The sequence below is a fragment of the Mesorhizobium sp. CO1-1-8 genome, from assembly GCF_020164875.1.
In the GTDB taxonomy this organism is placed as follows: domain Bacteria; phylum Pseudomonadota; class Alphaproteobacteria; order Rhizobiales; family Rhizobiaceae; genus Mesorhizobium.
Genome location: NZ_JAIUGZ010000021.1, coordinates 55,877 through 99,214 on the forward strand (window position 1 = coordinate 55,877; position 43,338 = coordinate 99,214).

51 protein-coding genes (1 of these 51 running past the window's edge) are annotated in these 43,338 nt (G+C 61.6%); 6 read left to right on the top strand and 45 right to left on the bottom strand.

The features are described 5' to 3' along the window. Nucleotides 1-199, top strand: the 3' portion of a protein-coding gene (locus tag LB558_RS29295) for an alpha/beta hydrolase (protein WP_224700705.1). 776 nt of this gene lie to the left of the window's left edge; only the last 199 of its 975 coding nucleotides appear in the window; its start codon lies off the left edge, out of view; the stop codon is at nt 197-199. A 100-nt stretch (nt 200-299) separates the two neighbouring features. Here LB558_RS29295 and LB558_RS29300 read toward each other — a convergent pair whose 3' ends face one another. Further along, nucleotides 300-1,724, bottom strand: coding sequence for a DEAD/DEAH box helicase (locus LB558_RS29300; RefSeq protein ID WP_224700706.1), 1,425 nt, complete (start codon nt 1,722-1,724; stop codon nt 300-302). Between the two features lie 405 nt (nt 1,725-2,129). On the opposite strand from LB558_RS29300, the gene LB558_RS29305 reads away from it, so the two are divergent. Continuing rightward, complete coding sequence (locus LB558_RS29305) at nt 2,130-3,662, top strand: acyl-CoA carboxylase subunit beta (protein ID WP_127260161.1); 1,533 nt, start codon at nt 2,130-2,132, stop codon at nt 3,660-3,662. 12 nt (nt 3,663-3,674) lie between these two features. On the opposite strand, the gene LB558_RS29310 is transcribed toward LB558_RS29305, so the two are convergent. Then, nucleotides 3,675-5,675 (bottom strand): hypothetical protein, encoded by a 2,001-nt coding sequence (locus LB558_RS29310; protein WP_224700707.1) that lies wholly within the window; start codon nt 5,673-5,675, stop codon nt 3,675-3,677. Beyond that, nucleotides 5,672-7,216, bottom strand: a complete 1,545-nt coding sequence (locus tag LB558_RS29315; RefSeq protein ID WP_224700708.1) for an NAD(P)H-hydrate dehydratase — start codon at nt 7,214-7,216, stop codon at nt 5,672-5,674. The genes LB558_RS29310 and LB558_RS29315 overlap by 4 nt, the downstream gene beginning before the upstream one ends. Nucleotides 7,217-7,574: 358 nt before the next feature. Here LB558_RS29315 and LB558_RS29320 point away from each other — a divergent pair, with 358 nt between their 5' ends. Both LB558_RS29320 and glnA read left to right on the top strand, forming a co-directional pair. Continuing rightward, complete coding sequence (locus LB558_RS29320) at nt 7,575-7,913, top strand: P-II family nitrogen regulator (RefSeq protein ID WP_006205430.1); 339 nt, start codon at nt 7,575-7,577, stop codon at nt 7,911-7,913. A gap of 62 nt (nt 7,914-7,975) precedes the next feature. Further along, on the top strand, nt 7,976-9,385 hold the full coding sequence (glnA, locus tag LB558_RS29325) for a type I glutamate--ammonia ligase (protein WP_112395089.1): 1,410 nt from the start codon (nt 7,976-7,978) through the stop codon (nt 9,383-9,385). Between the two features lie 739 nt (nt 9,386-10,124). On the opposite strand, the gene LB558_RS29330 is transcribed toward glnA, so the two are convergent. Further along, nucleotides 10,125-11,165, bottom strand: coding sequence for a glutamine synthetase beta-grasp domain-containing protein (locus tag LB558_RS29330; protein ID WP_224700709.1), 1,041 nt, complete (start codon nt 11,163-11,165; stop codon nt 10,125-10,127). A 317-nt stretch (nt 11,166-11,482) separates the two neighbouring features. Here LB558_RS29330 and LB558_RS29335 point away from each other — a divergent pair, with 317 nt between their 5' ends. Continuing rightward, entirely contained in the window at nt 11,483-11,680 is a 198-nt protein-coding gene (locus tag LB558_RS29335; protein WP_224700710.1) for a DUF2735 domain-containing protein, read from the top strand. Between the two features lie 95 nt (nt 11,681-11,775). Here LB558_RS29335 and LB558_RS29340 read toward each other — a convergent pair whose 3' ends face one another. The 10 genes from LB558_RS29340 to LB558_RS29385 all read right to left on the bottom strand — a co-directional run bounded on the left by LB558_RS29340 (nt 11,776) and on the right by LB558_RS29385 (nt 22,988). After that, entirely contained in the window at nt 11,776-13,665 is a 1,890-nt protein-coding gene (locus tag LB558_RS29340; protein ID WP_224700711.1) for an MFS transporter, read from the bottom strand. A gap of 194 nt (nt 13,666-13,859) precedes the next feature. Then, a complete protein-coding gene (locus LB558_RS29345; RefSeq protein ID WP_224700712.1) occupies nt 13,860-14,651 on the bottom strand; it encodes an ATP12 family chaperone protein in 792 nt (263 codons plus the stop codon). A gap of 11 nt (nt 14,652-14,662) precedes the next feature. Beyond that, nucleotides 14,663-15,535, bottom strand: coding sequence for a DMT family transporter (locus LB558_RS29350; protein ID WP_224700724.1), 873 nt, complete (start codon nt 15,533-15,535; stop codon nt 14,663-14,665). A gap of 47 nt (nt 15,536-15,582) precedes the next feature. Continuing rightward, nucleotides 15,583-16,563 carry an RluA family pseudouridine synthase gene (locus tag LB558_RS29355; RefSeq protein ID WP_027038726.1) on the bottom strand — a complete coding sequence of 327 codons (981 nt, stop codon included), beginning with the start codon at nt 16,561-16,563 and terminating at the stop codon, nt 15,583-15,585. A 63-nt stretch (nt 16,564-16,626) separates the two neighbouring features. Next, entirely contained in the window at nt 16,627-17,001 is a 375-nt protein-coding gene (crcB, locus tag LB558_RS29360) for a fluoride efflux transporter CrcB (RefSeq protein ID WP_224700713.1), read from the bottom strand. Between the two features lie 76 nt (nt 17,002-17,077). Then, nucleotides 17,078-18,736: a hypothetical protein gene (locus LB558_RS29365; protein WP_224700714.1), complete on the bottom strand. Its 1,659-nt coding sequence runs from the start codon at nt 18,734-18,736 to the stop codon at nt 17,078-17,080. A 172-nt stretch (nt 18,737-18,908) separates the two neighbouring features. Continuing rightward, complete coding sequence (locus tag LB558_RS29370; protein WP_127295791.1) at nt 18,909-19,739, bottom strand: aspartyl/asparaginyl beta-hydroxylase domain-containing protein; 831 nt, start codon at nt 19,737-19,739, stop codon at nt 18,909-18,911. 155 nt (nt 19,740-19,894) lie between these two features. Continuing rightward, nucleotides 19,895-20,110: a DUF930 domain-containing protein gene (locus tag LB558_RS29375; RefSeq protein ID WP_224700715.1), complete on the bottom strand. Its 216-nt coding sequence runs from the start codon at nt 20,108-20,110 to the stop codon at nt 19,895-19,897. 34 nt (nt 20,111-20,144) lie between these two features. Continuing rightward, complete coding sequence (locus LB558_RS29380) at nt 20,145-21,452, bottom strand: replication-associated recombination protein A (protein WP_224700716.1); 1,308 nt, start codon at nt 21,450-21,452, stop codon at nt 20,145-20,147. 48 nt (nt 21,453-21,500) lie between these two features. After that, complete coding sequence (locus tag LB558_RS29385; RefSeq protein WP_224700717.1) at nt 21,501-22,988, bottom strand: DegQ family serine endoprotease; 1,488 nt, start codon at nt 22,986-22,988, stop codon at nt 21,501-21,503. A 139-nt stretch (nt 22,989-23,127) separates the two neighbouring features. On the opposite strand from LB558_RS29385, the gene LB558_RS29390 reads away from it, so the two are divergent. Continuing rightward, nucleotides 23,128-23,733 carry a hypothetical protein gene (locus tag LB558_RS29390; protein WP_224700718.1) on the top strand — a complete coding sequence of 202 codons (606 nt, stop codon included), beginning with the start codon at nt 23,128-23,130 and terminating at the stop codon, nt 23,731-23,733. Between the two features lie 67 nt (nt 23,734-23,800). Here LB558_RS29390 and rplQ read toward each other — a convergent pair whose 3' ends face one another. The 31 genes from rplQ to rpsL form a co-directional block, all read right to left on the bottom strand. Then, nucleotides 23,801-24,232 (bottom strand): 50S ribosomal protein L17, encoded by a 432-nt coding sequence (gene rplQ / locus LB558_RS29395; protein WP_224700719.1) that lies wholly within the window; start codon nt 24,230-24,232, stop codon nt 23,801-23,803. A 104-nt stretch (nt 24,233-24,336) separates the two neighbouring features. Beyond that, the gene (locus tag LB558_RS29400) at nt 24,337-25,347 is read right to left on the bottom strand and encodes a DNA-directed RNA polymerase subunit alpha (RefSeq protein ID WP_013531438.1); all 1,011 of its coding nucleotides are present in this window, start codon (nt 25,345-25,347) and stop codon (nt 24,337-24,339) included. A 101-nt stretch (nt 25,348-25,448) separates the two neighbouring features. Continuing rightward, complete coding sequence (rpsK, locus tag LB558_RS29405) at nt 25,449-25,838, bottom strand: 30S ribosomal protein S11 (protein ID WP_006205444.1); 390 nt, start codon at nt 25,836-25,838, stop codon at nt 25,449-25,451. Between the two features lie 126 nt (nt 25,839-25,964). Next, on the bottom strand, nt 25,965-26,333 hold the full coding sequence (gene rpsM, locus LB558_RS29410) for a 30S ribosomal protein S13 (protein WP_013531437.1): 369 nt from the start codon (nt 26,331-26,333) through the stop codon (nt 25,965-25,967). A gap of 210 nt (nt 26,334-26,543) precedes the next feature. Beyond that, a complete protein-coding gene (locus tag LB558_RS29415) occupies nt 26,544-27,140 on the bottom strand; it encodes an adenylate kinase (protein ID WP_224700720.1) in 597 nt (198 codons plus the stop codon). Further along, nucleotides 27,137-28,477 carry a preprotein translocase subunit SecY gene (gene secY, locus LB558_RS29420; protein ID WP_127260177.1) on the bottom strand — a complete coding sequence of 447 codons (1,341 nt, stop codon included), beginning with the start codon at nt 28,475-28,477 and terminating at the stop codon, nt 27,137-27,139. Before secY ends, LB558_RS29415 begins: the two co-directional genes overlap by 4 nt. A 192-nt stretch (nt 28,478-28,669) precedes the next feature. After that, nucleotides 28,670-29,146: a 50S ribosomal protein L15 gene (rplO, locus tag LB558_RS29425; protein WP_013531434.1), complete on the bottom strand. Its 477-nt coding sequence runs from the start codon at nt 29,144-29,146 to the stop codon at nt 28,670-28,672. A 22-nt stretch (nt 29,147-29,168) separates the two neighbouring features. Next, nucleotides 29,169-29,366 (bottom strand): 50S ribosomal protein L30, encoded by a 198-nt coding sequence (rpmD, locus tag LB558_RS29430; protein ID WP_006205449.1) that lies wholly within the window; start codon nt 29,364-29,366, stop codon nt 29,169-29,171. Between the two features lie 24 nt (nt 29,367-29,390). Next, nucleotides 29,391-29,954 (bottom strand): 30S ribosomal protein S5, encoded by a 564-nt coding sequence (rpsE, locus tag LB558_RS29435; protein ID WP_006333394.1) that lies wholly within the window; start codon nt 29,952-29,954, stop codon nt 29,391-29,393. Between the two features lie 130 nt (nt 29,955-30,084). Beyond that, nucleotides 30,085-30,444: a 50S ribosomal protein L18 gene (gene rplR / locus LB558_RS29440; RefSeq protein WP_224700721.1), complete on the bottom strand. Its 360-nt coding sequence runs from the start codon at nt 30,442-30,444 to the stop codon at nt 30,085-30,087. A 140-nt stretch (nt 30,445-30,584) separates the two neighbouring features. Next, nucleotides 30,585-31,118 (bottom strand): 50S ribosomal protein L6, encoded by a 534-nt coding sequence (gene rplF, locus LB558_RS29445; RefSeq protein ID WP_013531432.1) that lies wholly within the window; start codon nt 31,116-31,118, stop codon nt 30,585-30,587. A gap of 89 nt (nt 31,119-31,207) precedes the next feature. Beyond that, a complete protein-coding gene (gene rpsH, locus LB558_RS29450) occupies nt 31,208-31,606 on the bottom strand; it encodes a 30S ribosomal protein S8 (RefSeq protein WP_013531431.1) in 399 nt (132 codons plus the stop codon). Nucleotides 31,607-31,618: 12 nt separating this feature from the next. Then, the gene (rpsN, locus tag LB558_RS29455) at nt 31,619-31,924 is read right to left on the bottom strand and encodes a 30S ribosomal protein S14 (RefSeq protein WP_010909282.1); all 306 of its coding nucleotides are present in this window, start codon (nt 31,922-31,924) and stop codon (nt 31,619-31,621) included. Nucleotides 31,925-31,951: 27 nt separating this feature from the next. Beyond that, complete coding sequence (gene rplE / locus LB558_RS29460) at nt 31,952-32,551, bottom strand: 50S ribosomal protein L5 (RefSeq protein WP_013531429.1); 600 nt, start codon at nt 32,549-32,551, stop codon at nt 31,952-31,954. Further along, a complete protein-coding gene (gene rplX / locus LB558_RS29465; RefSeq protein ID WP_013531428.1) occupies nt 32,544-32,858 on the bottom strand; it encodes a 50S ribosomal protein L24 in 315 nt (104 codons plus the stop codon). Before rplX ends, rplE begins: the two co-directional genes overlap by 8 nt. Nucleotides 32,859-32,870: 12 nt before the next feature. Next, entirely contained in the window at nt 32,871-33,239 is a 369-nt protein-coding gene (gene rplN, locus LB558_RS29470) for a 50S ribosomal protein L14 (RefSeq protein WP_006205457.1), read from the bottom strand. Nucleotides 33,240-33,322: 83 nt separating this feature from the next. Next, the gene (rpsQ, locus tag LB558_RS29475; RefSeq protein WP_010909280.1) at nt 33,323-33,562 is read right to left on the bottom strand and encodes a 30S ribosomal protein S17; all 240 of its coding nucleotides are present in this window, start codon (nt 33,560-33,562) and stop codon (nt 33,323-33,325) included. Nucleotides 33,563-33,573: 11 nt separating this feature from the next. Beyond that, entirely contained in the window at nt 33,574-33,774 is a 201-nt protein-coding gene (rpmC, locus tag LB558_RS29480) for a 50S ribosomal protein L29 (protein ID WP_006205459.1), read from the bottom strand. A gap of 13 nt (nt 33,775-33,787) precedes the next feature. Then, the gene (gene rplP, locus LB558_RS29485; RefSeq protein WP_013531427.1) at nt 33,788-34,201 is read right to left on the bottom strand and encodes a 50S ribosomal protein L16; all 414 of its coding nucleotides are present in this window, start codon (nt 34,199-34,201) and stop codon (nt 33,788-33,790) included. Nucleotides 34,202-34,228: 27 nt separating this feature from the next. Next, entirely contained in the window at nt 34,229-34,954 is a 726-nt protein-coding gene (gene rpsC / locus LB558_RS29490; protein WP_013531426.1) for a 30S ribosomal protein S3, read from the bottom strand. Then, nucleotides 34,954-35,343: a 50S ribosomal protein L22 gene (gene rplV, locus LB558_RS29495; protein ID WP_006205462.1), complete on the bottom strand. Its 390-nt coding sequence runs from the start codon at nt 35,341-35,343 to the stop codon at nt 34,954-34,956. Before rplV ends, rpsC begins: the two co-directional genes overlap by 1 nt. Nucleotides 35,344-35,345: 2 nt before the next feature. After that, nucleotides 35,346-35,624: a 30S ribosomal protein S19 gene (rpsS, locus tag LB558_RS29500; RefSeq protein ID WP_006205463.1), complete on the bottom strand. Its 279-nt coding sequence runs from the start codon at nt 35,622-35,624 to the stop codon at nt 35,346-35,348. Between the two features lie 16 nt (nt 35,625-35,640). After that, nucleotides 35,641-36,474, bottom strand: coding sequence for a 50S ribosomal protein L2 (gene rplB, locus LB558_RS29505; RefSeq protein WP_024505067.1), 834 nt, complete (start codon nt 36,472-36,474; stop codon nt 35,641-35,643). A gap of 22 nt (nt 36,475-36,496) precedes the next feature. Continuing rightward, entirely contained in the window at nt 36,497-36,790 is a 294-nt protein-coding gene (locus LB558_RS29510; protein WP_013531424.1) for a 50S ribosomal protein L23, read from the bottom strand. Continuing rightward, entirely contained in the window at nt 36,787-37,407 is a 621-nt protein-coding gene (gene rplD / locus LB558_RS29515) for a 50S ribosomal protein L4 (protein WP_013531423.1), read from the bottom strand. The genes LB558_RS29510 and rplD overlap by 4 nt, the downstream gene beginning before the upstream one ends. After that, nucleotides 37,407-38,135 carry a 50S ribosomal protein L3 gene (gene rplC, locus LB558_RS29520; RefSeq protein WP_127260180.1) on the bottom strand — a complete coding sequence of 243 codons (729 nt, stop codon included), beginning with the start codon at nt 38,133-38,135 and terminating at the stop codon, nt 37,407-37,409. The genes rplD and rplC overlap by 1 nt, the downstream gene beginning before the upstream one ends. A gap of 61 nt (nt 38,136-38,196) precedes the next feature. After that, the gene (gene rpsJ, locus LB558_RS29525) at nt 38,197-38,505 is read right to left on the bottom strand and encodes a 30S ribosomal protein S10 (protein ID WP_010909272.1); all 309 of its coding nucleotides are present in this window, start codon (nt 38,503-38,505) and stop codon (nt 38,197-38,199) included. 69 nt (nt 38,506-38,574) lie between these two features. Beyond that, complete coding sequence (gene tuf / locus LB558_RS29530) at nt 38,575-39,750, bottom strand: elongation factor Tu (RefSeq protein ID WP_013531404.1); 1,176 nt, start codon at nt 39,748-39,750, stop codon at nt 38,575-38,577. A gap of 98 nt (nt 39,751-39,848) precedes the next feature. Further along, the gene (gene fusA, locus LB558_RS29535) at nt 39,849-41,939 is read right to left on the bottom strand and encodes an elongation factor G (RefSeq protein WP_224700722.1); all 2,091 of its coding nucleotides are present in this window, start codon (nt 41,937-41,939) and stop codon (nt 39,849-39,851) included. A 29-nt stretch (nt 41,940-41,968) separates the two neighbouring features. Continuing rightward, a complete protein-coding gene (rpsG, locus tag LB558_RS29540; protein WP_008875664.1) occupies nt 41,969-42,439 on the bottom strand; it encodes a 30S ribosomal protein S7 in 471 nt (156 codons plus the stop codon). A 60-nt stretch (nt 42,440-42,499) separates the two neighbouring features. Beyond that, a complete protein-coding gene (gene rpsL / locus LB558_RS29545; RefSeq protein ID WP_006333356.1) occupies nt 42,500-42,871 on the bottom strand; it encodes a 30S ribosomal protein S12 in 372 nt (123 codons plus the stop codon). Nucleotides 42,872-43,338 lie beyond the last annotated feature (467 nt).

Consider the following 43,338-nt stretch of genomic DNA (forward strand, 5'->3'; position numbering starts at 1 on the left):
TTCTGATTCGGACAAAGTGGTGCGGGCCGACCGCACCCGCGAGATTGCCGGGCGCTGGGGCGCGCCGCATGAACTGGTTCCAGTCGACGACACCGGCGACCCGGACAATCACGTCATTGCCGGCGACGCGCTGTCGCCATCGACCACGGCGTTTCTGGCGCAAAGGATCGCCGTCTGGATCGAAGCGGTGGTGAAGTAAGCAGACGAAAAAGGCGACCGAAGCATCGCTTCAGCCGCCCTTTTTCGTCTGTCCCAGCAATCAACCAGGCTAAGCCTGACTGATTACAACGCAAGCTGGCTTACGCAGCCCGCGCCGCCGGACGCTTGCCGCCGAAGCGGCGCTTGTTGTTGCCCTTGAAAGCCGGCTTGGCGCCATCCGGCTTGCGCTCGCCAGCGAAAGCCGGCTTGTCGCCGAAGCGCTTCTTGCCAAAGCCGTTGCCTTTGTTCTCGCCACCGGGCCGCCTGCCGTCGCGACGACCATTGCGGTCGTTGCGATCATTGGCCGGCTCGAAGCGCTCGTTCTTTTCAGCCGGATTGCGCAGCGGATCGGGGCTGCCGAGATGGTCGGCAACGATCGGCAGCTTGGTGCGGATGATGCGCTCGACCTGGCGCAGCTTGCTGTTCTCGGAAGGATCGCAAAGCGTGATCGCGATGCCGTCCATGCCGTTGCGGCCGGTGCGCCCGATGCGGTGGACGTAGCTCTCCGCTTCGTCCGGCAGGTCGAAATTCACGACATGGCTGATGCCGGGCACGTCGATGCCGCGCGCCGCGATGTCGGTCGCCACCAGAATGCGCACCGAACCGTCGCGGAAATCATTGAGCGCCTTCTGGCGGGCGTTCTGTGACTTGTTGCCATGGATGACGGCGGCCTTGAAGCCGTCGCGCTCGAGATCCTTGGTCACCCTGTCGGCACCATGCTTGGTGCGCGAAAAGATGATGACGGATTTCATCGCCTCGTCGGCGAGCATCGTCGACAGAACCTGGCGCTTCTGCTTGGTGCGAGCAAAGACGACGCCCTGCACGATCTCGGCAGCCGCCGTGCTTTGCGGCGCGACTTCGACGCGGATCGGGTTCTTCAGCAGGCCCTTGGCCAGCTCGGCGATTTCATTGGGCATGGTCGCCGAGAACAGCACCGTCTGACGGTCGGGCGCGGTCGCCTTGGCGATGCGCTTGACGTCGTTGATGAAGCCCATGTCGAGCATGCGATCGCCTTCGTCCAGCACCAGCCATTTGGTGTCGGCAAGCACGAGGTCGCCTTCACGCACCAGATCGGTCAACCGGCCGGGCGTTGCGATCAGGATGTCGACGCCGGGAGCAACCTTCTTCACCTGGCTGAAGCGGGAGACGCCGCCGAGCACGAGCGCGGTCGAGACATGCGCGCCCTTGGCGAGGATCTTGATGGTGTCTTCGATCTGCACGGCGAGTTCGCGCGTCGGCGCCAGAATCAGCGCACGTGCCGTCTTCGGCCGACGCTTGGTGCCAAGTGCGATGATCTTCGACAGGATCGGCAGCGCGAAGGCCGCGGTCTTGCCCGAGCCGGTCTGGGCGATGCCGAAAATGTCACGGCCTTCCATCTGCGGCGGGATCGCCTGCGCCTGGATTGGCTTCGGCTCGGCGAAGCCGGCGTTGTGGGTGGCCTTGAGCAGCGCGCCCGTAATACCCAGTGCCGCGAAACCGGTGAGTTCCGCAGTGTTGCTACCGGGCAAAGTGTTTTCGTTGGTCAAAATAATCTTCTTTCACGCGGCCTCTGGCCGCAAACAGCGATGGCGGCAGGGCGCAACCTGCCGTCGAAAAATCTGTGATGAACGACAAGGCGGGCGGACGGGTTCGTCCACTCGGCTGCGCTGTCGTGCCCGCAGGCATCATGCCACGGGGCTTTTTCGCCGCTTTGTGATGTACCGGAAAGAGGGGCCGGCATACCGGAAAGAGGGAAAACAGACGCAACCAGTCTCATTCGTCGAGAAGGCCGATAGTCCCGGCCCAAGCGCCTATGTCGCCGCATATGGCGCAGTTCGCCGCCAAATGCAAGGGGCGTCATGCTGCGGTGCAACAAAACCATGACGCAAGCGGCGCTTGCGCTCGCTTGCCGGCACGATTACCACGAATGCCGCTGGCCTGGGAGGTAATCGATGAAAGACGTGCTGAAGGAACTCGAGCGCCGCCGCGACATCGCCCGCATGGGTGGCGGACAGGCTCGCATCGACGCCCAGCACAAGAAGGGCAAGCTCACCGCGCGCGAACGCATCGAGGTGTTTCTCGACGAGGGCTCGTTCGAGGAATTCGACATGTATGTCGAGCACCGCTCGACCGATTTCGGCATGGAGAAGACCAAGATCGCCGGCGACGGCGTGGTCACCGGCTGGGGCACCGTCAACGGCCGCCCGGTCTACCTCTTCGCCAAGGATTTTACCGTGTTCGGCGGCTCGCTGTCGGAAGCGCATGCCGAGAAGGTCATCAAGGTGCAGGAGATGGCGCTGCGCAACCGCGCGCCGATCATCGGCCTCTATGATGCGGGCGGCGCGCGCATCCAGGAAGGCGTCGCCGCACTCGGCGGCTACGCCGAGATATTTCAGCGCAATGTGCTGGCCTCCGGCGTCATTCCGCAGATTTCCGTCATCATGGGCCCATGCGCCGGCGGCGACGTCTATTCGCCTGCCATGACCGACTTCATCTTCATGGTGCGCGACACATCCTACATGTTTGTCACCGGGCCGGATGTGGTGAAGACCGTGACCAACGAGACGGTGACCGCCGAGAGTCTCGGCGGCGCCTCCGTCCACACGACCAAATCCTCGATCGCCGACGGCGCCTATGACAATGACGTCGAGGCGTTGCTGCAGATGCGCCGGCTGGTCGACCTGCTGCCGGCCTCCAACACATCGGAGCTTCCCGAGATCGAATGCTACCAGTCGGTCACCGACCATGATTTGTCGCTCGACCGGCTTATCCCCGACAATGCCAACAAGCCGTACGACATCAAGGAGCTGATCCTGAAAGTCGCCGACGAAGGCGATTTCTTCGAGATCCAGCAAAATTTCGCCAAGAACATCGTCACCGGCTTTGGCCGCGTCGAGGGCCGCACCGTCGGCTTCGTCGCCAACCAGCCGATGGTGCTGGCCGGCGTGCTCGATTCGGACGCCAGCCGCAAGGCAGCGCGCTTCGTACGCTTCTGCGACTGTTTTTCTATTCCCATCGTCACCTTCGTCGATGTCCCCGGCTTCCTGCCCGGCACGGCACAGGAATATGGCGGGCTGATCAAGCATGGCGCGAAACTCCTGTTCGCCTATGCCGAGGCCACCGTGCCGAAGATCACCGTCATCACCCGCAAAGCCTATGGCGGCGCCTATGACGTGATGGCCTCGAAACATCTGCGCGGCGACATGAACTATGCCTGGCCGACGGCGCAGATCGCGGTGATGGGCGCCAGGGGCGCGGTCGAGATCATCTACCGCAAGGACATCGGCGACGCGGAAAAGATCGCAGCTCATACAAAGGCTTACGAGGATCGCTTCCTGTCGCCCTTCGTCGCCGCCGAACGCGGTTATGTCGACGAGGTGATCATGCCGCACTCAACCCGCCGCCGCATAGCGCGAGCGCTGCGCATGCTGCGCAACAAAGATATGCAGAACCCCTGGAAGAAGCACGACAACATTCCGCTGTGAGGCTTCGGCAGCTCACTCTTCTTCCACCGCGCCAAATCCCGCTCCCACGGTGGCGCGGACAGGGCTGCCCCATGGCGTTGCGTGATTGTCGATGCGCATCTGGAAAATGAAGTAGGTCGGCGAGCAGAAGCCGACGCCTTTCACTTTGCCGATGCCAGGCGTGTCCGGCGGCAGCGACTGGCACATATAGTCCTCACGGCAGAAATGATCGGCCGAGCAGGCCGGTCGGTTGCCGCGATTAACGGCGCCGCCAAGGCACTGGTCGAAATTGTTGGTGGCCACGCAGATGTCGAATTTCTTGCCGCCGACCAGGCCGCAGATCTCGTTCGGCATCGGCTTGCCGGCTTTGAATGCCGCGAAGGAGCGGTCCTTGTCGTCGCAGCCGCGATAGGCGATTCCGCCCGGCACGCCGATCTTCGGCGGACGGCAGGTGTAGGCGGTGCGGGAAACGTCAGGCGCGAAAGCCGCGAACTGGCCCGATTTGCTGTAGCGGTCGTTGAAGGGCTGCGCAGCGTTGCTGGCGATCGAGCCGGTCAGGCAGGGATGGCCGGAAAACATTTTTTCGCTATTCTTGGGCAGCAGGCATTGCGCCAGTTTCGTCCGCACGCCGGAAGCGGTGGCCAACGGGGTGCAGACGGTGCCGCCGCCGCACTGCCAGCTTGCGCCGAAGCGGTCGGCATCTTCGGGCATCAGGCATGGCATCGCCATCTCGGCCGGCGCGTAGTCGACCGCGGTATCCGTCCAGGTCGCCGGCGGCGCAAAGGAGAGCGGCCGGAAGCGGTTCGGCTGCTTGCCTTCTGCCGTGGCGGCGAGCCACGCCTGGCGGCGCGGGATCTCGGCATGAAGATGCGGTGAAATGCCGACCTCGATGCGGTTCAACGGCGACGTCGTCTTGTCGTCGAGCCCGATGAAATGGAAGCCGGCGGTGGAACCGGCCTGATGGCAGCCCTGGCAGGCGCCGTTGTCCAGCCGCTCGACCAGCGCTTCCGGCGTACGCACCAGTTTCAGCGTGGAATAATCGAGGGGTGCGAATTCCTTGGGTTGGAACAGTTGCGTAAACGGATGATTGGCCTGCCGCGCACTGCCGAAGGTCGACCATGAGATGATTTTCCTGGCCAGGAACTCGTCGGGGATTTCATAGACGCCTTCGTCAACCCCCGGCAGATTGGCGCCGACATAGGCGGCGAGCCGTGCCTTCAGCGCCGCGTCCTGCGAGAGCCGCACGGTGTCAGGCGTGTTCTCCAGCAGCTTCTCGCTGGTATCAGCGCCATCGACGCCGAATATCCGCATCAGATAGGCAGCCTGCCCGCCGAACTCGGTTTCCTGGCCGGAGGGAAAGCGCACCACCTGCGCGTTGAGCTCCAGCTGCTTGAAGGTCAGCCCGGCCTTCTCCAGCGGCCCGCCGGTCAGCCAGCCGGCATCGACGGTCTCGTCGAGCTGGGGCGTCCAGCGTCCGGCAACCCCGACGCAGCCGCCATCGGCATCGGGTGCGGCGTTGTAGACGGCGTTGAAATTGAACGGCAGGCGCGACGCCAGCAGCTTGCCGTTTTTGCGAAAGCTGTAGGCCAGGCGGTAGATGAAGCGCACCTCGCCGCAGTTCCTGTCGCCTTGCAGCACCGCAAAATCGCGACGGTCGAGCCGGTTGACGACGCCGACCAGCCGGAAGCGCGCGGCATCGGTCTTCAGCCAGCGCATGTCCATGATGCGGCCGACATTGCCGTCGGTGACCTCGTAGAGCGGCCGCCCGCCGGCCTTCATATCGGCGCGCAGTGCCGCAACATCGGAGGCTACCGTTTCGACGATGGCGTGATAGGCCGGCGCCTCGTCGTAGAGCGTCTTCAGACCGTCCTCACCGTCGACTTCGAAGAGGTCTGCGAAGGCGAAACCCTTGGCATCGAGCGCGGCGAGCACCGCCGGATTGTCGACGACGGTCACATGGCCCTCGGCGCGCGCCATCGACGCCACGAAGACGGCAAAGAGCGTGACGAGCAGCAAAGCCAAGGCGCGGTTCATTGACCAGCCATGCGCGCGTCGAACAGTTCGCGCAGCACCGGCACCAGCGCCAACGGCAGATCCTCGGCGATCAGGCCGGGGCCGAACCGGCTGCCGGCTTCAGCATGCAGCCACACCGCCGCACAGGCCGCTTCGAACGCTGGCATGCCTTGTGCGAGCAGACCGGCAATGATGCCTGACAGCACATCACCTGACCCGGCTGTGGCCAGCCAAGGCGCGCCGTTGGAATTGATCGCCGCTCTGCCATTCGGCGCCGCGATCACCGTATCGGCGCCCTTGTAGACGATGACGGCATTGGCCCGCGCTGCGGCAGCACGCGCTCTGTCCAGTTTCGACAGGGTCTTGTCGCCGGCGATATCGGCGAACAAGCGGCCGAATTCACCCTCATGCGGTGTGACCGCCAAGGCTGGCGCATTCGGCTGACGGGCAGCTTCGAACAGCGCCTGCGGCTGATGGGCCAGAGAGGTGATGGCGTCGGCATCGAGCACCATCGCAAGGGCGTGGCTTGCGGCCGCCGATGTGCGTGCCTCCGCCGTCAGAGCTTTGATCAGTTGCAGGGCGAAATCGCCCACCTCGGGTTTGGGGCCGAGCCCCGGTCCGAACACCAATGCTTCGGGATGGCGGGCCGCCAAAAATTCCTGCACCTCTTCGAGCGAGCCCGCTTCTCGCAGCATGATCGAAGTCAAATGCGCGGCGTTCACCTGCATGGCATTGCCTGGCGACAGCACGGTGACCGCCCCTGCCCCGCTTCTCGCGGCAGCGAGCGCCGACAGCCGCGCCGCGCCGGTAGCACTTGGGCCGCCGGAAAAGACGCCGACATGGCCACGCTTGTATTTGTGCGCATCCAGCGCCGGCACGGGCAAATCCCCCAACCACAGGTCCGGCACATTCTCGAAGGTCGAGACGGCGAGTTGGGCGATGATGCCGTCTGCAATGCCGATATCGGCGAGCACGATTTCACCGCATTGCCCGCGTCCCGGCAGCAGCAGGTGGCCAGGTTTCTTCCGTGCGAAGGTGATGGTGACTTCGGCGCGAAACGCCCTACCCGATATGTCGCCGCTGGTTCCCGAGACCCCCGACGGCAGGTCGACCGCAACCACGGGCAGGTGCAGGGCTGTCACGGTATCGACAGCCTTGCCGGCATCGCCGGACAGCGGCTTGGACAGCCCTGCCCCATAGAGCGCATCGACCACGATCGAGCCAGGCTCGGCGTCGAAACCAGACAGCGGCCGAGGCTTGATCGGGCATTCGGCGGCGGCGAGCGCCGTATCGCTTTCCGGCCTCGGCGCTCCGGATGACCAGATCGTTGTGCCAACGCCGCTGGCGGCCAGGATGCGGGCGACGACATAGCCATCACCGCCATTGTTGCCGGGACCGCACAGCACATGGACATGCGTCGCTGCGTGATAACGCTTGAGAATCTCAGCCGCGACCGCTTCACCAGCGCGCCGCATCAGGCCGATGCCGTCGGCTGGACCGGCGGCAATGGTCAGCCGATCGGCCTCGCTCATTTCGGCCGGGGAAAGAAGTTCGTTGCTCATGGATTGCCCATCCGCATGCGATCAAGCATTGTCCAATTTCGATCCTAAGCAAACAAGGGGGGGTTGCCGAGATCTGCAGCCATAACGTTGGCACGAAGGCATCGCGGGCAGAAAATTGCCTGAGGGATAGGCAATATGCCTGATTTTTGTGCGGACGTGGGTGCTGGCGCTGTGTAGGCTCTGGCAGCCCATGCCGCTTCCGGTGCAGTGAATGACGCGAATTTGCATCCCGGTGCGGCGCGGCTTTGAAATCTTATGAGACCGCTTAGAATCCGCTGAATTGGCACAGTTCGTGCTTGATGGAGGCGCAAGCGGGGGGTCACAACCCGTTTTTTTGGCAGTGGAGGCCACTTTTTACATGAAAAAGATCGAAGCGATCATCAAGCCATTCAAGCTGGACGAAGTGAAGGAAGCGCTTCAGGAAGCCGGACTGCAAGGCATCACTGTCACCGAGGCAAAAGGCTTCGGTCGTCAGAAGGGCCATACCGAACTTTATCGCGGCGCCGAATATGTCGTCGACTTCCTGCCCAAGGTGAAGATCGAGGTCGTGCTCGGCGACGATGCGGTCGAAGGTGCGATCGAGGCCATCCGCAAGGCGGCCCAGACCGGCCGTATTGGCGACGGCAAGATTTTCGTTTCCAATATCGAGGAAGTCGTGCGAATCCGCACCGGCGAAACGGGCATGGACGCGGTCTGACCTGACCCCGCCATCCTCCTGAAACGTCATCATCAAAAAAACGTCACACAGGGATACATGACATGACGACAGCCAAAGACATCATGAAGCAGATCAAGGACAACGACGTGAAATTCGTCGACCTGCGCTTCACAGACCCGAAGGGCAAGCTGCAGCACGTGACGATGGATGTCATCGAGGTCGAGGAAGACATGTTCGCCGACGGCGTGATGTTCGACGGCTCGTCGATTGCCGGCTGGAAGGCCATCAACGAGTCCGACATGGTGCTGATGCCCGATCCGGACACGGTTCACATGGATCCGTTCTTCGCCCAGTCGACAATGGTCATCCTGTGCGACATCCTCGATCCGGTTTCGGGTGAATCCTACAACCGCGATCCGCGCGGCACGGCCAAGAAGGCCGAGGCCTACATGAAGGCCGAAGGCATCGGCGACACCATCTACGTCGGCCCGGAAGCCGAGTTCTTCGTCTTCGACGACGTGAAATACAAGGCTGATCCCTACAACACCGGCTTCAAGCTCGACTCGACCGAACTGCCGTCGAACGACGACACCGACTACGAGACTGGCAATCTCGGCCACCGTCCGCGCGTCAAGGGCGGCTACTTCCCGGTGCCGCCGATCGACAGCGCGCAGGACATGCGCTCGGAAATGCTGACTGTGCTCGCCGAGATGGGCGTGCGCGTCGAAAAGCATCACCATGAGGTGGCGGCGGCCCAGCACGAACTCGGCATCAAGTTCGACGCACTGGTGCGCAACGCCGACAAGATGCTGATCTACAAATATGTCGTCCACCAGGTCGCCAACGCATATGGCAAGACGGCCACCTTCATGCCGAAGCCGATCTTCGGCGACAACGGCTCGGGCATGCACGTCCACATGTCGATCTGGAAGAACGGCAAGCCGACCTTCGCCGGTAATGAATATGCCGGTCTGTCGGAAAGCTGCCTGTTCTTCATCGGCGGCGTCATCAAGCATGCCAAGGCGATCAACGCTTTCACAAACCCGCTGACCAATTCCTACAAGCGCCTGGTTCCGGGCTATGAAGCGCCGGTGCTGCTCGCCTATTCGGCGCGCAACCGCTCGGCCTCCTGCCGTATCCCGTTCGGCTCGTCGCCGAAGGCCAAGCGCGTCGAGGTCCGCTTCCCCGATCCGGGCGCGAACCCCTACCTCGCCTTCTCCGCACTGCTGATGGCCGGCCTCGACGGCATCAAGAACAAGATCCATCCCGGCCAGCCGATGGACAAGGATCTCTACGACCTGCCGCCGAAGGAGCTGAAGAAGATCCCGACCGTCTGCGGCTCGCTGCGTGAAGCGCTGCAGAGCCTCGACAAGGACCGCGGCTTCCTGAAAGCCGGCGGCGTCTTCGATGACGACCAGATCGACAGCTACATCGAGCTGAAGATGGCCGAAGTGATGCGCTTCGAAATGACCCCGCATCCGGTCGAATACGACATGTACTACTCCGTCTGAGATTTCAATCTCAGTCCAAGATTAGCTATAACGCTCAAAGCCCTGAAAGACTTCCCTCTTTCAAGGGCTTTTTGCTGCGCTCCAACAGGAATTGCCAGCCGACCGGCATGTCTCGCCTGCGCGGCAGCCGTGCATGGACAGCCGTATCCGCCTTTCGTCTTCGACGATCATACAATGCCTGGATTCTGGATCCGCGGTCCATCGGGCGGCCAGCCTGAGCCCGTCGGTCCGGTGACTTCAGTCACAACTCGGCGGTGCTCAGTAAATGATCAAGGGAGGCGCTCGGTCGCCAACGCCGGAGCCAGGAGCGAGCGGAGCACTGTCTCAGGCTACAGTGACCGCTCGTCCGGCGCCCCCGCCAATGCCGCCGTTCAAGAAACCCCGCCCGTTCGAACAGCATTGCGTGACGTAACCCCAAGGCCTGCGAATACGCATGCCGCAGCGTGATCTGTCAACGCCGCCGGCTAGGCCGCGAATGACCGATTCCATTGTATGAACAAATGCTTATGGAAGGTCCATCGCCCGGATAAGGGATGAAAAAGGCGCTTTTCCGGGCTTTCTGGCGAGTGTCGCCGGAGGCTCACACGGCTGCGGGCAGCACTCCCGGGCGATTTGCGACCGCATGAATTGCCTGACTTTTTCTGGGTATGTTTACCAGGGATGCAGTCGGCCGGGTAACGGCCAAAAAAGAACCCCGGCGCAAACGAACGCCGGGGTCTTCTTGTCATAGTCCAAACACTTACGCGGCGGCCGAAACCTGGGCGCTTGCCGGAACCGAGGCGATCGTCTTCAGGATCTGCGAGGCGATCTGGTAGGGGTCGCCCTGCGAGTTCGGGCGACGGTCTTCCAGATAACCCTTGTAGTCGCTCTTGATGAAGGAATGCGGCACGCGGATCGAGGCGCCACGGTCGGCAATGCCATAGCTGAACCGGTTCCACGGCGCGGTCTCGTGCTTGCCGGTCAAGCGCTTGTCGTTGTCCGGGCCGTAGACGGCGATGTGATCCATCAGGTTCTTGTCGAAGGCTGCCATCAGCGCTTCGAAATAGGCCTTGCCGCCGACTTCGCGCATATAGGCTGTCGAGAAATTGGCGTGCATTCCCGAGCCGTTCCAGTCGGTGTCGCCGAGCGGCTTGCAGTGGTATTCGATGTCGATGCCGTACTTCTCGGTCAGGCGCTGCATGAGGTAGCGGGCCATCCACATCTGGTCGGCGGCTTTCTTGGAGCCCTTGCCGAAAATCTGGAATTCCCACTGGCCTTTGGCAACTTCGGCGTTGATGCCTTCGTGGTTGATGCCGGCGGCGAGGCAGAGGTCGAGATGCTCCTCGACGATCTGGCGCGCGACGGAGCCGACATTGGAATAGCCGACGCCGGTGTAGTACGGGCCCTGGGGTGCGGGGTAGCCGCTCTCGGGGAAGCCGAGCGGGCGGCCGTCCTTGTAGAAGAAGTACTCCTGCTCGAAGCCGAACCAGGCGCCTTCGTCATCGAGGACGGTGGCGCGCTTGTTGGAGGCATGCGGCGTGACACCATCGGGCATCATGACTTCGCACATGACCAGCACGCCGTTGGTGCGGGCGGGATCCGGATAGACCGCAACCGGCTTCAGCACGCAATCGGAGCTGTGCCCTTCGGCCTGTTGGGTCGAGGAACCATCGAAGCCCCACAGCGGCAGCTGCTCAAGCTCAGGGAATTCGGCGAATTCCTTGATCTGCGTCTTGCCGCGAAGGTTGGGGACCGGGGTGTATCCATCGAGCCAGATATACTCGAGCTTGTATTTCGTCATTCTAGCCTCTCGTTGCTTGATCACCGAACACTGAACGGCGTCGACATGCGTCTGCCATCAGCAGCCGGCCCTGCCGGATCCATAAAATGCAATTCGTGTGCCACTCTTGGCCTGGAGGATGCGACAAAATTGACGCGGCATTCCCTTGAAGTCGGCAAGCCGCCTAAGCAATGCGTTCGGATCGATCACGGTCGCTACAAGCACAAATAATAGGCAAATACTGATCTTTTCGTAGGCATATTGCCTATCTTGATTGCAGACCTTATCTTCAGATCAAGTTGAATCAACAAGGTTCGGCAGAAGAAAGGATCCCGACAATGGAAATCATTTCCACGCGACCGTCGGCAAAAATTCTGATGTTCCCGGCGGCAGCGCGCCTCTCTGCCTCAAATTTGAGCGGAAAGGCTAAGTTTGCGGCAGAGCTTGCCTCGCTGCGTGGTGCCCGCGCGGATTTCGGTGACGGCTGGTACCATGAGGCAGCCATCGAGGAAGAGGCCCGGGGTCGCAAAAGCTGACAGCAACGGGCAGTAGCCCTCTCAACGAACTGACCAAACACACAAAAGCCCGGCGCGATTGCTCGCGCCGGGCTTTTTTCTGCGTGTTGTGCCCATTACTCCTTGGCGTGCAGGTCGGTGCCGAGCGTGTCCTTGACGAAGATCATGCCGATGACCAACGTTATCGCCGCGATCACCACCGGATACCAAAGGCCGTAGTAGATATCGCCCTTGTAGGCACTGAGCGCGAACACCGTCGCCGGCAGCAGACCGCCGAACCAGCCATTGCCGATGTGGTAGGGCAGCGACATGCCGGTGTAGCGAATGCGGGTCGGGAACATCTCGACCAGGATCGCCGCGATCGGCCCGTAGACCATGGTCACGAACAGGACCAGGATGAACAGGATACCGATCGTCATTGGCCAGTTCACCGCCGCCGGGTCGGCGAACATGGCGTACGCGCCACCACCTGGGATGTTGTAGACGGTGACTTCGGGTGCGCCCGCCGCCTCATCGGTGGTCAGCAGCTTCTCCTTGACCGCCTGATCGATCGGCACCGTCACCTTCTCCCCGGCGCGAATTGCAGCGGCATCGAGCTTCAGTTCCGGGTTGGCGGCGACAAACGCGTCGAGCTTCTGGTCCGCAACCTTGATCGCCGCGCGCTTGAGCGGATAGCCGCCGTCCTGCAGCGACATGTTGACGGCTTTGATGAAGGCCGCTTCCTTGGTCTTGGCCTGGTCGCCGGCGGCGATGGCGTCATAGGAATCCACCGTCTCGTTGCCGATCTTGACAGATGCGGGTGTGCCGGCGGCGGCGGTCGACACGACGTCATAGGGAACCGAGTTCTTGGTCAGGAACGAGGTCGCGATATCGCAGGATGTCGTGAACTTCGCCGTACCGACCGGATTGAACTGGAACTTGCAATCGCCAGGTGCTGCCGTCACCATCGCCCGCGTGTTCTGCTGGGCTGTGGCAAGCGCCGGATTGGCAGCCCAGGTGAGTGCCTTGAACAGCGGGAAGGTGCATACAATCGCCAAGGCAAGGCCTGCCATGATGATCGGCTTGCGGCCGATCTTGTCGGAGAGCCAGCCAAAGACGACGAAGAAGATCGAGCCTACTGCCAGGGCGATCGCGATCATGATGTTGACCGACTGCGCGTCGACCTTGAGCACGTTGGTCAGGAAGAACAGCGCATAGAACTGGCCGTTGTACCAGACCACGGCCTGACCGGCGGTGAGGCCGAGCAGCGCCAGCAGTGCGATCTTGGCATTCTTCCATTGGCCGAAGGCTTCCGTCAACGGCGCCTTGGAGCCCTTGCCCTCATCCTTCATGCGCTGGAAGGTCGGCGATTCGGAAAGCGAAAGCCGGATCCAGATCGAGATGCCTAGCAGCAGGAAGGATACGATGAACGGAATACGCCAGCCCCAGGCAGCATAGTTTTCCTTGCTCAATGAAGCCTGTACGATCAGGATCACAACCAGCGACAGGAACAGACCGAGCGTCGCCGTGGTCTGAATCCACGAGGTATAGTAGCCGCGCCGATTGTCCGGCGCATGTTCGGCGACGTAAGTGGCCGCGCCGCCATATTCGCCACCCAGTGCCAAGCCCTGCAGCATGCGCAGGATGATCAGGATCACCGGAGCGGCGATGCCCAAGGTCGCATAGCCAGGCAGCAAGCCGACCAGGAAGGTCGACAAGCCCATGATCGTCATGGTGACGAGGAAGGTATATTTACGGCCGACAAGGTCACCGATGCGGCCGAACAGCAAGGCGCCGAACGGGCGCACCAGGAAGCCGGCGGCGAAAGCCAGCAGCGCGAAAATGTTGCGCGTCGCTTCCGGAATGGCAGGACTGAAAAAGGTCGAACCAATGAACACTGCCAGCGATCCGTAGAGATAGAAATCATACCATTCGAAAACGGTACCGAGCGAGGAAGCGAAGATGACCTTCTTCTCCTCTCGCGTCATGCCGCGGCTTGCTCCGCCGGCGGTTGATGCCACTGCCATTGAGTTGTCCTCCCGTGAGACCCTTGTCCTCGATGCTGCGCGACATTTGTCCGTGTTCTCCTCCGAGCGCGGAATCAAGCACAGCTATCACGGGAAAAATGACAGAAACCGCCCGCCAAAGGCAGCGCGTCTTTGGGATTATGACTTTGGTATTAGGTGCGCTGCGGGATGAACCCGGGCGAGCTGGGAAACCCCTACCCCTTGAGCGCTTCCAGCAGGCCGACAGCAGCCATCATGTCGCGCTTGCGAGCCGCACGGCGGGCAACGGCCTCCGCATCCTGCCCCCAATGCTCGATCTGCCAGTCCTCGTCGACATGGGCAGCGGCCCAGGCAGACTCGGCATCGAGTTCCCCGAAATCGACAGCCAGCGCCAGCAGCGCCGAGCCGGTCAGCGAGGTCATCACGTGGATGGCGGCCAGCCGCAGCGGCTCAATTCGCTGGGCAAGATGGCTGCCCAGCACGGCGATGCTTTCGCGCGGCTGCTCGACATGGATGATCCCCTCGGCGAGATTTAAGCGAGCCCCGAGCGTCGCCCTCGCCCAGTCGATCACCGGGTCCCAATGCTGGTTCTGCCGCTCCACCAGCCCCTGCGGCGCGTCGGCGCGGTAGCAGAGCAGATCGGATGAGGCGAAGCGCAGGATGTCTTCCAGCACCGCCTGCGGGTCGCTGGCGACACCATCGATGGCGGTGTTCACGAGACGCATCACCGGCATGGTCACCGGATCGATGGTCTCGCCTTGGGCGGCGAACTCGTCGGCGACGAGCGCGGCTGCCGCCTCGGTAGGCAGCGCCAGCAGCGCCTTGCCCGGGGTGCGCACCGGCTTGCCGTCGAGATGCACGGCGAAGCCATTGTCGACAGGTGCGACAGAGGCGGCCTTGTAGAAGCGCTTCGGCAGATGCGTCTTCATCTGGATCTGGGCGCGGCGCACAGGATCCGGGTCGGAGAGATACTTGCCCGCTTCGAGGTCGTTGAGGATATCACGCATGAAGGTCTCTCTTACACCGGCGTCAGCTTGCGCGCCGGCCGGTTGACGATGATCAGGCCGGCGGCAATGAGGCCAAGTGCCAGGAAAATGCGCATGGTCAGCGGCTCATTCAAGAACATGGCGCCGCACAAAACGCCGAAAACCGGCGACAGGAAGGTGAAACTGGACAGGCCTGATGCCGGATAGCGCCGCAGCAGCCAGAACCACAGCACATAAGTGAAGGCGACGATGTAGACCGCCTGGAAAAGCAGCGCCAAAGTCGGCAGCACGGTCGGGTCGCGAACGGGCGGGCCGGCGAGAGGGAGCACCAATACGCCTACAATCGCTGCCCCGGCGAGTTGGTAAAGCAGAAGCTTCTCGGCGCTCGCCTCGACCAGCTTCGACCGCTTGATGAGGATGTTGGTCAAAGCCCAGAAGAATCCGGAGCCAAGGCTCAGCAGATCGCCGAACAGCATGTCTCCGCCGCCGCCAAGCTTGTCGGAAAACACCGCGGCAAGGCCGGCAAAGGCCAGCAGCAGGCCAAGGAATTTTCTCAACGTGATCTGCTCGCCGAGCAGGAAATGGCCGCCGAGCAGCATCCAGAACGGCATCGTGTTGACCAGCAGCGTGTTGCGGGCAACGGTCGTATGCTCCAGGCCGACATAAAGGCAAAGGAACTCGATGCCGAAAAGCGCGCCAACCACGATGCCGGCGAGCAAAGTCCCGTCGCGCGTGAAAAGCGCGATACCGCGCCACCGGCACCAGGCAAAGACACACAGGCCACCGATGATCGAGCGCGAGATCGACAGGAAAACCGGGTCATAGCCGGCGTAGGAGATCTTGGCGGCGACGTAATTCAGCCCCCAGGAAAAGGTCAGTCCGACCATGATGGCGGCGGCGGCCATGTCGACCGTGTCGCGCCGGTCGAGCGCGTCGGTGGCGCCGCTCACGATCAGTCCTCCGCGCTGGCGTCGTCGAAGCCGATCAGGTTCCAGCTCTGGCGCATGTGCGGTGGCATTGGCGCGGTGACATCGATGACGCCCTTGTCGGGATGCGGAATGATGATGCGGCGGGCGTGCAGATGCAGGCGGTTTTGAATGCCCCCGGGAAAGTCCCAGTTCGTGTCGGCCTCGAAATATTTCGGATCGCCCAGGATCGGGCAGCCGATGTGGGCAGCATGAACGCGAAGCTGGTGGGTGCGGCCGGTATAAGGCTCCATCTCCAGCCAGGTCATCGTCTGCGCCGCCTGCTCGATGATCCGGTAATAGGACACGGCGTGGTCGGCGCCCTTTTCGCCGTGCGCGGCGACACGCACGCGGTCACCATCCGGCGTCGGCTCCTTGATCAGCCAGGTCGAGATCTTGTCCTCGCGCTTGGGCGGCACGCCCTTGACCAGCGCCCAATAGGTCTTCTTGGTCTCGCGGGCGCGAAACGCTTCCGAGAGCTTCATGGCGGCCAGCCGGCTGCGGGCGACGACCAGCACGCCCGAGGTGTCGCGGTCGAGCCTGTGAACCAATCTGGGCTTCTCGCCCTTCTGGTTGCGCCAGGCCTCCAGCATGTCGTCGACATTGCGAGTGACGCCCGAGCCGCCCTGCACCGCAAGGCCCGCCGGCTTGTTGAAGACGAAAACCTTAGGGTCTTCGTGGATCAGCATTTTCGACAGGACATCGGCATCGCCCTGGTTGCGGATCGAGTGGCCGGTCAGCGCACTCTCGCCCTTCTTATCGACCTCGAGCGGTGGGACGCGAACCATCTGGCCGGGCTCGACACGAGTGTCGGCCTTGACCCGGCCGCCGTCGACACGGATCTGGCCGGAGCGCAGAAGCTTCTGCAAATGGCCGAAACCAAGGCCCGGGAAATGGGTCTTGAACCAGCGGTCGAGCCGCATGCCCGCCTCGCCGGCCTCCACCGTGATCTGTTCAACGCCTGCCATGTTTTTTTGTCGCTTATCCGTTTCCCGAGCGAAGCCCGGCCTGTTCTTGGCGCGGCAATAGCACTAAGGCAGGCTTCTTGCGAGCCAAAGTCCCAGAAACAGAGCGATAATGGCGCCAACGACGCTGGCAAAGGCATAACCCAGCGCAGGCAGCGTGGCTCCCCGCTCCCACAGCGTCGCGAAATCGAGCGAAAAGGCTGAGAAGGTTGTGAAGCCGCCAAGAATGCCGGTAGCAACGAACAGCCTGATCTCGTTCGGTCCGCCACGGCGCATCATGGAGGCGATGAACAGCCCCATGGCGAAGGAGCCGATGACGTTGATGGCCATCGTGCCCCAGGGATAGTTGGGGCCGACAAGGCGCAGCGCGCCGACGTTGGTCAGGTGGCGGATACCGGCGCCGATGCCGCCGCCGACGACGACGAGAAACAGATTGAACATGACCGTTTACTGCCCCCACAGGGCTGCCCGGTCAATCCCTCGTTGTGGGCGCAACCGCACAGAACAGCCGAGCTCGTCACCACTCAGGCGTTGCCCATCCCGGATATTTTTTCCTGAACTCGTTATAGAGGTCATCGATCTCCGTTTTGCCGACAGGGCGCACCTGTTCGTAGAGGTAGCCCTTGACGTTGCCGGATAGCTGGTACGCTGCGATGCGCCTGTATGCTGCGCCGATGCCTTTGCCCTCGACAATGTATTGGTCCGGTATCGAGACACAGAGCTGCGCGCCCGGCTGCAGATGGATAACGGGCGGATCGGTCACGACAACATATTTGGACTTCAACGCCGCCGGTCTGAACCGATCGCGACTATCAACCTGACAGGCCCACTCGATGCGAGGGTAAAGGTCCTTGTCCATTTCATACAGCAATGAGTCGCTCATGATCCCGCTGGATGCAAATACCGACAGCCGGTCCCCCGGTCCCATCTTTCCAAGAAGGTCATCGATAAGGCGCCTGTATTCTGGTAGATTGTCGAGGTGCAGCGGGAGCGTGGCTTCCCTGGCAAAGACGTAGCTGATCGGTGACAGCACCTGACGGCCAATCGGGAAAAAGGTACCGAAAAACGCCAGCACGGCGCCAACGGCTATCGCGGCGTTCGACCATCGCGATCTCAGCGCCGGCATCGAAACGATCGCAACGATTGCCTGGGCGTAGGCAGGAAAGAGCCAAAGAAAGACTGGCACCGAATGATGGCGATCCGGGTCCTGCATGCGGGTGAAGAGGAAGAAGGTGAGTGCCGAAGCAACGGCACAGAACAGGGAAAATCTGTTTTGGCGTATGATGGAGATGTAAAGGCCAAATAAGATCAACAGCCAGTTCACATAGCTGAGCCGCGATCCTACCTGGAAAACCTGTGAAACGAAGCTTGTCTTGTATCCGCTGTAAAGGTCGCCATAGCTGGTTCCCAGTATCTTGAGGATCAGGGGTTGCTGGAAGGTCAGGGCGGCTCCGACAACCACGAGGATCGCACACAGGCCCCCGACGGCGGCATTGCGGAGTGCCGGAAAGTCCCGGTCTTTCGCGACCTGCAGAAAACAGAAGAAGGCTGCGGAAATTCCGACCCCGATGACGGGATAGGCATACCAGCGGCGCAGCACGAATGCCAACCACAGGCATACGCCGACACGTATACCGCTGATCACCGGTTCATGGGTCAGGAACTTCGATTTCCAGAGAAAATAGGTTGCCGCGCAAAGCGCGAGACAGCCGGCAATGTCAGGCAACCCACGAAGCGTCGCCGCCCAGAAGGGCGTGTAGAGAAAGGCCGCAATCCATACGGTGAGCCAGCTTCGGCATGAAGACGTCCCGGTCGCCGCCTCCAGATAGCTTATTCTGCCGACAAGAAGAGCGGTCGGGACCAGATAAACAGCGACTATTCCGGCGATGTAGGAAAACCTCGAATCGCCAAAAATGATGTGAAACGGCATCAGCGGCACCAGGATCGCCGCACTGTAGTCATCCGTGGCGATCGAGGTCCTCAAATGGCTGAGCCACTCGAGAGGGCTCTGAATCAAGAGCGTGCCTTGCCGGCTAAACGTGTCGAAATAGGCAGCGAAGTCCCAGTAATAGACAGGCTGTTCAAGCCCTACATAGCTGAGAGCAAGAGCAACTCCCAGAAGAGCGGTGCACACATATGTCGTTGCCCAAAATCCGAGAGATTTGTTCTTCGTCACTTGCGGCCGCCAGAAGGAGAAGAGGCAGAACTATCAAAGTCAGCCCGGGACCACCGTTTATGCAGCCAGGACCCGTTCCGGCGCATGAGCGGCCCACAAGGGATGGCCGGAACTCACACATGCAGGGCACGCAAATGCTGCCGGCAGAGCCGGCAGCGTCGATTTCTCGAGCTCAGGTCGTCCCGGCATTCTTCGGCTTGGTCGAACCGATCATCTTCCAGTTCTTGTAGAACATGGAATTGATGCGCTCGACGCTCACCGAGACAATGGCGAGCATGCCCGCGATGAGGCGGGGAACCGGGGATGGCCTGATAATGTCCATGAACACGCAGTAGCGGCGGCCGTCATACTCGTTGACCGAGCGATGCAGCAGCGTATCGTCGAAGATGAACAGCGGATTGTCGTACCAGTAATTCTTGACGTTGCCGCATTCGACGAAAATCTCCGACTTCACCGGGATCAGATTGTAGAGAATGCGCAGGCTGAGCCGCAGCGGGCCGAAATGCCAGGACGTCGATTCGCGCTTGCTGAACACGGAAACGGCGATGGTCTTGATGTATTTGAAATCCTTGTTGAACTCGGCGACATTGTCGATCCTGTGCTTGCCGTACCACTGGTAGACATACATGCCGCGCCGGCCGGCGCCGAAATTGGCATCGATGTCGGCGATGATCTCATCCTTGCGCGCCTTGAAGATGTCCAGGACCTCGTTGACCTCGCGCTGATAGTCGGCGGGAAACTGCTCCAGCTTCCAGACGCCCGGATTTCTGTAGCACAGGAGGTCGACCAGCAGATTGAACGGCGAAAGCAGCCAGGTGAACAGGCCATTGCCGAGAAAGTAGCCTGAGAACAGCGACAGATCCTTGCGGTCGTTGCGCAGCACGTCGATCAGGCCGCAGATGATGAAGATCGTCGTCAGGATGGGAATAAAATAGAAGCCAAGGGCGAGAAGCGGGATGGCAATGGCGAATTTGCGAAGGGATTTGCGAAGGGTTTTTGTCATTTTTCCACGCGCGAAGCGCGATCCTGTTGCGAATGAGGTGCCAAAATCAGGGCAACGGCCACCGCCCGGCCGTGCGCCTTGATAAGGTTTTTTGGGTTACCACACAACGGCCTTGCTATCGTGGCCGGCTGGCTGCCTGATGAAGCCTGCCGGTATCAGGTCAATGCACCGCCGGCAGGCCAAGCTCGTCCCCATTTTTCCCTGGGAACCAGATCGCCAACCAGGAACTCGAAACCGACGACGCTTTCGCCGTCCCCAGCCAGTTGGCATCTGAACTTCAGACCATACCAGTTTCTGCGACTGCGGAAAGCCGCACCATTCGCGGCCGCAGCAAAAGACACGACCCGCGCCGGCTGAAATCCGGATGCCATCGGTAGATCTGGTCAATGGCCTTACGCAACCCTGCTATTCCCGCTCTTTGCGCAGCTTCGCCCAATAATCGAGCCGCTTCCTGATGTCGCGCTCGAAGCCGCGCTCGGGCGGATCATAGAAGGTCTGGCGGCCCATCTTCTCCGGAAAATAATCCTGCCCCGAAAAGGCATCCGGCTCGTCATGATCGTAACGATAGCCGGCGCCGTAATCCTCGTCTTTCATCAGCTTGGTCGGCGCGTTGAGGATGTGCTTGGGCGGCAACAGCGAGCCGTGCTCCTTCGCGGCCCGCGTGGCCGCTTTGAAAGCGTTGTAGACGGCGTTGGATTTGGGTGCGGTGGCGAGATAGACGGTGGCCTCGGCAAAGGCGAGTTCGCCTTCGGGCGAGCCGAGATAGTCGTAGGCATCCTTGGCGGCATTGGCGACGACAAGCGCCTGCGGGTCGGCAAGGCCGATGTCTTCCATGGCCATGCGCACCAGCCGGCGGCCTAGATAGAGCGGATCCTCGCCGGCATCGAACATACGTGCAAGATAGTAGAGAGCCGCGTCAGGATCTGAACCGCGTACCGATTTGTGCAGCGCCGAGATCAGATTGTAATGGCCGTCCTGGCCCTTGTCGTAGATCGGCGCTCGGCGCTGGACGATGCGCTGCAGGCCCTCAGGATCGAAGACCTCGCCCGGTTTGGCTGCCCGCCAGACTTCTTCCGCGAGCGTCAGCGAGGCCCGGCCATCGCCATCGCTCATGCGTATGAGCATGGCCCGCGCCTCGTCGTCGAGCGGCAGCGCCCTGCCCTCGGTTTCCTCGGCCCGCACCATCAGCTTGGAGATGCTCTCCTCGCCAAGCGAATGGAAGACCAGAACGCGCGCGCGCGACAGCAGAGCGGCATTGAGTTCGAAGGACGGGTTTTCGGTCGTGGCGCCAACCAGCACGACTGTCCCGTCCTCCATGACGGGGAGGAAACTGTCCTGCTGGGCGCGGTTGAAGCGATGGATCTCGTCAACGAACAGCAAGGTCTGGCGGCCATTGGCACGGCGCAATTTGGCTGATTCGAACACCTTCTTCAGGTCGGCGACGCCGGAAAAGACGGCCGATATCTGCTCGAAGGCCAGGCTGGTTTCGCCGGCAAGCAGCCTCGCCACGGTCGTCTTGCCGGTGCCGGGTGGGCCCCAGAAGATCATCGAGCCGAGCGAACCCGAACCTATCAGTCGGGTCAGCGCGCCGTCAGGGCCGGTCAGATGCTCCTGGCCGACGACCTCGCCAAGATTCTTCGGCCGCAGCCTGTCGGCCAGCGGCCGCCCTAGCGGCGCCTTTTCCGGTTCATCGACGCTGAACAGATCGGCCATGCACTTCTTTTTCGTTGGAGCATGAGCCCGAATGCACGGAACCCAGCTCTAATAACGCAACACCTGACGCAGTATCTGCCCGCCACGTTCGACCGTAAAGCGCCACCAGCGCGTATCCGTCTTGGCCGCCAGCTCGAGGGTCGCCGCGGTATCGATGGTGGTGCCGTTCACCTCGCGCACGATGTCGCCCGGCTGGAAGCCGAAATCGGCGGCCGGTGAATCGCGGTTGATGTCGACCACGGTGACGCCCTTGATGTCCGTACGCAGGCCAAGCCGCTGAGCGAGCCGGGGCGACAGTTCCGCGACCTTGGCGCCCGAGAACGGGCTGCGGCCATGCAGCGTCACCTCGGCAGCCTTCATGCCTTCCGGGGCGCGCTCGAGCGCGATGTCCATCGCCGCCTGCTGGCCCTTGGTCAAAACCGCGAAATTGGCGGTGGTGCCGATCGACAGCGTCGCCATCCGGTAGTCCAGCGCTTCGATGCTCTCGACCGGCTTGCCGTTGAGCTGCAGCACGACGTCGCCGGGCTTGAGCCCCGCCTTGGCGGCCGGTCCGGTCGCCTCGACCGACGAGACCAGCGCACCGGTCGGCTTCTCCATGCCGAGCGATTCTGCGATCTGCGGCGTCACCGCTTCGAACTCGGCGCCGATATAGGGCCGTTCGAAGAAGTCGAGCCCGGCCTTGGCCGCGTCGGCAAAGGCGCGAACCATGTTCGAGGGAATGGCAAAGCCGATGCCGATCGAACCGCCGCTGCGGCTGTAGATGGCCGTGTTGATGCCAACCAGCTGGCCGCCCATGTTGATCAGCGCGCCGCCGGAATTGCCGGGATTGATGGCGGCGTCGGTCTGGATGAAGAAGCTGGAATCGGAGACGCCGATATGGCTGCGGGCCAGTGCCGAGACGATGCCGCTGGTGGTGGTCTGGCCGACGCCGAAGGGGTTGCCGATGGCCAGCAGCAGATCGCCGACCTCGAGCGCGTCGGAATCGCCGATGGCAATGACCGGAAACGGCTTGTCCGAGGTGATCTTGAGCACGGCAAGGTCGAGCGTCTCGTCCTTGAGCAGGACCTTGCTGTCGAACTCACGCCCGTCCGCAGTCGCCACCTTGACCTGATCGGCATCCTTGATGACGTGGTAATTGGTGACCACGACGCCGGTCGGGTCGACCAGCACGCCGGAGCCCAGAGAAGACTGCGCACGCGGCTGGGAGCGGCCGAAGAATTCCTCGAAGAACGGATCGCCGTCGAAAGGCGACGTGACCTTGGCGGTCTGCGAGGCATAGACATTGACCACGGCCGGCGCCGTCTGCTTGACCAGCGGCGCAAACGACAGCTGCACCTCCTCGCGGCCGAACGGCACGCGCTTGTCAGGACCAGCCGTGGCGTTCTCGCCCTCGACGCCATGCAGCAGGTCGGTCAGCACATCGGACAGGCCGGGATCGGTCTTGGTCTCCTCGGCCAATGCCTGCCTGACCGCCGGTGCGGCTGCGAACGCCATCATGGCGAAGAGCAGAACAAGGGACAGTCGGTTGGCGCGCATTCGCGAATCCTCCAAGGCAAGTTCGGGGGCATTGTCCCGACGATTGTGCAAAATGAAAGGCTAAGCCGCTGAAATCCGATTATTTTGGGCAGCAAATAGCTATAGGTCGACTTGAAACCGAAAACCCTCGTCAGCTGTTATGAAAAAACAACTCGTTTCATTCCGTGACTTTTTGAAGACCGGCAAAATGGGCCCGGTCTCCCCCGATATGAAAATGATCGAGATCGCCGACGTGCTCGGCACTCCTGAGCATGCAGATCCGGACTATTGGGCTTTCGGAAAGCTCGAAATGTCCTTTGATGATCAGGCGCCTCACCAGATGAACTGGTTCCAAATCGAAGAAGCCGGCTACCTCGAAGGCGATTTCGAGGTTCTTATCGATGACCTTTCGCTTTCGCTGGATGGCTTCAATGGAAACACCAAACCGTCGGAATTCCTGGCTGCCGGCCTGTGGGCTCCAGAAGAGGCCGCAGTGTTCTACGCCGTCTTGAGCGACGACATCTTGCTGAACATCTGTGCGGGTCCCATCCAGATTCATTTCCGAGTGGACACGGACTTCATCGAAGATGGGGACGCCCAAAAATATCTAACCAACTCCACAGTGTCGCAATTGGTCAGCAATATCGATGCCCATGCCACTCTCGACAGTATCTATTCCTATCCCCAGCCGGCGTTCGAAGAGGTCCCCGGCGCTTTCAATTGGAATCTGCTGAGCGGTCGCGACTACCTGACGCTTGCTCGATAGACCAAAGACGGTGGCAACAAAAAAGGGGCCCGCAGGCCCCTTTGAACTCATTTGGGAAAACCGAGCCTTATGCGGCTGCGGCGTCCGCGTCAGTGCTTTCGGCTTCGATGCGAGCGCGGTCGCCGGCGCCCTTGGCCGAGACGTCGCGATCGACGAACTCGATGACAGCCATGGCGGCGTTGTCACCGTGACGGAAGCCCGCCTTCATGATGCGCAGATAGCCGCCATTGCGGTTGGCATAGCGAGGCGCGATGGTGTCGAACAGACGCTTGACGACGCCTTCATTGCCGATCTGGGCAATGACCTGGCGGCGCGCGTGCAGGTCGCCACGCTTGCCGAGCGTCACCAGCTTCTCGACGATCGGACGCAGGTCCTTCGCCTTCGGCAGGGTGGTGACGATCTGCTCGTGCTCGAGCAGCGACACGGCGAGGTTGGCGAACATCGACTTGCGATGGCTAATGCTTCGGGCGAAGCGACGGCCTTTGAAACCGTGGCGCATGGCTCTTTTCCTTCTTCAGTTGTTCAAGAGGCCGCGGCCTCTGATGGTTTTCCGCATGACCGTTGGATCGAGCGGCCCACGCCGCCAATCCTTGGAATTCATGCTCAATATTGGTCTTCGTAACGCTTGGCGAGGTCTTCGATGTTTTCCGGCGGCCAGTCCGGCACTTCCATGCCGAGGTGCAGGCCCATCGCCGCCAGGACTTCCTTGATCTCGTTCAGCGACTTGCGGCCGAAGTTCGGGGTGCGCAGCATCTCGGCTTCGGTCTTCTGGATCAGGTCGCCGATATAGACGATGTTGTCGTTCTTCAGGCAGTTGGCCGAACGCACCGAAAGCTCGAGTTCGTCGACCTTCTTGAGCAGCGCCGGGTTGAAGGCGAGCTCGGTGACGGCCTCGGCGGCGACTTCCTTCTGCGGCTCGTCGAAGTTGACGAACAGGCCGAGCTGGTCCTGCAGGATGCGGGCGGCGAAAGCCACCGCGTCCTCGCCGGTGATCGAACCGTCGGTCTCGATGGTCATGGTCAGCTTGTCATAGTCGAGAACCTGGCCCTCGCGGGTGTTCTCGACCTTGTAGGAGACCTTCTTGACCGGCGAATAGAGGCTGTCGACCGGGATCAGGCCGATCGGCGCGTCTTCGGCGCGGTTGCGGTCGGCCGGCACGTAACCCTTGCCGGTGTCGACGGTGAATTCCATGCGGATTTCAGCGCCTTCGTCCAGCGTGCAGATGACGTGGTCGGGGTTGAGGATCTCGACGTCGCCAACCGTCTGGATGTCGCCAGCGAGAACCGCACCCGGTCCCTGCTTGCGAACGACCATGCGCTTGGGACCATCGCCTTCCATGCGGATGGCGATTTCCTTGATGTTGAGGACGATGTCGGTCACGTCCTCGCGCACGCCGGCGATGGACGAGAATTCATGCAGGACGCCGTCGATCTGCACGGCGGTGACAGCCGCACCGCGCAGCGAAGACAGAAGCACGCGGCGCAGCGCGTTGCCCAGCGTCAGGCCAAAGCCACGCTCGAGCGGCTCGGCGACCAGCGTGGTCAGCGTCTTCTTCTTCGACGAGAACTCGATCTTGTTCGGCTTGATCAGTTCCTGCCAATTTTTCTGGATCATGATGCTTTCCTTCCGTTGACCCGCCACCATCCAATCGTGGCGGGCGACCTGGAATGCCGTGGAGGAGCGCCCAGGGCGCTCGCGCGGCGTTCGGTAAATGCTTAGACGCGACGCTTCTTGCGCGGGCGGCAGCCATTGTGCGGGATCGGCGTCACATCACGGATCGAGGTGATGGTGAAACCTGCCGCCTGCAGGGCGCGCAGCGCCGATTCACGACCGGAGCCAGGTCCGCAGACCTCGACTTCAAGCATGCGCATGCCGTGTTCCTGGGCCTTCTTGGCAACATCCTCGGCAGCCATCTGGGCAGCGAACGGGGTCGACTTGCGCGAACCCTTGAAGCCCTGGGCACCGGCCGACGACCAGGCAATCGAATTGCCCTGCGCGTCAGTGATGGTGATCATCGTGTTGTTGAAGGTCGAATTGACGTGGGCAACGCCCGACGAGATGTTCTTGCGTTCGCGACGGCGAACACGAGCGGCTTCCTTGGCCATGATAGTCCTTTCAGTTGATCTCTACACCGCCGTAATGCCAGCGGCTCCACCTAGGAAAGCGAGTGGTGAGTAGGGAATAGCGAGTAGGGATCCCTACTCGCTAGCGGCTACTCGCTATTCGCTGACTTACTTCTTCTTGCCGGCGATCGACTTGGCGGGGCCCTTGCGGGTGCGCGCATTGGTATGCGTGCGCTGGCCACGGACCGGCAGCGAGCGACGGTGACGCAGGCCGCGGTAGCAGCCGAGGTCCATGAGCCGCTTGATGTTCATCGAGACTTCGCGGCGCAGATCGCCTTCAACCTGGTAATCGCGGTCGATGGTTTCGCGGATCTGCAGCACTTCCGCGTCGGTCAGCTGGTTGACGCGACGCTCGGCCGGGATGCCGACCTTGTCGACGATCTCCTGGGCGAACCGCTTGCCAATGCCGTGAATGTACTGAAGCGCAATGACAACGCGCTTGTTGGTCGGAATATTGACGCCGGCTATACGAGCCATGTTCTTCCCTTCTCCATGTGGGCCAGCCAATCCTCAAAAACAAGGCAGGCTCGGCGCTGTCTTAAGTTGCCCCGCGTCCGGTGGAGGCCGGCCCATGCGGGAGTTTCCAGTTCAATGCGGCTGCCTTGCCCTTGCGGACAAGCAAAGCTCATGCCTGATAGGAAGACGGGCCGCCATACCGCAGCGGACCGCTCCCGTCAAGTGCAATCGTTAATTTCCCCGCACTGCGTCCTTGAGCACCGCTTCGATCTGTTCCGTCACGGCGTCGATATCGGCCATGCCGTCGACACTGCGGAGCTTGCCCTTGGCATAGTAGTAGCCAATCAGCGGCGAGGTCTTCTTGTAGTATTCCCTCAGGCGTTCTTCGAACACGATTGGGTTGTCGTCCTTGCGAACGGGAAGGCCGGCGGCCTGCGCCTCGTCGGCGCGCTTGACGATCCGGCCAACCAGGGCTTTGTCGTCGACCACGAGCTCAATAACGGCGTCGAGGCCCTGGGAGCGATCCAACAGCATCTGCTCGACCGCATCCGCCTGCACCAGGGTCCGCGGATAGCCGTCGAGGATGAACCCTTTGGCGCAGTCGGGCTGATCGATACGCTCGGCGACGATCGCGTTGACGATCGCGTCGGACACCAGTTCACCGGCATCCATCACCGCCTTGGCGCGCTTGCCGACTTCGGTGCCTGCCTGGACGGCAGCACGCAGCATGTCGCCCGTCGAGAGCTGGGGTATGCCGTGTTTCTCTACCAGTCTTTGTGCTTGCGTCCCCTTGCCCGCTCCTGGCGGCCCAAGCAATATCAACCTCATCTGGCTTTCTTCCCCCCGCGCAGCTTCGACTTCTTGATCAGGCCTTCATACTGGTGCGCAATCAGGTGACCCTGAATCTGCGCAACCGTATCGAGCGTGACACTGACCACGATCAGAAGCGATGTGCCACCAAGGTAGAATGGTACGCCAGTCGCCGAGATCAGGAACTCCGGCAGCAGGCACACCAGCACCAGATAGATGGCGCCGACGACGGTGATGCGGGTGAGAACGTAATCGATGTAATCGGCGGTGCGCTCGCCCGGACGATAACCCGGGATGAAGCCTGAATGCTTCTTGAGCTGGTCGGCGGTGTCCTTCGGGTTGAAGACAATCGCAGTGTAGAAGAAGGCGAAGAACACGATCATCGCCGCATAGAATGCCATGTAGAGCGGCTGGCCATGGCCGAGCGCGGCCAGGATGGTGCTTGCCCAAGCCGGCATGTTGGTCGTCTGCGAGAAGCCTGCGACGGTGGCCGGCAGCAACAGCAGCGACGAGGCGAAGATCGGCGGAATGACACCCGACGTGTTGAGCTTCAGCGGCAGATGCGAGGTATCGCCCTGGAACATGCGGTTGCCGACCTGGCGTTTCGGATACTGGATCAGCAAGCGGCGCTGGGCGCGCTCGAAGAACACGATGAGCGCGATGACGACGACGGCCAGCACGATGATCGCCAGGATCAGGCCGGTCGACAGCGCGCCGGTGCGGCCAAGCTCCAGCGTGCCGGAGATGGCGTGCGGCAGGCCGGCAACGATGCCGGAGAAGATGATCAGCGAAATGCCGTTACCGATGCCGCGGGCGGTGATCTGCTCGCCCAGCCACATCAGGAACATGGTGCCGCCGACCAGCGTGACGACGGTCGAGATGCGGAAGAACATGCCGGGATCGCTGACGATGCCATTGCCGCCTTCCAGACCAACAGAAATGCCATAGGCCTGAACCAGCGCAAGCAGCACGGTGCCGTAGCGCGTGTACTGGTTGATGACCTTGCGGCCCTGTTCGCCTTCCTTCTTCAGCGCTTCCAGGGACGGGATGACAGAGGTCATCAGCTGCATGATGATGGAGGCGGAGATGTAAGGCATGATGCCGAGCGCAAAGATCGCCATGCGCTGCACGGCGCCGCCGGCGAACATGTTGAACATGCCGAGCACGCCCTTGCTCTGCGAAGAGAAGGCCTGGGCGAAGGCGTCGGGATTGATACCGGGAAGCGGGATGTAGGTGCCGAGGCGATAGACGAGCAGTGCGCCGATCGTGAACCAGATTCGTTTCTTGAGGTCCTCCGCCTTGGCGAAGGCCGAGAAATTCAGATTCGAGGCTAATTGTTCAGCAGCCGAAGCCATGCCTGATTCTCCGCTTGGTAACGCTTGATGGCCCTGAGGTCAGGCGGCGCGTTTCACCGAAGCTCACGAGATAAGCTCCGGGCTCTAAACATGCAAGCGGCCGCGTTGACGCGGCCGCCTCGTTGAGCAGATCAAAGCGCAATCGTGAGCAAAAACAGATCCCACTCCTGCCGATCGCGCTTCAAATTGCCGTTACTCGGCAGCTGCCTTTTCCTGCGGCAGCTTGACCGAACCGCCGGCCTTTTCGATCTTCTCGATCGCGGCCTTGGAGGCGCCGGCGACGTCAAAGGCGAGCTTCGCCTTGATCTCGCCGTCCGAGAGGATGCGCACGCCGTCCTTGACGCGGCGGATGACGCCGGCGGCAACCAGCGATTCAGCCGTCACGGTTGCCTTGGCGTCGAGCTTCTTGGCGTCGATGGCGACCTGGATGCGGGCCAGCGACACGACGGTGAAGCTCTTGGCGAAGATGTTGTTGAAGCCACGCTTCGGCAGGCGCCGGTAGAGCGGCATCTGGCCGCCCTCGAAGCCGTTGATGGCGACGCCGGAGCGCGCCTTCTGGCCCTTGACGCCGCGACCGCCGGTCTTGCCGGAGCCGGAGCCGATACCACGGCCGAGACGCTTCTTGGAGTGCGTCGCGCCGTCCTTGTCACGCAGATCGTTGAGTTTCATCTGAGTTCTCCTGCGCTCTGGCTCAGCCCTCGTCCACGACGCGGACGAGATGCTGGACGGCAGCGATCATGCCGCGCACGGAGGGCGTATCTTCCAGCGTGCGCTGCTTGTGCATCTTGTTGAGGCCGAGACCGACCAGCGTCGCGCGCTGTTCCTTCGGACGGCGGATCGGCGAACCGATCTGCTCAACGGTGATGGTCTTGGTTGCTTTCTTGGCCATGGTCAAAATCCCTGGTCAGATCGACTATTCTTCAGCCGCAACGGCGGTGCCGCGGCGGGCCTGAAGGGTCGAATACTTGATGCCGCGAGCAGCAGCCACATCCTTGGGATGCATCTGGCTCTTCAGCGCGTCGAAGGTGGCGCGAACCATGTTGTAGGGGTTCGACGAACCCATCGACTTGGCGACCACGTCGTGCATGCCGAGCGTCTCGAAGACAGCGCGCATCGGGCCGCCGGCGATGATGCCGGTACCTTGCTTGGCGGCGCGCAGCAGCACGCGTCCAGCACCCCAGCGTCCTTCGACGTCGTGGTGCAGCGTACGGCCCGAGCGCAGCGGCACGAAGATCATGTCGCGCTTGGCCGATTCAGTTGCCTTGCGGATAGCTTCCGGCACTTCGCGCGCCTTGCCGTGACCAAAGCCGACACGGCCCTTCTGGTCGCCGACGACGACGAGTGCTGCAAAACCGAAGCGACGGCCGCCCTTGACGACCTTGGCGACGCGGTTGATGTGGACGAGCTTGTCCACCATGCCGTCATCGCGTTCTTCACGATCGCGGCCGCGGCCGCCATCCCTACGTTCCTGTGCCATATCCTGTTCCTTGTTTTTTTCCGGAAGCACGGTTGCTGATAAGATCCGGTGCCTCTGTGGGTCACCGGGGCGAAATCAATTCCTTCGCATAATCCCTATCCGAAAAGTCTGCAACTTTTCGGGATCATGCTTAGAAGCTCAAGCCACCTTCACGGGCAGCCTCGGCGAGCGCCTTGACGCGGCCGTGATAGATGTAGGCGCCGCGGTCGAAGACGACTTCCTTGATGCCGGCCTTGGTGGCGCGCTCGGCGATCAGCTTGCCGATCGCGGCGGCGGCGGCGGTGTCGGCGCCGGTCTTGAGCGAACCCTTGAGGTCCTTCTCAAGCGTCGAAGCGGCGGCGATGGTGTGGCCCTTGGCGTCGTCGATGACCTGCACGTAGATGTTCTTCGACGTGCGGTGGACCGACAGACGCGGACGCTCGCCGGCGACCTTCTTGATCTGACGACGGACGCGCTGCGCACGGCGCTGCGTGGATTCCTTGGTACCCATGATGGTCTTCCTTGCCTTCAAAAAACGGGGGGCCGCCATATGCGGTAGGCGAAAGCGCCTCCCGCGACCGCTCCCCGCGGCGTTACACTTCTTAGCTTGGCCCTTTCCGAAAAGTCTTGGACTTTTCGAGGCCAGGCCCACTACTTCTTCTTGCCTTCCTTGCGGACGATCTTCTCGCCAGCATAGCGGACGCCCTTGCCCTTGTAGGGCTCGGGACCACGATACTCGCGGATCTCGGCCGCAACCTGGCCGACCTGCTGCTTGTCGATGCCGGCCACGGTGATTTCGGTCGGCTTCGGCACCGTGATGGTGATGCCCTGCGGCGTCTCATAGACGACGTCATGGCTGAAGCCAAGCGCCAGCTGCAGGTTCTTGCCCTGAAGTGCCGCGCGATAGCCGACGCCGGTGATCTCGAGCTTCTTCTCGAAACCGTCCTTGACGCCCTGCAGGATGTTGACGATCTGCGTGCGCGACATGCCCCACTTGGAGCGGGCGGTCTTGGTCTGGTCGCGCGGCTGGACAGCGATCTCACTGCCTTCCATCTTGACCAGGACTTCGTCGTTCACCACGAACTTCAGCTCACCCTTGGGGCCCTTCGCCGTCACGGTCTGGCCGTTGACGGTCGCGGTCACGCCCTGCGGCAGCGAAACGGGTTTCTTTCCAATACGAGACATTTTGTTGTCCTCGTCACTTCTCTTGTTTCAGGTCTCTGTCTTCGGGAACGATCCGAAGACCGGATTCCACTTTGCGGTCAACTGCCAGATCAGAAGATCTGGCAGAGGATCTCACCGCCGACGTTCTGTTCACGTGCTTCATGGTCGGCCATCACGCCCTTCGGTGTCGAAAGGATGGCGATGCCGAGGCCGTTTGCGACCTGCGGAATCGACTTGGCCGAAACATAGACGCGGCGGCCTGGCTTCGAGACGCGGGCGATTTCGCGCACGACCGGCGCGCCGTCGAAATACTTCAGTTCGATTTCGATTTCGGACTTGCCGTTGTCGAAGTCGGTCTGGCTGTAATCGCGGATATAGCCTTCAGCCTTCAGCACGTCGAGGACGCGGGTGCGCAGACGCGAAGCCGGCGTCGAAACGCTCGACTTCTTGCGGCCATACGCGTTGCGGATGCGGGTCAGCATATCGCCGAGAGGATCGCTCAATGACATGTTATGTCCTCCTTACCAGCTCGACTTGACCAAGCCCGGGATCTGGCCGTTATTGCCGAGATCACGAAGCGCGATGCGCGATACTTTGAGCTTGCGATAGTAGGCGCGCGGACGGCCGGTGACTTCGCAGCGGTTGCGGATGCGGATCTTGGCCGAGTTGCGCGGCAGGGCAGCAAGCTTGAGCTGAGCGCGGAAGCGCTCTTCCATCGGCTTGGACTGATCCATGATGATCGCCTTCAGGGCAGCCCGCTTGGGACCGTACTGGTCGGCAAGCTTGCGGCGCCTGTTGTTCTTCTCGACTGAGCTGGTCTTTGCCATTTCAGATTTTTCCTTTTCTCGCTGCCGTTACTGGCGGAAGGGGAAGTTGAAGGCCTTGAGCAATGCCCTGGCTTCGTCGTCCGTCTTCGCAGTCGTACAAACGATGACGTCCATGCCCCAGATCTGATCAACCTTGTCGTAGTTGATCTCCGGGAACACGATGTGTTCCTTGATGCCCATGGCGTAGTTGCCACGGCCATCGAAGCTCTTCGGATTCAGTCCGCGAAAGTCGCGGACGCGCGGCAGTGCGATGTTCACGAGGCGGTCGAGGAACTCGTACATGCGTTCCTTGCGCAACGTGACCTTGGCGCCGATCGGCATCTTCTCGCGGACCTTGAAGCCGGCGATCGAGTTGCGGGCGCGGGTGACGACGGCCTTCTGGCCGGCGATCATCGCCAGGTCTTCGGCCGCGATCGAAGGCTTCTTCGAATCGGCGGTCGCTTCGCCAACGCCCATGTTCAGCACGATCTTGTCGATGCGCGGAACCTGCATCTCGTTGTCGTAACCGAATTGTTCCTGCAGCGCCTTGCGGATGGTCTCGTTGTAGACCTGCTTGAGGCGCGGCGTGTTCTGAGCCTTGGACTGTTTGCTTTCAGCCTTGGGCTTCGTGGTTTGAGCCTTAGCCATTGATGACTTCTCCCGAGCGCTTGGCGACGCGCACCTTCTTGCCGTCCTTCTGGAAGATGAAACCGACGCGGGTCGGCTTGCCATCCTTGGGGTCGGCCAGCGCGATGTTCGACAGCTGGATCGGCGCTTCCTTGGTGATGATCCCGCCCTCTTGGGACTGGGATTGCTTCTGGTGACGGCGGATCATGTTGACGCCGCGCACCAGCGCGGTGTCTTCCTTCGGCTGAACCGAGAGGACTTCGCCCGAACGGCCCTTGTCCTTGCCGGCCAGCACGACGACCTTGTCGCCTTTTCTAATCTTTTGCATTGGTCCGGCTCCTTACAGCACTTCAGGCGCGAGCGAGATGATCTTCATGTGGTTCTTGGCGCGGAGTTCGCGCGGAACCGGTCCGAAGATACGCGTGCCGATCGGCTCTTTCTTGTTGTCGACGAGAACGGCCGCGTTCTTGTCGAAACGGATCACGCTGCCGTCCGGGCGGCGGATGTCCTTGGCCGTGCGAACCACGACCGCCTTCATCACATCGCCCTTCTTCACGCGGCCGCGCGGAATGGCTTCCTTGATCGACACCACGATGATGTCGCCCACGGAAGCGTATTTCCGCTTCGAGCCGCCCAGCACCTTGATGCACATGACACGACGGGCGCCGGAATTATCCGCGACGTCGAGGTTTGTTTGCATCTGAATCATGACTGGCCGCCTTCTTCTCTTCTAACGGGATGGGCTCAAAGCCCCTCCCCGGTCTGTCCAAAATTCGTTGTTTACGCCCGAGGTCAGGCTTGGTCCGAAGACACGACGATCCAGCGCTTGTCCTTGGAAATCGGCTTCGATTCCTGGATGAACACCTGATCGCCTACCTTGTGGGCGTTGTTCTCGTCGTGCGCCTTGTACTTCTTGGTCATGCGCACGGTCTTCTTCATCACGGGATGCGTGAAGCGCCGTTCGACCTTGACGACAACCGTCTTCTCGTTCTTGTCGCTGACGACGGTGCCCTGCAGAATGCGCTTTGGCATGGTTTTCGTCCTTAAGCCTTCTTAGCCGCGGACTTTTCCGCAGCGATGGTCTTGATACGCGCAATATCCTTACGGACCTGTCTCACGCGCGCGGTCTTCTCGAGCTGGCCGGTGGCCTTCTGGAAGCGCAGGTTGAACTGCTCCTTCTTCAGGCTGGCCAGGTCGTCGGTCAGCTGGTCCTGGGTCTTGGTCCGGATGTCTTCGGCTTTCATGATCAGCCCGTCCTTATTCTGCGATGCGCTGCACGAAGCGCGTCTTGACCGAGAGCTTGGCCGCGCCGAGACGCAGTGCCTCACGGGCGGTTTCTTCATTGACGCCGTCGATCTCGAACATGATGCGGCCCGGCTTGACGCGCGCCGCCCAGTAATCGACCGCGCCCTTGCCCTTGCCCATGCGGACTTCGGTCGGCTTCGAAGTGACCGGAACGTCCGGGAAAATACGGATCCAGACGCGACCGGCGCGCTTCATTTCACGCGTGATCGCGCGGCGGGCCGCCTCGATCTCACGTGCGGTGACGCGGTTCGGCTCAAGCGCCTTCAGCCCGAAACCACCGAAATCCAGGTTGGTGCCGCCCTTTGCGGTACCATGGATACGGCCCTTGAACTGCTTGCGGAACTTTGTGCGCTTTGGCTGCAGCATCGTTCTAACTCCAAATTCCTAAATGTCTCAGGCGTTTTCGCGACGACGACCGCGTTCGCGATCACCACCACCGCCATGCGCTGCATCGCTTTCGCTGGCCCGACGCTCGGAAGCCATCGGGTCATGCTCAAGGATTTCGCCCTTGAACACCCAGACCTTGACGCCGCAGATGCCATAAGCCGTATGCGCTTCGGCCGTACCGTAGTCGACGTCCGCACGCAGCGTATGCAGCGGCACGCGGCCTTCGCGATACCATTCCATGCGCGCGATCTCGGCGCCGCCGAGGCGGCCGGCGCAGTTGATGCGGATGCCTTCGGCACCGAGGCGCATCGCCGACTGAACGGCACGCTTCATGGCGCGGCGGAACGCGATACGACGCTCGAGCTGCTGGGCGATCGACTGGGCGACCAGGGTCGCGTCGATCTCCGGCTTGCGCACTTCAACGATGTTGAGGTGCGTCTCGGACTTCGTCATCTCCATCAGCTTCTTGCGAAGCTTCTCGATGTCGGCGCCCTTCTTGCCGATGATCAGACCCGGGCGCGCGGCATGGATGGTGACGCGGCACTTCTTGTGCGGGCGCTCGATCACGACCTTCGAGATGGCAGCCTGCTTGAGCTCCTTCTCGAGATACTTGCGGATCTTGATGTCCTCATGCAGCAGCTTGCCGTACTCGCCGGTGTTCGCGAACCAGCGCGAATCCCAGGTGCGGTTGATGCCGAGGCGAAGACCGATCGGATTGACTTTCTGGCCCATTATGCGGCCTCCCCTTTTTCTTCGACTTCACGAACGACGATCGTGAGGTGCGAGAACGGCTTCTCGATACGGCTGGCGCGACCGCGGCCACGGGCATGGAACCGCTTCATGACGATCGACTTGCCGACATAGGCTTCCGCCACGATCAGTGCATCGACATCCAGGTCGTGGTTGTTTTCGGCGTTGGCGATTGCCGATTCCAGCGTCTTCTTGACCGTGCCGGAAATCCGCTTGGCCGAGAATTCGAGATCGGAAAGCGCTGTCGCGACCTTCTTGCCGCGGATCAGCGCGGCAACGAGGTTCAGCTTCTGCGGGCTGATACGGATCGTGCGCAATACGGCGCGCGCTTCGTTATCAGCAAGCCTGCGCGGAGCTTTGGCCTTGCCCATGATTATTTCCTCTTCGCCTTCTTATCCGCGCCGTGACCGTAATAGGTCCGGGTCGGAGCGAATTCACCGAACTTGTGACCGACCATGTCCTCGTTCACCGAGACGGGAACATGCTTCTGGCCGTTGTAGACACCGAAGGTGAAGCCGACGAACTGCGGCAGGATGGTGGAGCGACGGCTCCACATCTTGATCACCTCATTGCGACCACCTTCACGAACCTTGTCCACCTTCTTGAGAAGGTAGCCGTCAATGAAGGGGCCTTTCCAAATCGAACGAGTCACTTGGCGTTACCTCTTCTTAGCTCTTGCGCTGATGGCGCGAGCGCAGGATGAACTTGTCGGTCGCCTTGTTGGACCGCGTCTTCTTGCCCTTGGTCGGCTTGCCCCAGGGCGAAACCGGATGGCGGCCACCCGATGTGCGGCCTTCGCCGCCGCCGTGCGGATGGTCCACCGGGTTCATGGTCACGCCGCGATTGTGCGGGCGCTTGCCACGCCAGACCGTGCGACCGGCCTTGCCGTCATTGATGTTGCCGTGGTCCGGGTTGGACACGGCGCCGACAGTGGCCATGCAGGAGCCGTGAACGACGCGCTGCTCGCCCGAATTGAGGCGCAGGATCGCCATGCCCTGGTCACGACCGACCAACTGACCGTAACCACCTGCCGAACGGGCGACCTGAGCGCCCTTGCCCGGCTTCAGCTCGATGTTGTGGACGATGGTGCCGACCGGCATCGAAGCCAGCGGCATCGCATTACCCGGCTTCACGTCGACCGATTCACCGGACACGATCTTGTCGCCGGGAGCCAGACGCTGCGGAGCGATGATGTAGGACAGCTCGCCATCGTCATACTTGATCAGCGCGATGAAGGCGGTGCGGTTCGGATCGTACTCAATGCGCTCGACCGTGCCGACGACGTCGAACTTGCGGCGCTTGAAGTCGATGATGCGGTACGAACGCTTGTGACCACCGCCGATGAAGCGGGCGGTGATGCGACCATGATTGTTGCGGCCGCCCGACTTGGTCAGGCCTTCGGTCAGACCCTTGACGGGCTTGCCCTTGTAGAGGCCCGAGCGGTCGACGATGACCAGCTGACGGGTGCTGGGCGTTACCGGGTTGAATTTTTTCAGTGCCATTGTTCTGTCCTCGCGGCCTTGCTCAGAGACCCGTCGCGACGTCGATCGACTGGCCATCGGCCAGCGTCACAACCGCCTTCTTGACGTCGCTCTGGCGGCCAACCGTGCCACGGAAGCGCTTGATCTTGCCCTTGCGGACAAGCGTGTTCACGGCCATCACCTTGACGCCGAACAGCGCTTCGACGGCGGCCTTGATTTCCGGCTTCGACGCCTTCTTGGCGACGTTGAAGACGACCTTGTTCTGCTCGGAGGCCATGGTCGACTTTTCGGTGATCGCCGGCGAGACGATCACGTCGTAATGACGAAGGTCGGTCATTTAAAGCGCTCCTCGAGAGCCTCGACGGCGGCCTTCGAAAGGACCAGCGTGCCGCGGCGCAGAATGTCGTAGACGTTGATGCCCTGGATGGGCAGCACGTCGATGTTGGGGATGTTCGTCGCCGCCAGCTTGAAGTTCTTGTCAAGCTCGGCGCCGCCGATCAGCAAAGCGTTGGTCAGGCCCAGCGTCGCGAAATTCGCGATCAGCGCCTTCGTCTTGGCCTCGGTCAGCTTCAGCTCGTCGATGATGATGATCGACGCGCTCTTGGCCTTGGCCGAGAGAGCATGCTTGAGGCCCAGAGCACGAACCTTCTTGGGCAGTTCGTGCTCGTGGCTGCGAACGACCGGGCCGTGGGCCTTGCCGCCGCCGCGGAACTGCGGAGCGCGTGCCGAATGGTGACGGGCGCGGCCCGTACCCTTCTGCTTGTACATCTTGGCTCCGGTGCGCGCGATCTCGGCGCGACCCTTGGTCTTGTGCGTGCCCTGCTGCTTCTTGGCAAGCTGCCAGCGCACGACGCGCTGCAGGATGTCTTCGCGCGGATCAAGGCCGAAAATCTCGTCGGAGAGTTCCACCTTGCCGGCGTCCTTGCCGCCCAGCGTTGTGATCTTGAGATCCATTATTCCGCTCCCTCTGTGGCCGGAGCCTCGTTCTTGGCGCCACTTTCGGCAGCAACGGCGCGGATCGCGGCAGGCTTCGGCGCATTGGCCGGCAGTGCCACCTTGGCCGCATCGCGAACCAGGATCCAGGCGCCCTTCGATCCGGGAACCGCACCGCGGATCAGGATCAGGCCGCGGTCGGCGTCGGTCGATACGATCTCGACATTCTGCGTGGTGACCCTGACGTCGCCCATGTGGCCAGCCATATGCTTGCCCTTGAACACCTTGCCCGGGTCCTGGCGCTGGCCGGTCGAACCGTGCGTACGGTGCGAAACCGAGTTACCGTGCGTTGCACGGCCACCGCCCATGTGGTGGCGCTTGATGACGCCCTGAAAGCCCTTGCCGATCGTCGTGCCCGTCACATCGACCTTCTGGCCGGCGACGAAATGCTCGACGGTGATCTCGGCGCCGACATCGATCATGTTGTCGGCGGAGACGCGGAACTCGGCGACCTTCGCCTTCGGCTCGACGGAAGCGGTCGCGAAATGGCCGCGCATCGCCTTCGACGTGTTCTTCACCTTGGCAAGGCCAACGCCGAGCTGAACGGCGGTGTAGCCATTCTTCTCTTGCGTGCGCTGGGCCACGACCTGGCAGTTCTCCATCAGGAGAACGGTGACGGGAACATGTTCCCCGGCATCGTTGTAGATGCGGGTCATTCCCACCTTCTTTGCAATCACACCTGAACGCATCGGTTCAATTCCTTTAGAGTTCCGGGCCAGGGGCACCGCCCCTTACCGCGCTCTCATTCCCTTAGAGCTTGATCTCGACGTCGACGCCGGCGGCCAGATCGAGCTTCATCAAAGCATCGACCGTCTGCGGGGTCGGATCGACGATGTCGAGCAGACGCTTGTGCGTGCGCATCTCGAACTGCTCGCGGCTCTTCTTGTCGACGTGAGGCGACCGGTTGACCGTGAACTTTTCGATCCGCGTCGGCAGCGGAATGGGGCCGCGGACGTTTGCACCGGTACGCTTGGCCGTCGACACGATTTCCTTCGTCGAGGCGTCGAGCACGCGGTGGTCAAACGCCTTAAGGCGGATGCGGATATTCTGTCCGTTCATGCGTCACTTCCTTGTTCTGGCGCGGCGCGGGCAACTCCCGCGCCCGCGACAGATCGGTTTAAGTCCAAATTACTCTTTGATGGTGACGACGATGCCGGCACCGACGGTGCGGCCGCCTTCACGGATAGCGAAGCGCAGCTTCTCTTCCATGGCGATCGGCACGATCAGTTCGACATCGACCGTGATGTTGTCGCCCGGCATCACCATCTCGGTGCCTTCCGGCAGCGACACGATGCCGGTCACGTCGGTCGTGCGGAAGTAGAACTGCGGACGGTAGTTGGTGAAGAACGGCGTGTGACGGCCACCTTCGTCCTTGGTCAGGATGTAGGCTTCGGCCACGAACTTCTTGTGCGGCTTCACCGTGCCCGGCTTGGCCAGAACCTGGCCGCGCTCGACACCTTCACGATCAACGCCGCGCAGCAGCGCGCCGATGTTGTCGCCGGCCTGGCCCTGATCGAGCAGCTTGCGGAACATCTCGACGCCCGTGCAGGTCGTCTTGGTCGTCGGACGGATGCCGATGATTTCCAGCTCTTCGCCGACCTTGACCACGCCGCGCTCGACGCGGCCGGTCACGACCGTGCCGCGACCCGAGATCGAGAACACGTCTTCGATCGGCATCAGGAACGGCTTGTCGAGCGGACGAACCGGCGTCGGGATGTAGGCATCGACCGCAGCCATCAGCTCGCGGATCGCGTCTTCACCGATCTTCTTGTCGCTATCTTCCAGGGCAGCCAGAGCCGAACCCTTGACGATCGGAATGTCGTCGCCGGGAAATTCGTTCTTGGTCAGAAGCTCGCGAACCTCGAGCTCGACCAGTTCGAGCAGCTCGGCGTCGTCGACCTGGTCGACCTTGTTCAGGAACACCACGATCGACGGCACGCCGACCTGACGGGCCAGCAGGATGTGCTCGCGGGTCTGCGGCATCGGGCCGTCGGCAGCCGACACGACCAGGATCGCGCCGTCCATCTGCGCGGCACCGGTGATCATGTTCTTCACATAGTCGGCGTGGCCGGGGCAGTCGACGTGAGCGTAGTGGCGGTTGGCCGTCTCGTATTCGACGTGCGCCGTCGAGATCGTGATGCCGCGCGCCTTTTCTTCAGGGGCAGCGTCGATCTGGTCGTAGCGCTTGTATTCGCCAAAATACTTGGTGATCGCCGCCGTCAGCGACGTCTTGCCATGGTCGACGTGGCCAATCGTGCCGATGTTCACGTGAGGCTTGTTACGCTCGAATTTACCTTTGGCCATAATCGTTCTCCGTCTATTCTACCCGCTTGGGGGAAATTGTTATTCGCTCTTCAGATCCGGCACCGCGCAGGGACGCGACGTCGGTGGCTAAGGAACCCTTACGCGTATTTCTTCTGGACTTCCTGGGCCACCGCGGTCGGGACCGGCTCGTAGTGATCGAACTGCATCGTGTAGGCCGCACGGCCCTGGCTCATCGAGCGCAGGTTGTCGACATACTTGAACATGTTTGCGAGCGGCACCATCGCGTTGATGACCACGGCAACGCCACGCGCTTCCTGACCCTGGATCTGGCCACGACGACCGTTCAGGTCGCCGATGACGCTGCCGACGTAGTCTTCCGGCGTCACAACTTCGACCTTCATGATCGGCTCCAGCAGCTGCACACCAAGCTTGGGTGCTGCTTCACGGAAGCAGGCGCGGCCGGCGATTTCGAAAGCCAAGACGCTGGAGTCGACATCGTGGTAGGCGCCGTCGATGAGGGTCGCCTTGACGCCGATCATCGGGAAGCCCGCGAACGGACCCGAGGTCATGACGCTGTTGATGCCCTTTTCGACGCCGGGGATGTATTCCTTCGGCACGGCGCCGCCGACGATCTTGGTCTCGAACTCGAACTCGCTGCTGTCCGGGTTCGGCTCGAAGACGATCTTGACGCGAGCGAACTGACCAGTACCGCCGGTCTGCTTCTTGTGCGTGTAATCCTGTTCGTGCCTGCGGGTGATCGTCTCGCGATAAGCCACCTGCGGTGCGCCGACATTGGCCTCGACCTTGAACTCGCGACGCATGCGGTCGACGATGATGTCGAGGTGAAGTTCGCCCATGCCCGAAATGATGGTCTGGCCGCTTTCCTCGTCGGTCTTGACGCGGAAGGACGGATCCTCGGCGGCCAGGCGGTGAAGGGCGAGGCCCATCTTTTCCTGGTCGTTCTTGGTCTTCGGCTCGATGGCGATCTGGATGACCGGATCGGGGAATTCCATGCGCTCGAGAATGACCGGATGCAGCGGATCGCTCAGCGTGTCGCCGGTGGTCGTGTCCTTGAGACCGGCAAGAGCAACGATGTCGCCGGCAAAAGCCTCTTCGACGTCGGCGCGCGAGTTCGCATGCATCTGCAGCATGCGGCCGATGCGCTCCTTCTTGCCCTTCACGGTGTTGTCGACCGAGATGCCCTTGGTGAGCTTGCCCGAATAGATGCGGGCAAAGGTCAGCGAACCGACGAACGGGTCGTTCATGATCTTGAAGGCAAGCATCGACAGCGGCTCGTTGTCGTCGGCATGACGCTCGATCTCGGCGTCGGTCTTGGCATCGACGCCCTTGATGGCGGGAACGTCGGCCGGCGACGGCAGATATTCGACGACGGCGTCGAGCAGCGGCTGCACGCCTTTGTTCTTGAAGGCCGAGCCACAGAACATCGGGTAGAACTTGACCGCGATGGTGCCCTTGCGGATCAGCGCGCGGATCTCGTCATTCGACGGCATCTTGCCTTCGAGGTAGTTCTCAAGCGCCGTCTCGTCCATTTCGACGGCGGCCTCGATCATCTTCTCGCGGTATTCTTCGGCACGAGCCTTGAGGTCGTCCGGGATCTCGACGATATCCCAGGCTGCGCCCAGCGTCTCGTCGCGCCAGACCAGCGCGTTCATCTCGACGAGGTCGACAACGCCCTTGAACTCGGTCTCGGCGCCGATCGGCAGCTGCATGACGACGGCATGCGCGCCGAGGCGCGAACCGATCATCTCGACCGAGCGGTAGAAGTCGGCACCGATCTTGTCCATCTTGTTGCAGAAGATCATGCGCGGAACGCGATACTTGTCGGCCTGGCGCCAGACGGTCTCGGTCTGCGGCTCAACGCCGGCATTGGCATCGAGCAGCGCGATGGCGCCATCGAGCACGCGCAGCGAACGCTCGACTTCGATGGTGAAGTCGACGTGTCCGGGGGTGTCGATGATGTTGAAGCGGTGCATCTTGCCGTCACGAGCCTTCCAGAAGGTCGTGGTCGCGGCGGACGTGATCGTGATGCCGCGCTCCTGCTCCTGCTCCATCCAGTCCATGGTGGCAGCGCCGTCGTGGACTTCGCCGATCTTGTGCGACTTGCCCGTGTAGTAGAGGACGCGCTCGGTGGTCGTCGTCTTGCCGGCGTCAATATGCGCCATGATACCGAAATTGCGGTAGTCTTCGATTTTGTATTCGCGGGCCATCGTAGCTGCCTCTCAGTCTCGTTCGCGCTTTACCAGCGGTAGTGCGCGAAAGCGCGGTTGGCTTCAGCCATCTTGTGGGTGTCTTCACGCTTCTTGACAGCCGTGCCGCGGTTGTTGGCCGCGTCCATCAGCTCGCCGGAGAGGCGGTCGACCATCGTGGTCTCGTTGCGGTTGCGGGCCGCAGCGATCAGCCAGCGAATGGCCAATGCCTGGCGGCGCTCGGGGCGCACGTCGACCGGAACCTGGTAGGTGGCGCCGCCGACACGACGCGAACGCACTTCAACATGCGGCGCGACATTGTCGAGTGCCTGATGGAAGACGGTGACCGGCTCCTGCTTGGTCTTCGACTGAACCTGGTCGAGCGCGCCGTAGACGATGGTCTCGGCGACCGACTTCTTACCGTCATACATGACGGCGTTCATGAACTTGGTGACGATCAGATCGCCGAACTTCGGGTCCGGATTGATCTCACGCTTTTCTGCACTGTGACGACGCGACATGGCTTTTGTCTCTCAATCTCATAGCCCGACGCACTCAAGGAGCGCCAAGGCCGGAAAATCTTACTTCGGACGCTTGGCGCCGTACTTCGAACGGCGCTGCTTGCGGTTCTTCACACCCTGCGTGTCGAGCACGCCGCGGATGATGTGGTAGCGAACGCCCGGAAGATCCTTGACGCGGCCGCCGCGGATCATCACCACGGAGTGTTCCTGAAGGTTGTGGCCTTCGCCGGGGATGTACCCGATCACTTCAAAACCATTGGTCAGGCGGATCTTGGCCACCTTGCGCAGCGCCGAGTTCGGCTTCTTCGGCGTCGTTGTATAGACGCGCGTGCAGACGCCCCGCTTCTGCGGGTTCTGCTGCATGGCCGGGACCTTGTTGCGCTTCACCGGCGCAATGCGCGGCTTGCGGATCAGCTGGTTGACGGTAGGCATTAAACCCTCTTGTCTCTCAATTCCGTGTCTCGCCCGGTCAGGGCCGCTCAAAGCGTCATTTCCATACGCAAATTCGGGCCATAAACCGCGCCTCGCGGTCTTGCCCGAACAAAAGGCAGAGGAAGCGGAAGCCGCTTCGTGCACGCCGGAAATGTCTTTTCGCTCGTAAAACGAACCCTGTTTGAGGCAAACTCCAAAGCGTGTCGCTTCGGAAGGGAGAGCCTCACATCGGTTCTGACTGGGCGGCTTCTACTCGTAAGACCGCGGACCGTCAAGCCCGGAGCACCAAATATTGCGCGCCGGCCAAGGCTTGGCAGCCATGCGAAAACCGCATGTAATTTTCTTTCGCATTTTTGCAAGAGCGAGGAAGAAAGTGACAAGCCTTCAGGCAAAGTGAATGGGTTTGCGCTGTTGCGCGGCCTTGCTTCATGCGAAAAGGCCGCATGAGCAGTCAAAACCCCCTCGCC

Coding starts and splice junctions, on each gene's coding strand:
- LB558_RS29305 (WP_127260161.1), top strand. CDS start 2,130: ATGAAAGACGTGCTGAAGGAACTCGAGCGCCGCCGCGACATCGCCCGC.
- LB558_RS29310 (WP_224700707.1), bottom strand. CDS start 5,675: ATGAACCGCGCCTTGGCTTTGCTGCTCGTCACGCTCTTTGCCGTCTTC.
- LB558_RS29315 (WP_224700708.1), bottom strand. CDS start 7,216: ATGAGCAACGAACTTCTTTCCCCGGCCGAAATGAGCGAGGCCGATCGG.
- LB558_RS29320 (WP_006205430.1), top strand. CDS start 7,575: ATGAAAAAGATCGAAGCGATCATCAAGCCATTCAAGCTGGACGAAGTG.
- glnA (WP_112395089.1), top strand. CDS start 7,976: ATGACGACAGCCAAAGACATCATGAAGCAGATCAAGGACAACGACGTG.
- LB558_RS29330 (WP_224700709.1), bottom strand. CDS start 11,165: ATGACGAAATACAAGCTCGAGTATATCTGGCTCGATGGATACACCCCG.
- LB558_RS29335 (WP_224700710.1), top strand. CDS start 11,483: ATGGAAATCATTTCCACGCGACCGTCGGCAAAAATTCTGATGTTCCCG.
- LB558_RS29340 (WP_224700711.1), bottom strand. CDS start 13,665: ATGGCAGTGGCATCAACCGCCGGCGGAGCAAGCCGCGGCATGACGCGA.
- LB558_RS29345 (WP_224700712.1), bottom strand. CDS start 14,651: ATGCGTGATATCCTCAACGACCTCGAAGCGGGCAAGTATCTCTCCGAC.
- LB558_RS29350 (WP_224700724.1), bottom strand. CDS start 15,535: ATGGCCGCCGCCGCCATCATGGTCGGACTGACCTTTTCCTGGGGGCTG.
- LB558_RS29355 (WP_027038726.1), bottom strand. CDS start 16,563: ATGGCAGGCGTTGAACAGATCACGGTGGAGGCCGGCGAGGCGGGCATG.
- crcB (WP_224700713.1), bottom strand. CDS start 17,001: ATGTTCAATCTGTTTCTCGTCGTCGTCGGCGGCGGCATCGGCGCCGGT.
- LB558_RS29370 (WP_127295791.1), bottom strand. CDS start 19,739: ATGACAAAAACCCTTCGCAAATCCCTTCGCAAATTCGCCATTGCCATC.
- LB558_RS29375 (WP_224700715.1), bottom strand. CDS start 20,110: ATGGCATCCGGATTTCAGCCGGCGCGGGTCGTGTCTTTTGCTGCGGCC.
- LB558_RS29380 (WP_224700716.1), bottom strand. CDS start 21,452: ATGGCCGATCTGTTCAGCGTCGATGAACCGGAAAAGGCGCCGCTAGGG.
- LB558_RS29385 (WP_224700717.1), bottom strand. CDS start 22,988: ATGCGCGCCAACCGACTGTCCCTTGTTCTGCTCTTCGCCATGATGGCG.
- LB558_RS29390 (WP_224700718.1), top strand. CDS start 23,128: ATGAAAAAACAACTCGTTTCATTCCGTGACTTTTTGAAGACCGGCAAA.
- rplQ (WP_224700719.1), bottom strand. CDS start 24,232: ATGCGCCACGGTTTCAAAGGCCGTCGCTTCGCCCGAAGCATTAGCCAT.
- LB558_RS29400 (WP_013531438.1), bottom strand. CDS start 25,347: ATGATCCAGAAAAATTGGCAGGAACTGATCAAGCCGAACAAGATCGAG.
- rpsK (WP_006205444.1), bottom strand. CDS start 25,838: ATGGCCAAGGAAGCCGCTCGTGTTCGCCGTCGCGAACGCAAGAACATC.
- rpsM (WP_013531437.1), bottom strand. CDS start 26,333: ATGGCTCGTATAGCCGGCGTCAATATTCCGACCAACAAGCGCGTTGTC.
- LB558_RS29415 (WP_224700720.1), bottom strand. CDS start 27,140: ATGAGGTTGATATTGCTTGGGCCGCCAGGAGCGGGCAAGGGGACGCAA.
- secY (WP_127260177.1), bottom strand. CDS start 28,477: ATGGCTTCGGCTGCTGAACAATTAGCCTCGAATCTGAATTTCTCGGCC.
- rplO (WP_013531434.1), bottom strand. CDS start 29,146: ATGAAACTCAACGATCTGCGTGACAAGGACGGCGCGACGCACTCCAAG.
- rpmD (WP_006205449.1), bottom strand. CDS start 29,366: ATGGCCAAGAAAGCAACCAAGACCATCACCGTTGAGCAGATCGGTTCG.
- rpsE (WP_006333394.1), bottom strand. CDS start 29,954: ATGGCACAGGAACGTAGGGATGGCGGCCGCGGCCGCGATCGTGAAGAA.
- rplR (WP_224700721.1), bottom strand. CDS start 30,444: ATGGGTACCAAGGAATCCACGCAGCGCCGTGCGCAGCGCGTCCGTCGT.
- rplF (WP_013531432.1), bottom strand. CDS start 31,118: ATGTCTCGTATTGGAAAGAAACCCGTTTCGCTGCCGCAGGGCGTGACC.
- rpsH (WP_013531431.1), bottom strand. CDS start 31,606: ATGTCATTGAGCGATCCTCTCGGCGATATGCTGACCCGCATCCGCAAC.
- rpsN (WP_010909282.1), bottom strand. CDS start 31,924: ATGGCAAAGACCAGCTCAGTCGAGAAGAACAACAGGCGCCGCAAGCTT.
- rplE (WP_013531429.1), bottom strand. CDS start 32,551: ATGGCTAAGGCTCAAACCACGAAGCCCAAGGCTGAAAGCAAACAGTCC.
- rplX (WP_013531428.1), bottom strand. CDS start 32,858: ATGCAAAAGATTAGAAAAGGCGACAAGGTCGTCGTGCTGGCCGGCAAG.
- rplN (WP_006205457.1), bottom strand. CDS start 33,239: ATGATTCAGATGCAAACAAACCTCGACGTCGCGGATAATTCCGGCGCC.
- rpsQ (WP_010909280.1), bottom strand. CDS start 33,562: ATGCCAAAGCGCATTCTGCAGGGCACCGTCGTCAGCGACAAGAACGAG.
- rpmC (WP_006205459.1), bottom strand. CDS start 33,774: ATGAAAGCCGAAGACATCCGGACCAAGACCCAGGACCAGCTGACCGAC.
- rplP (WP_013531427.1), bottom strand. CDS start 34,201: ATGCTGCAGCCAAAGCGCACAAAGTTCCGCAAGCAGTTCAAGGGCCGT.
- rpsC (WP_013531426.1), bottom strand. CDS start 34,954: ATGGGCCAGAAAGTCAATCCGATCGGTCTTCGCCTCGGCATCAACCGC.
- rplV (WP_006205462.1), bottom strand. CDS start 35,343: ATGGGCAAGGCCAAAGCTCCGCGCAGGCTTGCTGATAACGAAGCGCGC.
- rplB (WP_024505067.1), bottom strand. CDS start 36,474: ATGGCACTGAAAAAATTCAACCCGGTAACGCCCAGCACCCGTCAGCTG.
- LB558_RS29510 (WP_013531424.1), bottom strand. CDS start 36,790: ATGACCGACCTTCGTCATTACGACGTGATCGTCTCGCCGGCGATCACC.
- rplD (WP_013531423.1), bottom strand. CDS start 37,407: ATGGATCTCAAGATCACAACGCTGGGCGGCAAGGACGCCGGCAAGGTG.
- rplC (WP_127260180.1), bottom strand. CDS start 38,135: ATGCGTTCAGGTGTGATTGCAAAGAAGGTGGGAATGACCCGCATCTAC.
- rpsJ (WP_010909272.1), bottom strand. CDS start 38,505: ATGAACGGACAGAATATCCGCATCCGCCTTAAGGCGTTTGACCACCGC.
- tuf (WP_013531404.1), bottom strand. CDS start 39,750: ATGGCCAAAGGTAAATTCGAGCGTAACAAGCCTCACGTGAACATCGGC.
- fusA (WP_224700722.1), bottom strand. CDS start 41,939: ATGGCCCGCGAATACAAAATCGAAGACTACCGCAATTTCGGTATCATG.
- rpsG (WP_008875664.1), bottom strand. CDS start 42,439: ATGTCGCGTCGTCACAGTGCAGAAAAGCGTGAGATCAATCCGGACCCG.
- rpsL (WP_006333356.1), bottom strand. CDS start 42,871: ATGCCTACCGTCAACCAGCTGATCCGCAAGCCGCGCATTGCGCCGGTG.